Source organism: Aureimonas sp. AU40 (genome assembly GCF_001463785.1).
In the GTDB taxonomy this organism is placed as follows: Bacteria; Pseudomonadota; Alphaproteobacteria; order Rhizobiales; family Rhizobiaceae; genus Aureimonas.
In genome coordinates, this window is the sequence record NZ_BBWL01000041.1 from 221,192 (window position 1) to 278,729 (window position 57,538).

Annotated in this window: 47 protein-coding genes, 4 tRNA genes and 1 pseudogene (2 of these 52 cut by a window edge); 32 read left to right on the forward strand and 20 right to left on the reverse strand. The window is 64.6% G+C overall.

The features are described from left to right. Positions 1-72, forward strand: the 3' portion of a protein-coding gene (locus tag AUL32_RS14635) for a GGDEF domain-containing protein (RefSeq protein ID WP_192847468.1). It extends 1,122 nt beyond the left edge of the window; only the last 72 of its 1,194 coding nucleotides appear in the window; its start codon lies beyond the left edge, outside the window; the stop codon is at positions 70-72. A gap of 262 nt (positions 73-334) precedes the next feature. Here the strand turns inward: AUL32_RS14635 and AUL32_RS14640 are convergent, their stop codons facing one another. The 3 genes from AUL32_RS14640 to AUL32_RS14650 form a co-directional block, all read right to left on the reverse strand. Further along, positions 335-1,330 carry a sugar-binding protein gene (locus AUL32_RS14640; protein WP_062116259.1) on the reverse strand — a complete coding sequence of 332 codons (996 nt, stop codon included), beginning with the start codon at positions 1,328-1,330 and terminating at the stop codon, positions 335-337. Positions 1,331-1,394: 64 nt separating this feature from the next. Further along, on the reverse strand, positions 1,395-2,375 hold the full coding sequence (locus AUL32_RS14645) for an ABC transporter permease (protein WP_062116880.1): 981 nt from the start codon (positions 2,373-2,375) through the stop codon (positions 1,395-1,397). Positions 2,376-2,417: 42 nt separating this feature from the next. Then, the gene (locus tag AUL32_RS14650) at positions 2,418-3,161 is read right to left on the reverse strand and encodes an ATP-binding cassette domain-containing protein (RefSeq protein ID WP_061976244.1); all 744 of its coding nucleotides are present in this window, start codon (positions 3,159-3,161) and stop codon (positions 2,418-2,420) included. 720 nt (positions 3,162-3,881) lie between these two features. Between AUL32_RS14650 and AUL32_RS14655 the strand changes: the two genes are divergently transcribed. Beyond that, positions 3,882-4,847 carry a hypothetical protein gene (locus tag AUL32_RS14655; RefSeq protein WP_156421476.1) on the forward strand — a complete coding sequence of 322 codons (966 nt, stop codon included), beginning with the start codon at positions 3,882-3,884 and terminating at the stop codon, positions 4,845-4,847. Between the two features lie 438 nt (positions 4,848-5,285). Here AUL32_RS14655 and AUL32_RS14660 read toward each other — a convergent pair whose 3' ends face one another. The 3 genes from AUL32_RS14660 to AUL32_RS14670 form a co-directional block, all read right to left on the reverse strand. Beyond that, positions 5,286-9,098: a vitamin B12-dependent ribonucleotide reductase gene (locus AUL32_RS14660; protein ID WP_374700959.1), complete on the reverse strand. Its 3,813-nt coding sequence runs from the start codon at positions 9,096-9,098 to the stop codon at positions 5,286-5,288. A gap of 411 nt (positions 9,099-9,509) precedes the next feature. Beyond that, positions 9,510-10,007 (reverse strand): xanthine phosphoribosyltransferase, encoded by a 498-nt coding sequence (gene gpt, locus AUL32_RS14665; protein ID WP_062116267.1) that lies wholly within the window; start codon positions 10,005-10,007, stop codon positions 9,510-9,512. Positions 10,008-10,094: 87 nt separating this feature from the next. After that, positions 10,095-10,850 carry a competence/damage-inducible protein A gene (locus AUL32_RS14670; protein WP_062116270.1) on the reverse strand — a complete coding sequence of 252 codons (756 nt, stop codon included), beginning with the start codon at positions 10,848-10,850 and terminating at the stop codon, positions 10,095-10,097. A gap of 195 nt (positions 10,851-11,045) precedes the next feature. On the opposite strand from AUL32_RS14670, the gene wrbA reads away from it, so the two are divergent. Beyond that, positions 11,046-11,645: an NAD(P)H:quinone oxidoreductase gene (gene wrbA, locus AUL32_RS14675; RefSeq protein ID WP_061976239.1), complete on the forward strand. Its 600-nt coding sequence runs from the start codon at positions 11,046-11,048 to the stop codon at positions 11,643-11,645. 101 nt (positions 11,646-11,746) lie between these two features. On the opposite strand, the gene AUL32_RS14680 is transcribed toward wrbA, so the two are convergent. Then, the gene (locus tag AUL32_RS14680) at positions 11,747-11,947 is read right to left on the reverse strand and encodes a hypothetical protein (RefSeq protein WP_061976238.1); all 201 of its coding nucleotides are present in this window, start codon (positions 11,945-11,947) and stop codon (positions 11,747-11,749) included. Between the two features lie 265 nt (positions 11,948-12,212). Next, positions 12,213-12,297 (reverse strand) — tRNA-Leu (locus AUL32_RS14685). Positions 12,298-12,587: 290 nt separating this feature from the next. Between AUL32_RS14685 and AUL32_RS14690 the strand changes: the two genes are divergently transcribed. After that, a complete protein-coding gene (locus AUL32_RS14690; protein ID WP_374700960.1) occupies positions 12,588-14,327 on the forward strand; it encodes an adenine deaminase in 1,740 nt (579 codons plus the stop codon). 310 nt (positions 14,328-14,637) lie between these two features. Further along, complete coding sequence (ilvA, locus tag AUL32_RS14695) at positions 14,638-15,891, forward strand: threonine ammonia-lyase IlvA (protein ID WP_062116276.1); 1,254 nt, start codon at positions 14,638-14,640, stop codon at positions 15,889-15,891. Positions 15,892-15,939: 48 nt separating this feature from the next. Here ilvA and AUL32_RS14700 read toward each other — a convergent pair whose 3' ends face one another. The 7 genes from AUL32_RS14700 to AUL32_RS14730 form a co-directional block, all read right to left on the reverse strand. Next, entirely contained in the window at positions 15,940-16,929 is a 990-nt protein-coding gene (locus tag AUL32_RS14700) for an alpha/beta hydrolase (RefSeq protein ID WP_244497886.1), read from the reverse strand. A 166-nt stretch (positions 16,930-17,095) separates the two neighbouring features. Next, complete coding sequence (locus AUL32_RS14705; protein WP_062116278.1) at positions 17,096-19,054, reverse strand: bifunctional 2',3'-cyclic-nucleotide 2'-phosphodiesterase/3'-nucleotidase; 1,959 nt, start codon at positions 19,052-19,054, stop codon at positions 17,096-17,098. Between the two features lie 46 nt (positions 19,055-19,100). Beyond that, positions 19,101-19,622 (reverse strand): GNAT family N-acetyltransferase, encoded by a 522-nt coding sequence (locus AUL32_RS14710; RefSeq protein ID WP_061976234.1) that lies wholly within the window; start codon positions 19,620-19,622, stop codon positions 19,101-19,103. Between the two features lie 17 nt (positions 19,623-19,639). Continuing rightward, positions 19,640-20,491 carry a 3-mercaptopyruvate sulfurtransferase gene (sseA, locus tag AUL32_RS14715; RefSeq protein ID WP_244497889.1) on the reverse strand — a complete coding sequence of 284 codons (852 nt, stop codon included), beginning with the start codon at positions 20,489-20,491 and terminating at the stop codon, positions 19,640-19,642. 117 nt (positions 20,492-20,608) lie between these two features. Beyond that, positions 20,609-21,343: an alanyl-tRNA editing protein gene (locus tag AUL32_RS14720; RefSeq protein WP_062116284.1), complete on the reverse strand. Its 735-nt coding sequence runs from the start codon at positions 21,341-21,343 to the stop codon at positions 20,609-20,611. Between the two features lie 2 nt (positions 21,344-21,345). Further along, on the reverse strand, positions 21,346-22,389 hold the full coding sequence (locus tag AUL32_RS14725; RefSeq protein WP_062116288.1) for a cysteine synthase A: 1,044 nt from the start codon (positions 22,387-22,389) through the stop codon (positions 21,346-21,348). A gap of 269 nt (positions 22,390-22,658) precedes the next feature. Then, positions 22,659-22,733 (reverse strand) — tRNA-Asn (locus AUL32_RS14730). 296 nt (positions 22,734-23,029) lie between these two features. Here AUL32_RS14730 and AUL32_RS14735 point away from each other — a divergent pair. The 8 genes from AUL32_RS14735 to AUL32_RS14770 all read left to right on the forward strand — a co-directional run bounded on the left by AUL32_RS14735 (position 23,030) and on the right by AUL32_RS14770 (position 32,987). Further along, positions 23,030-23,377: a hypothetical protein gene (locus tag AUL32_RS14735; RefSeq protein ID WP_187301256.1), complete on the forward strand. Its 348-nt coding sequence runs from the start codon at positions 23,030-23,032 to the stop codon at positions 23,375-23,377. A 72-nt stretch (positions 23,378-23,449) separates the two neighbouring features. Then, positions 23,450-23,523 (forward strand) — tRNA-Cys (locus AUL32_RS14740). A 125-nt stretch (positions 23,524-23,648) separates the two neighbouring features. Beyond that, the gene (locus AUL32_RS14745) at positions 23,649-24,299 is read left to right on the forward strand and encodes a protein-L-isoaspartate O-methyltransferase family protein (RefSeq protein ID WP_062116291.1); all 651 of its coding nucleotides are present in this window, start codon (positions 23,649-23,651) and stop codon (positions 24,297-24,299) included. A gap of 383 nt (positions 24,300-24,682) precedes the next feature. Continuing rightward, positions 24,683-26,080, forward strand: coding sequence for a TolC family outer membrane protein (locus AUL32_RS14750; RefSeq protein WP_061976229.1), 1,398 nt, complete (start codon positions 24,683-24,685; stop codon positions 26,078-26,080). 45 nt (positions 26,081-26,125) lie between these two features. Continuing rightward, positions 26,126-27,079 (forward strand): PopZ family protein, encoded by a 954-nt coding sequence (locus AUL32_RS14755; protein WP_156421477.1) that lies wholly within the window; start codon positions 26,126-26,128, stop codon positions 27,077-27,079. 161 nt (positions 27,080-27,240) lie between these two features. Beyond that, positions 27,241-30,018, forward strand: a complete 2,778-nt coding sequence (locus tag AUL32_RS14760; protein WP_062116297.1) for a valine--tRNA ligase — start codon at positions 27,241-27,243, stop codon at positions 30,016-30,018. A gap of 320 nt (positions 30,019-30,338) precedes the next feature. Then, positions 30,339-31,688: a hypothetical protein gene (locus AUL32_RS14765; protein ID WP_062116300.1), complete on the forward strand. Its 1,350-nt coding sequence runs from the start codon at positions 30,339-30,341 to the stop codon at positions 31,686-31,688. A 489-nt stretch (positions 31,689-32,177) separates the two neighbouring features. Continuing rightward, the gene (locus tag AUL32_RS14770) at positions 32,178-32,987 is read left to right on the forward strand and encodes a tetratricopeptide repeat protein (protein WP_062116303.1); all 810 of its coding nucleotides are present in this window, start codon (positions 32,178-32,180) and stop codon (positions 32,985-32,987) included. A 20-nt stretch (positions 32,988-33,007) separates the two neighbouring features. On the opposite strand, the gene xth is transcribed toward AUL32_RS14770, so the two are convergent. Both xth and erpA read right to left on the reverse strand, forming a co-directional pair. Then, positions 33,008-33,790, reverse strand: a complete 783-nt coding sequence (gene xth, locus AUL32_RS14775) for an exodeoxyribonuclease III (RefSeq protein WP_062116306.1) — start codon at positions 33,788-33,790, stop codon at positions 33,008-33,010. A 59-nt stretch (positions 33,791-33,849) separates the two neighbouring features. Then, positions 33,850-34,191 (reverse strand): iron-sulfur cluster insertion protein ErpA, encoded by a 342-nt coding sequence (erpA, locus tag AUL32_RS14780; RefSeq protein WP_062116310.1) that lies wholly within the window; start codon positions 34,189-34,191, stop codon positions 33,850-33,852. 136 nt (positions 34,192-34,327) lie between these two features. Between erpA and AUL32_RS14785 the strand changes: the two genes are divergently transcribed. From AUL32_RS14785 to AUL32_RS26020, 11 genes and pseudogenes are all read left to right on the forward strand, one after another. Continuing rightward, a complete protein-coding gene (locus tag AUL32_RS14785; RefSeq protein WP_062116312.1) occupies positions 34,328-35,542 on the forward strand; it encodes a deoxyguanosinetriphosphate triphosphohydrolase in 1,215 nt (404 codons plus the stop codon). Between the two features lie 79 nt (positions 35,543-35,621). Continuing rightward, positions 35,622-37,373, forward strand: a complete 1,752-nt coding sequence (argS, locus tag AUL32_RS14790) for an arginine--tRNA ligase (protein WP_062116315.1) — start codon at positions 35,622-35,624, stop codon at positions 37,371-37,373. A gap of 1,240 nt (positions 37,374-38,613) precedes the next feature. After that, positions 38,614-38,922 (forward strand): annotated as a pseudogene (locus tag AUL32_RS26520) (SPOR domain-containing protein); the annotation flags it as partial. Positions 38,923-39,017: 95 nt separating this feature from the next. Next, positions 39,018-40,043, forward strand: coding sequence for a beta-N-acetylhexosaminidase (gene nagZ / locus AUL32_RS14800; RefSeq protein ID WP_062116320.1), 1,026 nt, complete (start codon positions 39,018-39,020; stop codon positions 40,041-40,043). Between the two features lie 386 nt (positions 40,044-40,429). After that, the gene (locus AUL32_RS14805) at positions 40,430-40,660 is read left to right on the forward strand and encodes a twin-arginine translocase TatA/TatE family subunit (RefSeq protein WP_061976218.1); all 231 of its coding nucleotides are present in this window, start codon (positions 40,430-40,432) and stop codon (positions 40,658-40,660) included. Positions 40,661-40,708: 48 nt separating this feature from the next. Then, positions 40,709-41,236 carry a Sec-independent protein translocase protein TatB gene (gene tatB / locus AUL32_RS14810; RefSeq protein WP_082639387.1) on the forward strand — a complete coding sequence of 176 codons (528 nt, stop codon included), beginning with the start codon at positions 40,709-40,711 and terminating at the stop codon, positions 41,234-41,236. After that, a complete protein-coding gene (gene tatC, locus AUL32_RS14815; protein WP_061976217.1) occupies positions 41,233-42,048 on the forward strand; it encodes a twin-arginine translocase subunit TatC in 816 nt (271 codons plus the stop codon). The genes tatB and tatC overlap by 4 nt, the downstream gene beginning before the upstream one ends. Positions 42,049-42,087: 39 nt before the next feature. Then, a complete protein-coding gene (gene serS, locus AUL32_RS14820) occupies positions 42,088-43,371 on the forward strand; it encodes a serine--tRNA ligase (protein WP_062116323.1) in 1,284 nt (427 codons plus the stop codon). 3 nt (positions 43,372-43,374) lie between these two features. After that, entirely contained in the window at positions 43,375-44,130 is a 756-nt protein-coding gene (gene surE, locus AUL32_RS14825) for a 5'/3'-nucleotidase SurE (protein ID WP_062116326.1), read from the forward strand. A 6-nt stretch (positions 44,131-44,136) separates the two neighbouring features. Beyond that, entirely contained in the window at positions 44,137-44,784 is a 648-nt protein-coding gene (locus AUL32_RS14830; RefSeq protein WP_061976214.1) for a protein-L-isoaspartate(D-aspartate) O-methyltransferase, read from the forward strand. Between the two features lie 105 nt (positions 44,785-44,889). Beyond that, positions 44,890-46,230: a M23 family metallopeptidase gene (locus AUL32_RS26020; RefSeq protein ID WP_244497892.1), complete on the forward strand. Its 1,341-nt coding sequence runs from the start codon at positions 44,890-44,892 to the stop codon at positions 46,228-46,230. 60 nt (positions 46,231-46,290) lie between these two features. On the opposite strand, the gene AUL32_RS14840 is transcribed toward AUL32_RS26020, so the two are convergent. After that, positions 46,291-47,157, reverse strand: coding sequence for an ATP-binding protein (locus tag AUL32_RS14840; protein WP_062116335.1), 867 nt, complete (start codon positions 47,155-47,157; stop codon positions 46,291-46,293). 138 nt (positions 47,158-47,295) lie between these two features. Here AUL32_RS14840 and yajC point away from each other — a divergent pair, with 138 nt between their 5' ends. The 5 genes from yajC to AUL32_RS14865 all read left to right on the forward strand — a co-directional run bounded on the left by yajC (position 47,296) and on the right by AUL32_RS14865 (position 53,359). Beyond that, entirely contained in the window at positions 47,296-47,637 is a 342-nt protein-coding gene (yajC, locus tag AUL32_RS14845; protein WP_061976211.1) for a preprotein translocase subunit YajC, read from the forward strand. 123 nt (positions 47,638-47,760) lie between these two features. Beyond that, entirely contained in the window at positions 47,761-50,346 is a 2,586-nt protein-coding gene (gene secD, locus AUL32_RS14850; RefSeq protein WP_062116338.1) for a protein translocase subunit SecD, read from the forward strand. Between the two features lie 27 nt (positions 50,347-50,373). Beyond that, on the forward strand, positions 50,374-50,745 hold the full coding sequence (locus AUL32_RS14855; protein ID WP_062116341.1) for an Mth938-like domain-containing protein: 372 nt from the start codon (positions 50,374-50,376) through the stop codon (positions 50,743-50,745). Between the two features lie 4 nt (positions 50,746-50,749). Then, on the forward strand, positions 50,750-51,571 hold the full coding sequence (locus AUL32_RS14860; RefSeq protein ID WP_062116344.1) for a phytoene/squalene synthase family protein: 822 nt from the start codon (positions 50,750-50,752) through the stop codon (positions 51,569-51,571). 111 nt (positions 51,572-51,682) lie between these two features. After that, positions 51,683-53,359, forward strand: a complete 1,677-nt coding sequence (locus AUL32_RS14865; RefSeq protein WP_192847470.1) for a DUF4153 domain-containing protein — start codon at positions 51,683-51,685, stop codon at positions 53,357-53,359. Here AUL32_RS14865 and trmFO read toward each other — a convergent pair whose 3' ends face one another. Together trmFO and AUL32_RS24575 are read right to left on the reverse strand one after the other, a co-directional pair. Further along, positions 53,360-54,793, reverse strand: coding sequence for a methylenetetrahydrofolate--tRNA-(uracil(54)-C(5))-methyltransferase (FADH(2)-oxidizing) TrmFO (gene trmFO / locus AUL32_RS14870; RefSeq protein WP_062116350.1), 1,434 nt, complete (start codon positions 54,791-54,793; stop codon positions 53,360-53,362). It lies immediately after the preceding gene. A gap of 219 nt (positions 54,794-55,012) precedes the next feature. Further along, positions 55,013-55,156 (reverse strand): DUF1127 domain-containing protein, encoded by a 144-nt coding sequence (locus tag AUL32_RS24575; RefSeq protein WP_082639382.1) that lies wholly within the window; start codon positions 55,154-55,156, stop codon positions 55,013-55,015. A gap of 307 nt (positions 55,157-55,463) precedes the next feature. On the opposite strand from AUL32_RS24575, the gene AUL32_RS14875 reads away from it, so the two are divergent. The 3 genes from AUL32_RS14875 to AUL32_RS14885 all read left to right on the forward strand — a co-directional run. Further along, positions 55,464-55,547, forward strand: a tRNA-Leu gene (locus AUL32_RS14875). Positions 55,548-55,623: 76 nt separating this feature from the next. After that, a complete protein-coding gene (tig, locus tag AUL32_RS14880) occupies positions 55,624-56,979 on the forward strand; it encodes a trigger factor (RefSeq protein ID WP_061977808.1) in 1,356 nt (451 codons plus the stop codon). A gap of 197 nt (positions 56,980-57,176) precedes the next feature. Continuing rightward, a protein-coding gene (locus tag AUL32_RS14885; protein WP_061976205.1) for an ATP-dependent Clp protease proteolytic subunit crosses the window boundary here: on the forward strand, positions 57,177-57,538 show its 5' portion. The gene runs 271 nt beyond the window's last position; the window shows 362 of its 633 coding nt (coding positions 1-362); its start codon is at positions 57,177-57,179; the stop codon falls past the right edge of the window.

The window sequence follows — 57,538 nt, forward strand, 5'->3', positions numbered from 1 at the left end:
AAGGCACTGTCGCGCGCGGATGATAGGCTTTACCAGGCCAAATTAGCCGGACGAAACCGCGTGGCGGCCTGACGGGCAGTACGATATTCGCCCCGCTCAATCCCTATGATCGCAAGCATCGGCAAGGGGACTGTTGACGAGCCGGCAATCAGCTCGAAGCGATCGGTCAGTCTGGCCGCAGCCCTATACACGGTGCAGAAGAAGCCGCCTCCAACCTTCCAAGGCGCAGTCGTCATGTGATCAACGGCAGCTCCGCGAACCCGGTTCGGAAGGGCTGACGAAATCGGGACAGGCGCCGCCTGAGAGACCTCGGGGCGGCGCCTCACCACGGCCGTCAGTTGGTTGTCTTGCCGCAGGTCGTCTGCGCGTTTTCCGGTGTGCAGACCTCGGTCCCCGTGATGATCATCGGGGGTACGGTCTCCTTCTTGGTCAGCTTGTCCAGCGCCATGACTGTCTCGTAGCCCATGTCATAAGGTCGCTGGCCGACGTTGAAATGGCTGAGGCCCTGGGCGAGAAGGGGGAGCTGAGGCCCGAAATTGTCGCCGAACACTACGACCAGCTGCTTGCTGTCGAGCCGCGCCTTGAGCGGCTCCATCGCCTGCGTGTAGGCCTGAGGGGCATACTGGGCCCAGCCGCCGACAGCGATCAACGCATCGAGGTCCGGATGGCTCGTCATGACGTCGCGCACTTGCTGGGCGGCGAGAGCGATGTCGTCGTTGTTGTACACCGGGCAACCGGCGGGCTCCGTCCAGCCGTTCGTGTTGTTCAAGGCAGCGGCAGGCTTGTCCTTGGTGGTTCCGGCCAGCGTGTCGCGAATGCCTTGGATGCGGTTGTTGAGATTCTCGGAAGCCGGGGCGCCGGACTGAATGCATACGGTTCCGCCCTTCTTGCCGCTCTCCAGAACCTTCTGCGCCAGGACCTTGCCGAACTCGTAGTTGTCGGTCCCGATATAGGTGGCGCGCAGCTTGGCGTCCTCCGGCAGGACGTCGGTGTCGAAGGTGACGACGGGAATGCCCGCGTCGTTCGCCATCTTCAGGATGCGCGCCATGGCTTTCGGATTGCCGGCGGAGATACCGAGCCCGTCGACGCCGCGCGTGATGACGTCTTGGGCGAGTTGGACCTGCTTGGCCTCGTCATATTCGGTCGGGCCGATATAGGTGCAGGTGACGTCCCCGAGCTTGGCGGCCGCCGCTTTGCAGCCGGCGTCGATCGGCGGGCTGAAGGCATTATTGAGCACCTTGAAGACCAGCGCGAATTCGCGATCCGCCGCCTCGGCGGGCGCGGCCAGCACACTGCCGGCGAGACAGGCCACGGCCAGCGCCGCTTTCATTTTGCGTGTCGTCGTCACGTTCGTTCTCTCCCTTTTTCGTTGATCTTGCCTGCCGCCGCGGCCCTCACCGCCGCGAGGCGCGGATCCGTTCGAGCAGGACGGCGCCGAGGATGAAGCTGCCCACGAAGAAGCCCTGCCAGAACGGATTGACGCCCGCGATCAGCAGTGAATTGCGGATCACCTCTACCAGCACGGCTCCGATCGCGGCGCCGATCGCCGTTCCGAAGCCGCCGATCAGGCTCGCCCCGCCGATCACCGTCGCGGCGATGACCTGGAGCTCGTAGCCCGTGCCGATCGCGTTGGTGACCGCGCCGAGCCAGCCGACCAGGAATACGGCCGTCAACGCCGCCATGAGCCCACTGAACGCGTAGGTCGAGACCTTGATGAGTTCGACCGGAATGCCGCACAGGCGGGCCGCATCCTCATTGCCGCCAACCGCAAAGACGTAACGGCCCCAACGCGTCATCGTCAGGAGGACATGAAGAATGACGATGCCCACGGCCAGCGCGTAGATGACGTTGGGCAATCCGAGCGTCTTGCCGCCTCCGAGCGCCAGCAGGGCTTCGGACCAAGGACCGAAATCGTAGAACACGATGTTCTTGCTGATGACGAGAGCGAGGCTGCGCCCCATGGAAAGCGTCGCCAGCGTCACCACGAAGGGCGGCAGCTTGAGATAGGCGATGATCGCGCCGTTGAACGCCCCGCAAAGGATGCCAAGCATCAGCACGGCCGGGATCGCCAGCGGCAGGGGCCAGCCGGCGACGAGCAAGATGCCGAGCGAGACGCCGCACAGGCCGAGGATCGATCCCACCGAAATATCGATGCCGCCGCTGATGATGACGGGCGTCATGCCGAGCGCCATGATGCCGATGAAGCAGGCGTTCTGAAGGACGTTCAGCAGATTGCCGGATGTCGCGAATTTCGGGGAGATGATCGACACGACAATGCCGAGCACGACGATCGCAATCGCGATCCACGCTTCCTGCGTACCGCCCAGCCGGCCGACCAAGCTCCGCTTCGGCGCGGTGAGAAGATCGATATTCATTCCATGCGGGTCGGACGAGGTGGCCATGCTGTTCTCCGACCGTCAGGCTGTGGCGATGGCGCCGGTGATGAGACCCGTCACCTCTTCCGGGCTCGAGTCGGCGACGCGCTTGTCCGCCACCTTGCGGCCGCGCCGCATGACGACGACGCGGTCGCAGACCTCGAACACGTCAGGCATGCGATGGCTGATCAGGATGACCGCCAGGCCTTGGTCTCGCATACGCCGGATGAGCGCGAGGACTTCGGCCACCTGGCGCACGCTGATGGCGGCCGTCGGCTCGTCCATCAGGACGATCTTGGACTTGGCCAGCCGCGTGCGCGCGATGGCCACGGCCTGACGCTGGCCACCGGACATCCGGGCGACGAGGTCGGCGGGGCGGGTCTCGGACTTGAGCTCCTTGAAGAGTTCGTCCGCCTTCGCGTTCATCCGCCGCTTGTCGACGATCTTGAACGGCCCCCAGCGCCGCATCAGTTCACGGCCGAGGAAGACATTGGCCGCCGCCGACAGATTGTTGCAAAGGGCCAAGTCCTGGTACACGACCTCGATCCCGTGCCGCCGCGCATCGGAGGGCCCCGTGAGCTGAAGCGGCTTGCCCTCCAAGAGATACGTACCGGCCGTCGGCAGGAAGTTCCCCGCAATGGTTTTGACCAGTGTGGACTTGCCGGCGCCGTTGTCGCCCATGAGGCCGAGGACTTCGCCCGCATGGATGTCGAGCGAAACGTCGTTCAAGGCCCGGATGGCGCCGAAGTCCTTCACGATCCCCTCCAGACGAGCCAGTGTTGCCATGTCTGCCCCCGCCTGAGATTTATCGATGGACACTACGAACATGTAAGATTGGTGTCGTCAATCTAACGGCAGGCCGGTATTATTTGTGCGCTGCAACTAGATCGACTGAGTCAACTTGTTTCGTTTGGCAGCTATTTTTTCTCGAATCGACCATTTGGGCGCGCCGAGATCGGATTCAGTCGAGAGCAGCAAGGCGAAGGTGCTGGCTGCGATTCCCCGGCGCTGGCTGCAAACCCGTCGGAACTTCCGCGCTCCCTTGCCCTTGCGTGCTCGACTGGCCTGGAATTTCGCTCATCTCGTTAAAGCGGCGAGCCTTTTCGAAGCGGCTCGCTGGTCACAGTCTGGCCCCGGCGATGGTGTCGCTATACATGCGGGGGCATGGACAGAGCGGTGACTACGAAACACATGGCGCCTCTACGACCAGACGGATCGTTTCGCCCAACCGAGGGGGGTGAGGCGGCAGACGTGCGGAGGAACCGCTGATGCGACAAGACGATCAGGCGTGGCTCTTGGGCCTGGCCTCGCTAATGGGCTCGTGCCTTGCCCGCTGCAGCGCCGCTTCAACAACGTGATCGGGAACGGCCGTTAGGCGATCGAGAACGCGGATAAGGGCCGTTTCAACCCGGACAGCAGTACGCCATACGCAATCGTTAAGCAAAGCTACGGCACCCTTCAATCGAACTTCTCCAATATGATCAACCAGCTCAACCAACCCTATTCATGCTGAGAGACCTTGAAATCGAAACCAAGCCGTCGTGTGCCGGTCAGCAGGGCCGGGGCCCATCTGGGCGGCGACGAGTGGGGTTGCGTCGTGCGATCGCTCGATGTTCGATGATACGACCTGTCGCACTCGGGAGCCTTGCTCGGGCGTGTGCCTTGGCGGCCGTACTGTCGCTTGGCCCGGTTGCGATTGCCTCGGCTGATGGGGAAGGAGACCGGAGCTATCTCGCGCTGGAGCGGGCCGAGCGCGTCTTCGAGGGTATGCGCCGCTTCGCGGACATGCAGTGGCCGGTTCTGGAGGTGAGAGATCACCCTGACAGCGCGGTCCTGGCACGGCGCGGACGGGAGGTCGCCGAAACGGTCTTCGAGCTCGCCGGCGCGCGAGCGGAAATGCTCGCCGCCCTGGCCGCAACGCCGGGGAACGTTCCACCCGAACTCGGCGCCATCGCCCGTCGCATGCAGGAAGCGGAAGCTGACTTGTCCGCGGGTTCATCGGCGGCGACGTCGGGTGAGAGCGCCGAATCGACGGCCGATCGGGACCATGCCCTGATCCGCGAGGTCAGCGACGCCATGGCGCTGCCCGATCTCGCGGCCGAGGCCGGTGTGACCGGGCGGCGCATCAAATGGCTCTACGAATCCTTGCTGACCGAAGACCTCCAGGCATTGCGCGCCATGAGCCCTGAGGCTCTGGAGGCGGGCGTGAAAGGCATCATGGCGCAAACACGAAAGGCGGACGGAGAAACGACCATCCCGCCCCTGCGCCGGAATCTCCTGAGGAACGAGACACTTCGATCCCTCCGGGCGATTCTCGTCAGACTTCCGCCGGGCGATTTAGCCACGCTCGCCGCCTTCTACGCGACAGAAGAGGGGCGCGCCAAACGCAACGCGCTCCTTCACGCCTTCCAGCACCGCGTCGATGCCGATGGCGAACGCTTCCTCGTGCGGATGCTGAACGAGAAGCGGTGAGCGTGCGTTCGTCGCCTGACGATGAGCGTTCAGCCTTTCGACCGAGCTCAGCCAAGGTGAATGGTCCATCAGCGCAGCGACGCCGCGTCGCTCCGCCTTGGCCCGGGCCGGCTGCATGACCCAGAAGGTCATGCGTACAGGATCTTCGGAACGCATTTCACCGAGCGTCACGCCGTCCCGTGTCACGATCCGCAGGTTTCTGATCTGTGCCCGTTCCCCGCATAAGACGAAATGCAAGAAGCCGGCCTCCATGCGAAGGCCGGCTTCTTGTTGTCTCAACCCCCGTTTGGCAGGGGCTGTCCGAACTTAGGGATGAGGCACTGGAATGGCTTCAATGAGGGCACACTTTGCCGACAAATGCCCATCCTATGCCTGCTCTTTCACTTCACCTGCACCTTCACATCGCGCCGCTGAGAACTCCGACAACAAGTGAAATAGTTAACTGCAGCCGGAAGTACTTCCACAGGTGTCGCATTTCAAGCAAGTGCCGTTGCGGACCATCGTGAAATTGGAGCACTCCGAGCAGCTGTCGCCGGTGTAGCCTTTCATCAGGGCCTGGGCGCGGCGTTCGGCGCTGGTGGACTTGGGCGCGGTTTCGACGCGGGACACGTCCCGATCCGACGCGGCGAAGGATAGAGGCGAGTCGAAGAGACCCTGGGCCGGCGAGCTGTCGGCGACGGGGGCGGGCTCGGCGAGGGGAGCTGCCTCGTAGTCCCGCTTGAAGGCCGCGACCTGCGCGCCACCGCGAGCGAGCGGGGCCGCCGCACGCGGCAGGACGGCCGTCACGACGGAGGGCGAAGCCTGCTTGGCGACCGGTGCCACGTTGCCGCCGGCCGAGCCCTGCGGCTCGCTGGAGGAGACGAGGCGGAACTTCGAGGTCTGTCCGCGAACCATACCGGCCGAGATCGGCAGCGGGGCGGGCTTGTCGCCCTCGACGCCGCGACCAATGGTCGAAGCGCTGAACTCCTCCGGCTGGACATGGGCGAGGTCGTGGCGGCCGAGATAGGAGACCGCCAGTTCGCGGAACACGTAGTCGAGGATCGACGTCGCGTTCTTGATCGCCTCGTTGCCCTGGACCATGCCGGCCGGCTCGAATCGCGTGAAGGTGAAGGCCTCCACGTACTCGTCGAGCGGCACGCCGAACTGCAGGCCGAGCGAGATGGCGATGGCGAAATTGTTCATCATCGCGCGGAAGGCGGCGCCTTCCTTGTGCATGTCGATGAAGATTTCACCGAGACGCCCGTCGTCGAACTCGCCGGTGCGCAGATAGACCTTGTGTCCGCCGACGATCGCCTTCTGCGTATAGCCCTTGCGGCGGTTCGGCAGTTTTTCGCGCTCGCGCGTTACGCGCTCAATGACGCGTTCGACGATGCGTTCGGCGATTTCGGTCGCCTGCACGGCGGCGGGCGCGGCGGCGATGGCCGCTGCGGTCTCCTCCACCAGATCGTCCTCGTCCTCCTCGTCGGCAATCAGCGAGGCGTTGAGCGGCTGGGAAAGCTTGGAGCCGTCGCGGTAGAGGGCGTTGGCCTTCAGCGCGAGCTTCCAGGACAGCATATAGGCGCTGTTGCAGTCCTCCACCGTTGCATCGTTCGGCATGTTGATCGTCTTGGAAATCGCGCCGGAGATGAAGGGCTGCGAGGCCGCCATCATGCGGATATGCGATTCCACCGAGAGTGAGCGTTTGCCGATGCGCCCGCACGGGCTGGCGCAGTCGAAGACGGGCAGGTGCTCGGCCTTCAGGAAGGGTGCGCCTTCAAGGGTCATGGCGCCGCAGACATGAATGTTCGCGGCCTCGATGTCCTTCCGGCTGAAGCCCAGCGCGGGGAGGATCTCGAAGGAGAAGTCGTTCAGCTGCTCGTCGGTCAGGCCGAGCACGTCCTTGCAGAAGCTCTCGCCGAGCGTCCACTTGTTGACGGCGAACTTGATGTCGAAAGCACTCTTCAGCGCCGTGTTCAGCGCCTCGATCTGCTCGTCGCCGAAGCCCTTGACCCGCAGCGAGCCGGGGTTGATGGCGGGGGCCTGGTTGAGATTGCCGTGGCCGACCGCATAGGCCTCGATCTCGGCGATCTGCGCCTCGGAATAGCCGAGCGTGCGCAGGGCCTCCGGCACGGCGCGGTTGATGATCTTGAAGTAGCCGCCGCCTGCGAGCTTCTTGAACTTTACCAGCGCGAAGTCCGGCTCGATTCCCGTCGTGTCGCAGTCCATCACGAGGCCGATCGTGCCGGTCGGCGCGATGACGGAAACCTGCGCGTTGCGATAACCGTGCTTCTCGCCCAGTTCCTGCGCCTGCGCCCAGGCCTGCTTGGCGCGGGCCGAAAGACGCTTGTCCTTCAGCGAGGAATGGTCGAGCGGAACCGGCTCGACGGCAAGGCCCTCGTACCCGTTGGCAAGGCCATGGGCGGCGCGCGAATGGTTGCGAATGACGCGCAGCATGCCGGCCGCGTTGCGCTCGTAGTCCGGGAAGGGGCCGAGCTCGCGTGCCATCTCGGCCGAGGTCGCATAGGCGACGCCCGTCATGATAGCCGACAGCGCGCCGCAGATCGCCCGCCCTTCGGCCGAGGAATAGGGAATGCCGGCGGTCATCAGGAGGCCGCCGATATTGGCGAAGCCCAGACCCAGCGTGCGGTAGTCGTAGGAGCGCTGGGCAATTTCCTTGGACGGGAACTGCGCCATCAGGACGGAGATTTCGAGCACCACGGTCCAGAGGCGCGTGGCATGCTCATAGGCGTCCACGTCGAACCGGGCGCCCGGCTCGCGGAACTGCAGGAGGTTCATCGACGCCAGATTGCAGGCCGTGTCGTCCAGGAACATGTATTCCGAGCACGGATTGGAAGCACGGATCGCGCCGGCCGCCGCGCAGGTGTGCCAGTCGTTGATCGTCGTGTGGAACTGGATGCCGGGATCGGCCGAAGCCCAGGCGGCATAGCCGATGCGGTCCCACAGTTCGCGGGCCTTCAGCGTCTTCGTCACCTTGCCGGTGGTGCGACCGATCAAGTCGTGCGTGCCGTCCTGCTCCACCGCCTGCAGGAACTCGTCCGTCACGCGGACGGAATTGTTGGAATTCTGGCCAGCGACGGTGAGATAGGCTTCCGAGTCCCAGTCCGTATTGTAAACGGGGAAGTCGATATCGGTGTAGCCTTGGCGCGCGAACTGGATCACGCGCTTGATGTAGTTCTCGGGAACCTGGGACTTCTTGGCGTCCTTCACCGCGCGCTTCAGCGCCGGGTTGACGTTCGGGTCGAAGCACTCCTCGCCCGTGCCGCCTTCGCAGTTCACGCAAGCCGAGAGAATGAGCTTCAGGTGCTTGGAGACGACCTTGGAGCCGGTGACGAGGGCCGCGACCTTCTCCTCTTCGCGCACCTTCCAGTCGATATAGGCCTCGATATCGGGGTGATCGATATCGACCACGACCATCTTGGCCGCGCGGCGTGTCGTGCCACCGGACTTGATGGCGCCGGCCGCGCGATCGCCGATCTTGAGGAAGCTCATGAGGCCCGACGACTTGCCGCCGCCGGCCAGCTTCTCGCCTTCGCCGCGAAGCTGCGAGAAGTTGGAGCCGGTGCCCGAGCCATACTTGAACAGCCGCGCCTCACGCACCCACAAGTCCATGATGCCGCCCTCGTTGACGAGGTCGTCGGCGACGGACTGGATGAAGCAGGCGTGCGGTTGCGGATGCTCGTAGGACGAGGCGGAGCGGGTCAGCTCGCCGGTGCGATGGTCGACATAGAAATGGCCCTGGCTCGGCCCGTCGATCCCGTAGGCCCAATGCAGGCCTGTGTTGAACCATTGCGGCGAGTTCGGCGCCACTTTCTGCGTCGCCAGCATGAAGGCCAGTTCGTCGCGGAATGCGCCCGCGTCTTCCTCGGTCTGGAAGTAGCCGCCCTTCCAGCCCCAATAGGTCCAAGTGCCGGCCAGACGGTCGAAGACCTGCCGCGCGTCCATCTCGGAGCCGGTGCGCTCGTCCTCGGGCAGGGCGGCAAGCGCCTCCTCGTCGGCGACCGAGCGCCAGAGCCAGGAGGGAACGTCGTTCTCCTCCACGCGCTTCAGCGCCTTGGGCACGCCGGCCTTGCGGAAATACTTCTGCGCCAGGATGTCCGAAGCGACCTGGCTGAACTGGGCGGGGACGTCGATATCGGCGAGGCGGAAGACGACCGAGCCATCCGGATTGCGGATCTCGCTCGTGGCTTTGCGGAACTCGACATTGGCATAGGCGCCCTGGTCCGGCTTGGTGTAGCGCCGTTCGATCTTCAGGCCCATGGTCGTACTCCGATCCGGAATGCCCCGCTTTGGCCGAGCGAGGTCGCGCGCCGACTCCGAGGTCGGCGCCGAACCCAAGGGCCTGGGCGGCGGTGATTCTTAAAGTTGCGTTGGCTTCACTATATATGGTGGCTGGCGCATCCGCGACCAACTACCTGTAGCGAGGCTTGAATATCCACAATCGATTGAAAGGGTGTGGAAACCGTAAAATTCGAACCAATTCGACGCCTCGGAACACGCGACTCAAAGCCTCACCGATCGATCGGTTCCCTGGCTTTCGGCTTATCCACAGGATGCTGTCGGGACGATCCGAAGAGGCACACGGGTCAAAAATAAACGCCAGCCCGGGCGAGGGCCAGCGTTTGATAAAAGTCGAACGGGATTGCTGTGGAGACTGGGGAAAACTCAGCCCGCCGAGCCCTTGGCGATCGGTGCCTGAAACGTCAGGCCGAGATCCCAGGGGAAAAAGATCCAGGTATCCTGGCTGACCTCGGTGATGAACGTGTCCACCAGCGGGCGGCCCTTCGGCTTGGCGTAGACGGTGGCGAAATGCGCCTTGGGCAGCATGGCGCGCACCAGCGCGGCGGTCTTGCCCGTGTCGGTCAGGTCGTCCACGATCAGGATGCCTTCGCCGTCTTCCTCGCGCAGGGCGGGCGAGATGTCCTTGAGAACCTGCAACTCGCCCTGCGAGTCGTAGTCATGATACGACGCGATACAGACGGTCTCGATCAGGCGTGTGCCGAGTTCGCGCGCGATGATCGCCGCCGGTACGAGGCCGCCGCGCGTGATGCAGACGATGGCCTTCCATTCCGGCCGCACGCCCGCCAGACGCCAGGCAAGCGCCCTCGCATCGCGGTGGAACTGGTCCCAGGACACGGGGAAGGACTTATCGGGCGTCGACATGCTGGCTCTCCGAAGGGCTTACGCGCGTAAGCGGGCTCGGATAGCGGTTCCACCGCGCTCCGGCAAGTTCGAGACGTGTGAACGCCATTACGCCGCTTTCGCCTTCAGGCCATCGATCATCGCCTCAACGGCTTCGCGCGCGGCGGAAAGCGCGTCAGCATCGCGCGAGCGGATCACCAACTCGGTGGAATAGCGCTGTCCATCGAAGCGGGGATAGGAGCCGATCGCCGTGCCGGGGTGCTGCCTCTGGATCTCGGCCAGCGGTCCGCCGATATCGCCTTCGCCGAACGGGCAGGCGACGGAGGCGCTCTGCATGACCGGGCCGCCGGGCAGGGTGGGGAGAACATTGTCCAGCATGGCGGTGAAAATTCCCGGCACGCCGGCCATGACGAAGACGTTCCCGACCTGAAAGCCCGGCGCCACCGAAACGGGATTGTCGATCAGCGTGGCGCCCTCCGGCGTGCGCGCCATGCGCATGCGCGCTTCGGTGAAGGGCAGATCGCGCGAGGCGTAGTGGCGCGCGAGCCGGTCCATGGCCTCTGGGTGTTGAATCAGCGGCAGGCCGAAGGCAAGGGTGACGGCCTCGGCCGTGATGTCGTCATGCGTCGGGCCAATGCCCCCCGAGGTGAAGACGTGGTCGTATCGGCCGCGCAGAGCGTTCAAGGCGTCCACGATGGCGCCCTGGTCGTCGGCGACGATCCGCACCTCCTTGAGGTCGATCCCGGTGAGCGTCAGAACGCTCGCCAAATGGGCGATGTTGCGATCCTTCGTGCGGCCGGACAAAAGCTCGTCGCCGATCGCCAGCATCGCGGCCGTCGGCGCCGTCTCGCCCTGATGTGTCATCGTCCCGTTCCCTTCGATTCGCGCCAGGCGGAGTGTGGCGAGTGCCGGCGTGAAGATAAAGCGACAGGACCTGTTTGCGTTCAGCGACGCAGCGTCAAACATTCCGACGCTCGCTTTCCTCGGGCGCTGCCGCTCTATGTCAGCCCCAGACGCCGGTCCGCTGGGGATCGGTCCGATGATGAAGAGGGAGAGACGATGGCGAAGGTCCTGGTTCTCTATTATTCCAGCTACGGCCATATCGAAACCATGGCCAAGGCCATGGCAGAAGGCGCGCGCTCCGCCGGCGCCGAGGTGGATATCAAGCGCGTGCCCGAGACGGCGCCGCCCGAAGTCGTCCAGGCCGCGCATTTCAAGACTGACCACGACTTTCCCGAAGCCCAGCCGGACGATCTCGCAGGGTACGACGCGATCATCGTCGGCGTGCCCACGCGCTACGGCAACATGGCCTCGCAGATGGCCTCCTTCTGGGACCGCACCGGCGGCCTTTGGGCGCAGGGCAAGTTGATCGGCAAGGTCGGCGGCGTCTTCACCTCCTCGGCGACGCAGCACGGCGGCAACGAGGCGACGATCCTCTCCGTCCACAAGACGCTTCTGCATCATGGTCTGGTGATCGTCGGTCTGCCCTATTCCTTCCAGGGCCAGATGACTCTCGGCGAGATCGCAGGCGGATCGCCCTACGGCGCGACGACGATCGCCGGCGGCGACGGTTCGCGCCAGCCGAGCCAGATCGAGCTCGACGGCGCCAAGTTCCAGGGCAAGCACATCGCCGAGATCGCGGCCAAGCTTTCGGCCTGACAAGCGAGCGCGGCGGAGCCCACTCCGCCGCATTTCATCTTAAGGAGTCGAGAAGGCTTACCGCCGCCGGCCAGGTGTCGCGCCGTTCGCGAAGGCGTGCCTCAGCGGCAGAGTTCGGGAATGAGGGTCGAGCCGTTGTCGCACTGCGCGTCGCATTCGAGCGCCAGTCTCAAGGTGTCGAGCGCGCGATTGTCGCTGCGGACATGGCTCAGCATCTCGTCCGCATTGGTCGCGCCCAAGTCCGACCAGATCAGATCAGCATCGCTCGCCAGCACGCTCGGGATTTTGGTCGCCTGTGTCATAGGTGTTCCTCCTGGAACCAACCTCGAACGCGGTTAACCTCTGAACACTATCAAATCACAGGCCGAAAACCTTAACAATGGTTGCGACAGCCCTCCTTTATAACTTGTAATTGTCTGAGCAGACCTAGATCGCCGGACTAAGTAGCTGAAATAAATAAGAGATCGCTTGCCAACACCCGTTCGAGGTCACCCGCTCGACACCCGAGCAACATTAACATTCGGTTAAGTGAGACAAAACGCGCGTTCGGGCCGCGCAATGGCGGCGTGGTACGGGCTGCGGGACTCGAACCCGCACAGACTAAGTCCGAGGGATTTTAAGTCCCTTGCGTCTACCATTTCGCCAAGCCCGCATGCCCTGCCTGACAGGGCGCCGACACCGCGATCCGCAACCGACTTGGTTTGGTGGGCGGAACCGATCCCTGCTCCGCTCGTGATACCTCGCTCCTCCGCCATCCTCAATCCTCCTTTTCGCGCCCCGAGCGGGCGGCGATTGTCAGAGAGCGGGCGCCGGGGCGGCGGCGAGGGCGCTGGCGATGGATTTTCCGCGCCCCGCTGGCTACGAAGGTCTCGAGCCGTCAATGCGAGGGGAATGCCCGTGAACGCTTTCGAGGATATCGCGCCGGTGCTGGTGGACGTCGCCATGGGTCGCCGGCCGGCCGATCTGGTGGTGCGTGGCGGGCGTTGGGTCAATGTCCATTCCGGCGAGATCATTTCGGACACCGATTTCGCGGTGGTGGAAGGGCGCTTCGCCTATTGCGGGCCGGACGCCTCGCACTGCGTCGGACCCGAAACCGAGATCGTCGAGGCGGCGGGGCGCTATGTCGTGCCCGGCCTTTGCGACGCGCACATGCATGTCGAGAGCGGCATGGTGACGGTCACCGAATTCTGCCGCGCGGTGATCCCGCACGGCACGACCTCCATGTTCATCGATCCGCACGAGATCGCCAACGTGCTTGGCCTTCCCGGCGTCCGCCTCATGCATGACGAGGCGCTGGAGCAGCCGGTCAACGTCTGGGTTCAGATGCCCTCCTGCGTGCCCTCCGCGCCGGGGCTGGAGGAGGCGGGCGCGGTGCTGACGCCGGCGGACGTCGCTGAGGCCATGCGCTGGCCCGGCATTATCGGCCTTGGCGAGGTGATGAACTTTCCCGGCGTCGTCGCTAACGATCCGACCATGGTCGGCGCTATTGCCGCCACGCGCCGGGCCGGGCGCACGGTGGGCGGTCATTATGCCTCGCCCGATCTCGGCCGGGCCTTCCACGCCTATGTCGCGGGCGGGCCGGAGGACGATCACGAAGGCACCCGCATGGAGGATGCGATCGCCCGCGTTCGCCAGGGCATGAAGGCGATGCTGCGACTCGGCTCGGCCTGGTACGACGTGGCCGAACAGATCCGCGCCGTGACAGAGCAGGGGCTCGACCCCCGCCACTTCATCCTCTGCACCGACGATTGCCATTCCGGCACCTTGGTTCACGATGGTCACATGAACCGCGTCGTTCGTCATGCCATCGCGCAGGGACTAAAGCCCGTCACCGCGATCCAGATGGCGACGATCAACACGGCCGAGCATTTCGGCCTTGCCCGAGAGATCGGGTCGGCTTCTCCCGGGCGACGCGCCGACTTCCTTCTCGTGTCCAATCTTGCCGAGCTCACGATGGACGCCGTGTTCGCGCGGGGTCGCAAGCTGGCCGAGGCGGGACGGCTGGTCGCCGACATACCCGCCTATCCCTATCCCGAAAGCGCCATGGGCACGGTGAAACTCGGCCGTGTGCTCGGCGCGGAGGACTTTCTGCTTCAGGCCCCGGCCGGGCGCAACGAGGTGACGGCGCGGGTCATCGGCGTGGTCGAGAATCAGGCCCCGACCCGCGCGTTGACAGCGACGCTCCCGGTGATCGACGGCGCCGTACCCGGCGACGAGACGCAGGATGTCTGCCGTATCGCCCTGGTCGAGCGGCACCGCGCGACGGGCGCGGTGGTCAACGCCTTCGTCTCGGGCTTCGGCTATCGCGGTCGCTGCGCTCTCGCCTCCACCGTCGCCCATGACAGCCACCACATGATCGTGGTGGGAACGGATGGCGCCACCATGGCGCAGGCCGCCAACCGGCTGGGCGAGGTCGGAGGCGGCGTCGTCTTTTTCGCCGAAGGCGAGGAAAAGGCGCTGGTGGAAATGCCGGTCGCGGGTCTCATGTCGGTGGAGCGGGCGGAAATCGTCGCCGAAAAGGCGGATCGCCTGATCGCGGCCATGCGCGAGGCCGGCTGCCAACTCAACAACGCCTATATGCAGCACTCGCTCCTGGCGCTGGTCGTGATCCCCTCCTTGCGCATCTCCGACAAGGGTCTGGTGGATGTCGATCGGTTCGAGATCGTGGACGTTTTCCAGTGAGCCGATCCGAATCCGTGCGGCTTTACAAATGCCGCGTGTTGGAGGAAGAGCAGAATCGGTCGAAACAAGGTGACGAAGGGGGACGTGCGATGGCGCAGAGAACATCGATCGGCGGGATCGCGTCCCTGATTATCGGCGCCGGCGCCCTCTAGGCACCGCCGCTGCTTGCAGCGTCCGGCGCCGAGCGCGTCCGGCCTGCGTCGCCCGCCGTCCGGCGGTCCGTCGCAACCGATCCTTTCCGGGCCGTCGGCCCGCTTCTGGCTGGCTCGAGGCACGAGGCCTCGACCGCCTTTCGACCGAAGACAGATCCATGACCCAACCTGATTTTCACGCCCGCGTCGCGCAGGCGGAAGAGGCGCTGCGCTCCCTTTTCGGGGAGACGCCGCTGCAGCTGAACGAGCATCTTTCCAACCGCTACGGCGCGCGCATCTTTCTGAAGCGCGAGGATCTGACCCCCGTCCGCTCCTACAAGATCCGCGGTGCCTTCAACTTCATGCGCAAGCGGCTCGCGCGCGGCGGCCCGGAGGCGCGCTTCACCTGCGCCTCGGCGGGCAACCACGCACAAGGCTTCGCTTTCGCCTGCCGCCATTTCGGCGTCGAGGGCCGTGTCTTCATGCCGGTGACGACGCCGCAGCAGAAGATCGAAAAGACGCGCACCTTCGGCGGCGGCGCGATCGAGATCGAGCTGGTCGGCGATTTCTTCGATGATTGCTACGCGGCCGCACGGGCCTATGCCGCCTCCAGCGGGGCCGAGATGGTGCCGCCCTTCGATCATGCCGACATCGTCGAGGGACAGGCGACCGTGGCGCTGGAAACGCTGCGCCAGCTCGGCGAAGAGGCGATCGACATGCTCGTCCTGCCGGTCGGCGGAGGCGGTCTCGCCTCGGGCATGGCGCTCTATTTCGACGGTCAGCGCAAGCCGGCCTTCCGCCTTGCCGAGCCCATGGGCGCGCCGAGCCTGCGCACCAGCCTGCAGGAGCGCCGCCGCGTGCGCCTGCCGCAGATGGACGGGTTCGTGGATGGCGCGGCGGTGGCCGAGATCGGGGCGTTGCCCTTCGAAATTCTCAGCCGTTTCGCGCCCGAGCAGGTCGTGCTCTCGCCCGAAGGGCGCTTGTGCAACACGATGCTGGAAATGCTGAATGTCGAGGGCATCGTCGTGGAGCCGGCCGGCGCGCTGGCGATCGACGCGCTTCGCACGCTCGGCCCCGAGCTGAAGGGCAAGACGGCGGTTCTGGTCGTGTCGGGCGGTAATTTCGACTTTGAGCGCCTGCCCGACGTGAAGGAGCGGGCGCTGCGTTTCGAAGGGCGCAAGAAATACTTCATCCTGCGCTTGGCGCAGCGGCCGGGCGCCCTGCGGGACTTTCTGGCTCTGCTCGGTCCGGACGACGACATCGCCCGCTTCGAGTATCTGAAGAAAAGCACGCGGGAGTTCGGCTCGATCCTTCTCGGCATCGAAACGCGCGAGCCCGGCAATTTCGACATCCTGCTGCGGCGCTTCGCGGACGAAGGTATCCGTTACCAGGATATCACCGAAAACCAGATCATGTCCGATCTCCTGATCTGATCGGACTCAACAAGAAGGGCGGCGAAACCAATCGCCGCCCTTCTTGTATCAAGGCTTGGAGCCGGGCAGCGCGGCGATCCAATCCGCGATCTGCCCCGCCAGCCGCTCGGTCGTGTTGGGAGAGACGATCTCGCCCGCCAGGATATGATGCTGCGGGTCGGCGCTGTCTGAGACCGTGATCTCCTGATGCGGTGCGCCCCAATGCGCCGCCACCTCGGCCGTGCGCTGCGGATCGACCAGCGTGTCGTCCGGCGCGGTGACGAATAGGGCGGGCACATTGATGGCGGAGACATCCAGACCGCTGACGATCTCCACGAGGCGCGCCATGGGGAGGAGCGCAAGCGTGGGGTAGCTCACCGTCCAGTTCGCGCCGAAGGCCTCGTTAATCGGTGTGTAACGATAGGTCTCGTCCTCGATCAGCGGCAGCAGCTTGCGCGCGAAGGGCAGCCGCAGGGCGAAGCTGCGCCAATCCTGCAGTCGATAGTTCGGGGACAGGAGAACGAGGCCGGCCATGTCCTCCGACAAGTCCGGGCGGCTTGCGGCCAGCGTCGCCAGCGTCGCGCCGGTGGACGAGCCGATCACCACGACCTTTTCGCCGAGCCGCCGGCCGATCGCCATGGCCTCGGCCATGTCGTCCATCCAGTCTCCGACGCTTGCCTCGCCCATGGCCGCATCGTCGCGTCCGTGGCCGGCGAGGCGGGTGTAGAAGAGATTGGCGCCGAGCCGCTTGGCGATCTCGTCGGCAAGGGGGCGCGTCTCGCCCTTCGCTGCCGAAAAGCCGTGGATATAGACCAATGCCAGGGGCGTCTTGGCGTGCGACAGCGGATAGGCCCAGACGATCTCCTTTTGCGCATTGGGGCGCAGATTGGGAATGTCCGCCTCAGTGCGCGCGAGATAGGCCGCAGGGTCGCTGCCGATCGCGGCAGCATTGAAGCTCGGCACCAGCCTCGCCGGCTCTCTTTCGCCGAAGACCCAGAGACCGGCGAGGATCACGAGGAGGGGGATCAGGACAAACAAGGCGCGGCGCAAGTGGAGCAAGTCGGGCATCCTGTGGAGCGCCCCGCCGGGCGGCGAGACGGGACGTCGGGGCAGTCGGACCGCCGCCTCGGCGACCCGGCGCGGCTCTTCAACAAGCCTCTAGAAGACCCGCGCGGTCTTTTGAAGTCGTCACGACGCTTGGCAGATCATCGCGCGGGGCAAAGGTTCAGAGCGACAGGCGATAGCGCGCATAGCCCTCGTCCGTTCGTCCCGCCTCCTCAAGCTTCAACTCGGACACGTCTTTCAGATGAGCGGCCGAGGCGGGACCGGTGCTGAACAGGACCGAGGTGCCGGGCGAAGCCTCGAAGTGCCAGTTCCGATCGGCCTTGGGGTCGATCACCTTCTGCTCCACGATATAGCGGATCAGTACATCGCGATTGGCGTCGGGTGCGACGAAGACGATCTTGTCCGGCCCGATACCGGGGAACTTGCCGCCGCCACCGGCGCGGTAGTTGTTGGTGACCACGACGAAAGACGCCTTGGGGTCGATCGGTTTTCCGTCGAACGCGAGATCGACGATGCGCGAGCTGTCGCGATTGACCAACGCGCCGTCCTTGTCGAAGCGTGGCGGCTTGGTCACGTCGATGCGATAGGTCACCCCGTCGATCACGTCGAAATTGTAGGACGGGAAACCGTCGGCGATCAGCTCCTGGTCCGCCTTGCCGGGCTCGATCTGGCGGAAGATCCCGGCCGACATGTCCAGCCAGTCCTTCACCTCGGCGCCCGTGATGCGCACCGCCTGGACGGTGTTGGGATAGAGATAGAGATCGGCGACGTTTCGAATCGCAATCGGCCCCGCCGGAATGTCGGTGTAATAATCCGGCCCCGAGCGCCCGCCGGACTTGAAGGGCGCGGCGGCCGAGAGCAGCGGAAGGTCCTTGAACTCGGTCTGCGCCAGGATTTCCTTCATGTACCAGAGCTGCGCCTGGTTCACGATCTGCACGGACGGATCGTCCGCCACGAGAGCGAAGAAGGAATGCAGCGGCGCCCGGGTTTCGCCGACGGGGCGGCGGACATAGTTCAGCGTCGCCTCGTGCTCGCTTTGGGCGGCGGCCAGCACTTCGGGCTTGGATTCCACCAGCGCCTTGGGCTTACGATCGACGCGCTCGTAGATCGGGCGCAGCTCCGATGTCGCCGAGACGACGCGCCAGCCTTCGCCCGAGCGTTCCAGAAGAAGGTCGATCAAGCCGAGATCGGAACCCCAGAAGCCGGCCATGACGGCGGGTTTGCCGGCGAGCGTGCCCTTCTGCCAGTCCGCGCCTTCGATCGACTTGAAGTCCTCGCCTGGGAAGCGAAGATGCTGATGGCCGCAGAACAGCGCGTCAATGCCCTCGACGGAAGCGAGCTGCAGCGCGGCGTTTTCCAGACCCGCGTCCTCGGCCGAGCCGGCTGCGATGCCGGAATGGCAAAGGGCGAGCACGAGATCGACCTTTTCCGCGCGGAGCTTGGGGACAAGCTCGCGCGCCGCTTCCACGATGCCCCGCGTCGTCGCGCGGCCCTTGAGGTTCTGCGCGTCCCACACCGTGATCTGCGGCGGCATGAAGCCGATCACGCCGATGCGGATGGGATGGCGCGTGCCGTCGCCGAGCTCGATCTGCCGATCCAGCACGATATAGGGCGGCACGAGCGGCGCGCCCGAGCTCGTCTGGACATTGGCGCTGACGACGGGGAAGTTGGCTTTCGTCAGCGTCGCTTCGAGGAAGTCGAGCCCGTAGTTGAACTCGTGATTGCCGAGCGTCCCCGCGTCGTAGCGCAGCGTGTTCATGGCTGCGACCACCGGATGCGTATCGCCAGCCTTCATGCCGCGCTCGAAGGCGATGTAGTCGCCCATCGGGTTGCCCTGAAGGAAGTCGCCATTGTCGAAAAGAAGCGCGTTCTTCGCCTCCGCGCGGATGCGATCCACGATCGCCGCGGTGCGCGCGAGTCCGACCGTCGGCGTCTCCTTGTCGGCATAATAGTCGTAGGGGAAGACGTTGACGTGAAGATCCGTGGTTTCCATCAAGCGCAGATGCGCCTGACTTGCCTCGGCCTTCGCGCTCCAGGGATGAAGCACGACGCCGGCGGCGAGGGCGCCGCTGGCCGCGAGAAAATGCCGCCGGTTCAGCTGGGAGCCATCGGTCGCCATCGGATCTCCTTGTTTGGATGGGCGCGCCTCGCGCCGCCCTTTCCCGTCAGTCTTCGTAGGCCGGCGTCGAGACCTCGCGGGTCGACACCGGGCGGAACCCCATCTTGCGGTAGAGCGGTAGCGCGGCCGGGTGGTCCAGTGTGTTGGTCTCCACCGTCAGGGCGCTCGGCTGGTCCTCGAAGCCGGCGACGATCGCCTGCGACAGGAGGTGACGCGCGAGGCCCTGGCCCCGGAACTCCGGCATGATGGCGAAATGCACAAGCCGCGTGTCGCGCGGAGCGCGGCCGACATCCAGTTCGAACCACCCGGCCGGAACGCCGTCGCAATACAGGATGCGCAGACGTACGTTGGGCGCGTGAATTTCGCGTGACAGGCTGGCGTCGCCAAGCCGGCGCGAGGTCCAGTGATAGGGCTTGCCCACGGCCTCGTAGAGGTAGCGGTAATAGGCGAGCGGGATCTGCCGAACCTTCAGGAGAACGTATTCCCGGCCGTTCTGGGGAGCGGGCACGGGGCCGTCGGGCAGCTGGTGCAGGACGAGCTGCGTGACTGTGGTGGTGAGAAGGCGCATGATTCGGCGTCAGTCTTTCATCGGGCAGGGCCGGTTTCGACCGGCGTGTCGTCGCGGGAGCCCCATTCGGTCCAGGACCCGTCGTAAAGCCGTACAGTCGTATGGGGGAGCGAAGCGAGCGCGAAATTGATTGCAGCCGCAGTCACACCCGATCCGCAGGACGTGACGACCGGCCGAGCGGGGTCGATTCCCGCTTCGCTGAAGATCGCGCGAAGGCTCGCTTCGTCCTTCAGCCGGCCGTTTTCGGCGAGCGTGCCGATCGGTACGGAGCGGGCACCCGGCATATGGCCTCCGCGCACGCCCTCGCGTGGCTCCGGCGCCTCGGCGCGAAAGCGCTCGCCCGATCGGGCGTCGGCGATCTGATGCGCGCCTTCGGCAACGATCCGCTTCATCTCATCGAGGAACACCACCGAGTTGGGATCGAGCCTGCCATCGAATGGGGCGGGGGTCTTGTCGGACGTCCCGGTTTCCAGCGGGAAGCCCGCCTGAACCCAGGCGGGGAGGCCGCCATCGAGAAGGCGCACGTCCTTCGCGCCGAAGGTGCGGAACATCCACCAGACTCGTGGCGCGGAAAAGAAGCCCATCCCGTCATAGATGACGATCGTGTCCGTCTCGCGAATTCCGAGCGCGCCGACGGCCTCCGAGAAGAACGCTTCGCTCGGCAGCGTGTGGGGCAGGGGCGACGTCTTGTCGGCGATCGCGTCCTGATCGAAGAAAACGGCGCCGGGCAGGTGGCCGGCCTCGAATTCGGGTCGGGCGAAGCGCTTCTGAGCCGGCAGATACCAGGAGGCGTCCACCACCGAGAGTCCCTCGCGGCCGATATGGCGCTGCAGTTCCTCGGCGCCGATCAGAAAGGGATTGTCGCTCACCAGGGACCTCACTCCACATTCGGGTGGCTGCACCATAAAGAGCGTCGTGCCCCGGCGAAAGGGCGAAGCGTCAAGCCGTCGATCGCACGAAGCCAGAGGCGCGGGCTCCCGAAGGCGTCAGCTCGCCGCTGGTCCGAAGCGCAGGCGGAAGCGGCGGTTCGTCTTGCCCTTCTTCTCTATCTTGGAGATGTGAATCTCGCCGATCTCCTGCGTTTCCGAGACATGCGTGCCGCCGCAGGGCTGCGAGTCGATCTCGCCGTTTGCGCCGATCGTCACCAGCCGCACCCGGCCGGTGCCGCGCGGCGGGCGCACATTGGCCGATTTCACCAGCGAGGGGTTGGCGTCGAGTTCCTCGTCCGTGATCCAGCGAATGGAGACGGGATGGTTGGCCTCCACCAGGGCCATGAGCCGCACTGTAATCTCGGCCTTGTCGGCCTCGGCTTCGGGCAGGTCAAAGTCGATTCGCCCTTCCTCTTCGCCCACGGCGGCACCAGTCACGGGAAAGGGGTATACCACGGTCAGGAGATGCAGCGCCGTGTGCATCCGCATCAACCGATAGCGCCGCCCCCAGTCGACATGCAGAACGAGCATCTCACCGGGTTCCGGCAAGGGGACCCCGTCATCGACGACGAGCGCAATGGCGGATCGGTCTTCCGTGTAGCGCGTGTCTAGAACGGGGATCTGCGTGCCGTCCGGTCGCTCGATGAAACCCTGGTCGCCCGGCTGGCCCCCGCCGGCCGGAAAGAAGTTCGAGCGATCGAAGACGAGAGCCGTATCGCCTTCGATCCGTACTAGACGCGCTTCCATGGTGGAGAGGTAGCTGTCTTCAGAATAGACCGCCTCCGTCTCCATGTTCACGCATCCACCGAGACGAACGGGATGTCGAAGGCGGGCTGCGCCTCGAGCCAGTCGGGCGTCGGCAGGTTCTTGGAGCGCAGGAACTCGGGATTGAAAAGCTTGGACTGATAGCGATTGCCGTAGTCGCAGAGGATGGTCACGATCGTATGGCCCGGCCCCAACTCGCGCGCCATGCGTATGGCGCCTGCGATGTTGATGCCGGACGAGCCGCCTAGGCAGAGCCCTTCATGGCCCACCAGATCGAACAGGATCGGAAGCGCCTCCTCGTCAGGGATTTGATAGGCGAAATCGGGCTCGAACCCTTCGAGATTGGCGGTGATGCGGCCTTGGCCGATTCCTTCCGTGATCGAATTGCCTTCGGAGCGGAACTCGCCCGTCTTGTAGAAACTGTAGAGCGCGGCACCCAACGGATCGGCGATGCCGATCTTGATATGGCTGGAATGGCGCTTCAGACCCATCGCGGTGCCGGCCAGCGTGCCGCCCGTGCCGACCGCGCAGACGAACCCGTCCACCTGACCGCCGGTCTGGTGCCAGATTTCCTCGGCGGTGGTCACGACATGGCCGTCGCGATTGGCGGTGTTGTCGAACTGGTTGGCCCAGATCGCGCCCTGTGGATGCGTGCGCGCCAGCTGCTCGGCGAGGCGCCCGGAGAGCTTCACGTAATTGTTGGGGTTCTTGTAAGGGACGGCGGGCACCTCGATCAGCTCTGCCCCCATCAGGCGCAGCGCGTCCTTCTTCTCCTGCGCCTGGGTGTCGGGGATGACGATCACCGTCTTGTAGCCGAGCGCGTCGGCCACCAGCGAAAGACCAATGCCCGTGTTGCCGGCCGTGCCTTCGACGATGACGCCGCCCGGCTGCAGGAGGCCCCGCGCCTCGGCATCGCGGATGATGAAGAGCCCGGCGCGGTCCTTGACCGACTGGCCGGGATTGAGGAACTCCGCCTTGCCGTAGATCTCGCAGCCCGTGATCTCGCTGGCTTTGGCGAGACGGATCAACGGCGTGTTGCCGATGGCGTCGATCACGGAGTTGAGTCTGGACATGGCGGCTCCGAATCGTGGGAAGGGGTGCGGTGGACCCTAGGGGGACGATCCCGGAGCGGCAAGAACAGGCATTTCAGCCGTGCATTGCCATCCGATCGCCTTTTTCTCGCGAAGACGAGCAGATAGGAATTGCGTTCCGATTGGGGAGGGGCAGGCAAGCCGCGCAACGCGGGAGCATCATCGGGGCGGCGCGAAGCCGCGATCGACATATGAAGTAAGGTGAGTTCTTCAGCCAGCATCAATCCAACGAAAAGGCGGATGGCTTGACTTGGCTCCCCGGGCCGGATTCGAACCAGCGACCGATCGATTAACAGTCGATTGCTCTACCACTGAGCTACCGGGGAAAGGCTCGCATCGTCTGCGAACGAGGAGCCCTATAACGTGACTTGTTCCGATTTGAAAAGGGGGCACTTGGGGAAGCTGCCGAGATTTTTGCGGGAGGCCACCATTCCGGCACGCTCCGTGACTACGCCTCGTCACATGGCTTAGACGAGCGAACGGCTGGGCAAGGCGACAAAAGGTTGGAAAGCTGGCGTTTCTCACAGGCTTTTGTTCGAACCGACGCTCTGCGGTGGGTAAGGGACCGGATCGTCCCTATTTCCTAATTGGCACGACCCTTAATCGGAGTCTGAAAAGGCGAATGAACGAGTATCAGCCGCCCAAGCGGGGCCTGTTTCGACTGCGCGGACACTCGGTCGAGATGTTCGGTCGAACCTTGCGACTGCCAGCGAACCGTCTGGCGCGCATGGCGCTGGGCATCGCCTTTCTGATTGGAGGTGTCTTCAGCTTTCTCCCCATCCTCGGCCTTTGGATGCTGCCGCTCGGGCTGATCATCCTGTCGATCGACCTTGCTTTCGTGCGCCGCTGGCGCCGCCGCACCGAGGTGAAGTGGGGGCGTCGCCAGCGTCTGAAGTTCGCCAATAATCCGCAAGCCGCCGGGCGGCCCTGGTATCGCTGGGTCCGGCTGCCGAACTTCGGCCGGAGGTAGCGGCTTCATGACGATTGTGACGGAGCGGGGCTTGCGCTGGCCGATCCGCGCGGCTAGGTAGCCGCTCGTTGGGGCCTCGTGGCGGAGTGGTTACGCAGAGGACTGCAAATCCTTGCACGGGGGTTCGATTCCCTCCGAGGCCTCCATCCAACCAGCCCCTTACATCGTTGCTTCAGCCTGCCGCCTCGCGAGGGCTGACCCACGGGTTTTGCTTGCCAGTGTCCGGGCGGACGCCTATGGGTGGCGCAAAATCACCAATCCGGGAACTGCCATGGATTTCGCGGCCGCTCGCACCAAGATGGTCGACAACCAGATCCGCACGACGGACGTCACGTCGCACGAGATTCTTCGTGCGTTCCTGACCGTTCCGCGCGAGTTGTTCGTGCCTGACGAGCGGCGGACGCTGGCTTATATCGACGAGGATATCCCCCTCGGCAACGGCCGGTATCTCATGGAGCCTTCGCCGCTGGCCAAGCTCATCCAGCTGGCCGCCATCCAGCCGCAGGACGTTGTTCTCGATGTCGGCTGTGGCACTGGCTATTCTTCCCTCATCCTCGCTCATCTCGCCGGCTCGGTTGTAGCTCTGGAATCGGACGAGGCGCTGGCATCGCGCGCGACCGACCTGATCGACCAGCTCGGCGGCCTGTCCTGCGCCGTCGCAAAGGGGCCGTTGAACAAGGGCTACGCCGCCGACGCTCCCTATGACGTCATCGTCTTCCAGGGTGCGGTCGAGGAGGTGCCACCAGTCTTCTTCGACCAGCTGCGCGATCGCGGCCGGTTGGTGGTCGTGGAAGGGCATGGCCTTTCAGCTCTCGCCAAGCTCTACACGAAGGAAGACGGAATCGTATCCAACCGCTTCGCCTTCAATTGCGGCGTGAAGCCTCTGCCGGGCTTCGAGCGCGAGAAGGCTTTCGTCTTCTGACGATCGGCTGCGTGCCGACTAAGCCCTGCCTGTGGATAAGATGGGTTGGGCGAAGCAGCCCTTCGGCCTGAACGTCAGCTCGGGCTAAGCAGTCGTTGCACAACGCATAATCGGCGTTTCGCTGCGGCCGCTGCAGCAGAGATGCTTGGCTCTAGCGTCTCTCTCTTACGTGCGGAAAGTGTTTTCGCTTCGCCACACTGACCTTCAAAAGAAGCTTGCCTCTGGCTGGCGCACTGGCGTTCATCGGTTTGTAGGTTCATTCGGATACCAGATTAGGCCAAGGTTCGGGCTAGGCCTCTCGTTGTTATATGCGGTCCTGATGCCGGTCAGGGCCACGGCCCGGGTTTCGGAGTGAGCCATTGCGCAAGAAGTCTTGGGTTCTGATGTCCCTGTCGGCGGTGCTTCTGCTCGGCAGCGCAAGCCTCGCCGATGCAGAATCGCTTCGGGGCGCCATGGCGAAAGCCTACGCCAACAACCACGATCTGAACGTCGCGCGGGCGCAGCTTCGTGCGACCGACGAGAACGTGCCGATCGCCAAGGGCGGTCTGCGGCCGACCGTGTCCGCCGTCGGTCAGGCGCAGAGCGCCCGCTCGCGGACGACGCTGGGCGACAATCTGCGCACCACCAATTCGCGCACCGGCGCTCTGGCCGGAGCGATCGAGATCAACCAGACGATCTTCGACGGCTTTCAGACCCCCAACAACGTGAACGCCGCCGAAGCGCAGGTCCGCGCCTCGCAGAAGAACCTGGACAACACCGTCCAGAACACGCTTCTGAATACGATCACCGTCTATATGAATGTGCGTCGCGACCGAGAGATCGCAGCCTTCCGTCGCCAGAGCCTCGCCTTCCTGAACGAGCAGGTGCGCGCCGCGCGGGCCCGTTTCGACGTGGGTGAGGGAACGCGGACGGACGTCGCGCAGGCGCAATCGCAGCAGGCGCTTGCCACGGCGCTGTTGAACACCGCCTTGGCGCAGGTCGCCAGCAGCGAGTCGCAATATCTCGACGTGGTGGGCGATCCGCCGGGCGAGCTCGATTCGGGGACGCTACCCCCTCGCTCGCTGCTGCCGGCCAATATTTCGCAGGCTATCACCGTCTCGCAGAACGAGCATCCCGCCATCTTGGCGACGCAGTTCGCGGTGGATGCTGCTTCGTTCCAGGTCAAGTCGACCGAAGGTCAGCGCCTGCCGAATCTTTCGGTCAACGGCACGGTTGAGAACACCTACTCGCTGAGCGACACCGATCCCAACAGCTCCAGCCTGCCGGGCGTCGACGTGCTCACGCAGAACCAGGTGTCGGCTTCGGTTTCGGCGCGGCTGACGGTTCCGATCTACCAGGGCGGCATCGTCTCGGCTCGCGTGCGGCAGGCCAAGGAAGTGCTGGGCCAGCGCCGCATCGAGGTCGACGGCACGCGCGATCAGGTTCGCTCGGCGGTCGCCACGGCCTGGGCGCAGAAGCAGGCCGCTGAAGCCAACGTGACGGGCTACCGCGCGCAGGTCTCCGCCGCCCAGCTGGCGCTGAACGGCGTCATCGAGGAGCGCAATGTCGGTCAGCGCACGACGCTCGACGTGTTGAACGCGCAGTCCGATGTCATCACGGCGCAGATCCTGCTCGCTGGCGCGCAGCGCGACGTCGTTGTCGCGAACTACACGTTGGCATCGGCGATCGGCCATCTGTCGCCGCAGCGCCTGGGGCTGACGGTCGCCGCCTACGAGCCCGAAGAGCACTATCAAGCTGTCAAGGACAAGTGGTACGGCCTTCGCACGCCGGACGGTCGCTAAGCCCGCGTTCATCACCATTCGTTAAAAAAGCGTTGCAAAGCGCCGTTGAATGCCGGGAAAGGCTTCAACGGCGCTTTCTTTGTCTCTACCTATGATGCATCGAGGTCGCGTCAGGCCGCGAGTCGAGATCGGGTGCGGAGCATGAGCAAGGCGAACGTCGCGCAAGAGCCGTCGATGGACGAAATTTTGGCGTCCATCCGTCGGATTATCGAGACGGGAGAAGATCGAGGCGCCGCCGGGGGATTCCGCGACGGCGCGACACGGGACGCAAGTCTCGATGCCATCCGAAAGGAGGCGGAGGACGCGGAAGCGTCTGACGGATCGAGCCTGTCCTATTTCCAGCGGCCGGTCACCGAGCCGATCGCGAGCGAAGTTCCGTCCTACGGAACCGCCGCGCCGACGGCGTCTTTTCAGGAGAACGGGGCCGAAAATCGGGGCGGCGCCTTCGGGGTGGACGAGGATCACCTTACCGTTCAACTGGAAACCGAACTGGCCGCCACGTGGGGCGAGTTCGAGCAGACCCATCATGCCACCGCCGCATTGAACGGCTACGAGGATGGCGCGCATGTGGCCTCGGTCACGCAGGCCGTCACCGGCAGCGTAGGCGAGCCCGTCGGCTCCGATGAACATGTGCAGACGGACAGCAGGGAAGAAACGACGATGAGCGAAACCGCCCGGCATCAGGCTCCCACGGACCGCACCAGTTTCGAGCCCGCCAACACGGATCGCCGTGGCCTGGAGGAGCAGGGCGCTTACAGCACCTATGCGACGGCGGGCGTCGATCCGCTTCTGTCACAGTCGTCCGGCCAGATGGTGGCGGCTTCGTTTGATGAATTGGCGCAGGCGATCCGCAATGGCGAGCTGAAGTCGCTCGAAGCCATGGCGCAGGAAATGCTGAAGCCCATGCTGGCCGAATGGCTGGACGATAACCTGCCGCGCATGGTCGAGCGTCTCGTACGCGAGGAAATAGAGCGCCTGTCGCGCGGTGGTCGCCGCTGAACGGACTAAAGCCCGTTTGCAGCAATCCGAAAGGAGCGGCCCGGCCGCTCCTTTTTTCGTTTGAGCAGGCCACCGACGCCGCTCACGGCAGGCGGGTGCGTTGACACTCGCGAAACTCTGCCTGTAACCGAAAATCCTCCTTTGGAATGGTTGGATAGTCCATGATCGAGAAGACCTACGACGCGGCCGCCGTCGAACCCCGCATCGCGGAGCGTTGGGAAAGCGCCGATGCGTTCGCGGCCGGTGCCGCCGCCAAGCCCGGGGCCGAGCCTTTCTCGATCGTGATCCCGCCGCCGAACGTGACGGGCTCGCTCCATATCGGCCATGCGCTCAACAACACGCTGCAGGACATCTTGGTTCGCACCGAGCGCATGCGCGGCAAGAACGTGCTCTGGCAGCCCGGACTCGACCATGCCGGCATCGCCACGCAGATGGTGGTGGAGCGCCAACTGGCCGAGCGGCAGGAGCCGAGCCGCCGCGCCATGGGCCGCGAGGCCTTCGTCGATCGGGTCTGGCAGTGGAAGGGAGAATCGGGTGGCACGATCCTCCAGCAGCTGCGTCGCCTCGGCGCGTCCTGCGACTGGTCGCGCGAGCGCTTCACCATGGACGAGGGCCTGTCGCGCGCCGTGCGCAAGGTCTTTGTGCAACTCTACCGCGAAGGCCTGATCTATCGCGACAAGCGCCTAGTCAATTGGGACCCCAAGCTTCTCACCGCGATCTCGGATCTCGAGGTCGAGCAGCAGGAGGTGAAGGGCAACCTCTGGCACTTCCGCTATCCCGTGGAAGGCCGTAACTACGACCCGGAAAACCCGGAAACCTTCATCACCGTCGCCACCACGCGCCCGGAAACCATGCTGGGCGACACCGGTGTCGCCGTGAATCCGGGCGACGAGCGCTATGCCGCGCTGGTCGGCAAGATGGTTCGCCTGCCCTTGATCGGCCGTCTGATCCCCGTAGTCGCGGACGACTACGCCGACCCGGAGGCGGGCTCGGGTGCCGTTAAGATCACCCCGGCGCACGACTTCAACGATTTCGAGGTCGGCAAGCGCAACGATCTTCGACGCATCAACATCATGGCGGTCGACGGCACGATCGCACTTCGCGACAATGCCGACTTCCTCGAAGGACTCTATGCCGACGATGGCGAGCGGGCGATCGGTCTTTTCGAAGGGCTCGACCGCTTCGCGGCGCGCAAGCTCCTGGTCGAGTGGATGGAGTCGGAAGGCTACCTCGCCAAGATCGAGGACCACACGCACATGGTCCCGCATGGCGACCGCAGCGGCGTGCCGATCGAGCCGTTCCTGACGGACCAGTGGTATGTGGATGCGGCGACGCTGGCCAAGCCCGCGATCGACAGCGTGCGCGAGGGCCGGACGAAGTTCGTGCCGCGCAATTGGGAAAACACTTATTTCGACTGGATGGAGAACATCCAGCCCTGGTGCATCTCGCGCCAGCTCTGGTGGGGCCATCGCATTCCCGCCTGGTATGGGCCGGACGGCACGATCTTCGTGGACGAGGACGAGGAGACGGCGATCGCCGGCGCGCTCGCCCATTACGTCACGAACGGCACGATCACCGACGCCGAGGCGCGCACGCTCGCTGAGAGCCAGGACCGGCTCGACGCCTTCCTGACGCGCGACGAGGACGTGCTCGACACCTGGTTCTCGTCCGCGCTCTGGCCGTTCTCGACGCTGGGGTGGCCGGACCAGACACCGGAACTGAAGACCTACTACCCCACCAGTGTGCTCGTCACCGGCTTCGACATCATCTTCTTCTGGGTCGCCCGGATGATGATGATGGGCCTCCATTTCATGGAGCAGGAGCCGTTCCACACGGTCTATGTCCATGCGCTGGTGCGCGACAAGTCCGGCGCCAAGATGTCGAAGTCCAAGGGTAACGTCATCGACCCCATCGACATCGTCAACGATTACGGCGCCGACGCGCTGCGCTTCACGCTGGCGATCATGGCGGCGCAGGGTCGCGACGTGAAGCTCGATCCGCAGCGGATCGCGGGCTACCGCAATTTCGGGACCAAGATCTGGAACGCCACGCGCTTCGCCGAGATGAACGGCGCGCGGCATGGCGAGAGCGTGGCGGGCGAGACGCTGACGCTCGCGGTCAACCGCTGGGTCATGACGGAGCTGTCCAACGTCATCGCCGAAGTGGACGGAGCCTTGGCCGCCCTTCGCTTCAACGATGCCGCTGCGGCGCTCTATCGCTTCGCCTGGAACATCGTCTGTGACTGGTATCTCGAACTCGCCAAGCCGATCTTCCTGGGCGAGGACGAGGCGGCCAAGGACGAGACGCGCTGGGTGACGGGTTTCGTGCTCGATCAGCTCTACACACTTCTGCATCCCTTCATGCCCTTCCTGACGGAAGAGCTTTGGGCGGTGACGGCCCCTGAGGGACAGGCGCGCGTGACGCTTCTCTGCCACGCGCCCTGGCCGAACACGACGTTCCGCGACGAGGCGGCCGCCAGCGACTTGAACTGGCTGGTCGATCTCGTCAGCGAAATCCGCTCGGTTCGCGCCGAGATGAACGTGCCGCCTTCGGCGGAGGCCGCCTTGGTCGCCGTCGCTCCAGACGCTTTGGTTCGTGACCGTCTGGTGCGTCACGAGGCGGCGCTGCGGCGCCTGGCGCGCCTCTCGGGCCTTGCCACGGCGGAGACGGCGCCCGCTCAATCGGCACAGCTCGTCCTCTCCAACGTCACCTACGCCCTGCCGCTTGCGGGAATGATCGACTTTGCCGCCGAGCGCGCGCGCCTCGAAAAGGCCGAGGGCAAGCTTCGCGGCGAGGTGGAGCGAATCGACAAGAAGCTGTCGAACGAGAAGTTCGTCGCCAACGCGCCGGAAGAGCTGGTGGAGCAGGAGCGCGAAAAGCGGCAGACCTTCGTAGCGGAGGCCGAAAAGCTGCGAGCGGCCTTGGCGATGCTGCAGTGAAGGATTTTCTTCGGCGCTGCACTCTGTGACTTGACAGCAACGATCGCCAACTCTTCCGTTAACGGAAGAGTTGGCGATTTGCCTCCGGAACGACCACGAATTGGTTTTTTCTCGAATATCGATTGGGGAAAGTCCAACACTCAAAACGCCTTGCTGGTGTCCCTTGATGTAAAACCTACACCTTTAAGGCGTGGACTCGTTGAGATGCCTTCGGGTTTCTCCCCGGATTTGCCCGTTTCAAGTCCGCGACACTTGTGACAGGTTTCCAGCAAGCCGGAGCGCGTAAGACTTCGGCTATGAGGGTTGGACTGGGGGAAACCATGACATTCGCGCGCCATTTGGTGATCGCCTCTACGGCGTTGCTATCGACCTTGACGCTGGCGCAGGCCGGTGGCTTCCAGCGCGGCACGGCCGACACGGATGTTCTCTACGAGCCAGGCACGATCACCAACCGTTTCAGCTTCACCTACGTTTCGCCGCAGCGCGACTTCGAGACGGTGAACGGCGTTCGCGGCAACTACGACACCTATACCGGCAACTATCAGATCCCCAGCGCGGCGATTAAGTTCGGCAACGACACCGCCGCCTGCGCAGGCAATTTTACCGAGTCCTTCGCGGCCGAAGGCGACTATAGCTCGCTGCCGGGTGGCGCGCAGCCGGCGCAGTTCCCCGGCGGATCGCGGGTGCGCGATCTCGAATTCAAGTCCAACGAGATCAGCGGAACCTGCCGCATCAGCTACTCGCAGGACGGCATGCGCTTCAGCCTGCTGGGCGGGCTTTTCGCCGAGGATTTCAACTTCGACGGCACGAGCCTTGCCACCCGCAATATCGGCGCGACCCTTCCGGCTTCGCTGCGGGCGACGCTGGGCGGCCTCGGGGCCAGCCTTCTCCTCCCCATCGGCGTCACGGCCGACACGGAAGGTAGCTACAAGACGGGCTATCGCATCGGCGCGGCCTTCGAGATCCCCGACATCGCCCTGCGCGCGCAGGTTCTCTACCGGTCGGAAGTCAAGCATGACGACGTCACCGGCGAGGGCTCGATCGCCGCGACCGGCGACGCTTTTGTCCGACTCGCGGACGGACGCCAGCTCTCGATCCCGACGGCGGCGGCGTTCCTGGCCCAGCGTGGCATCAACGTGCCGTCCTCGCTTCTCACCAGCCTGCCGACCAACGGCACGGTGCTCGCCAGCGGTCTGCCGGCTTTCCAGAACACGGCCACCAGCCCGCAGAGCCTTTATGTGAACTTCCAGACCGGCATTGCTGAGGGCACCCTGCTGCTGGGTTCCTTCCGTTGGACGGACTGGAGCACGAACAAGGCGGTCATCACCACGGTTGCGGGCAATTCTTCCATCAGCCCCTACAACTGGGACGACGGCTACACCGTGACCCTCGGCATCGGGCGAGCCTTCAACAAGCAGATTTCCGGCAGCGTTTCGGTCGGCTACGACAGCGGCGTCTCGCGCGGCTCGGAAACCACCTATACCGACCTCTACACCCTGTCGGGCGGTCTCTCCCTGAAGAACACGGACTGGGCGGAAATCCGCGTCGGCGGCCTGATCGGCTACTGGACGAGCGGCAGCCAGAATGTCTCGCAGGGCGCTCTGTTCAACGCGACGGTGGGTGACGACTGGGTCTACGCGGCGAATGCTTCGCTCAAGCTGACCTTCTGATCGTTCGATCTTTCCGGCTTATGAAAAGGGCGCTCGCTGGTCGGGCGCCCTTTTCGTTTGGGAATGGACCCGTGCGGTTCCGAAGCGGGGAATGTGGGCGCTCTGCAACAGTATTGCGGCTTTGCATCGGATAGTGTTGCGGGGTCAGGCGATGCCCCGTTACCGCCATAAAACAAAGGCATCGCTCGACAAGCATAAAGGCTGGAAAGACTCGTCGCTTCCCGAGAATGCAATGAGTCGTTGAGGTGTCATGACGTCCGACATTACGCTCGTCAGCAAGGTCGCATCGTTGATTGCGAGACACCTGTGGTCTTCCGCCCCTGAGGAAGGCGCGGTCGTCGCAGGTTCAGCTCGGATCGGCCACCCGCCTAAGTATCGAAACTCTTCCGACTCGCTCGTCTTCAGACTTTCTTCGAACGCGCAAGCGATCCTGTTTTCTCAGGCTGGCGAGACCACTCGCCGGTTCGGTCGGATCTGAGAATTCGGTTGATGCGCGCAGCCCGTCTTTTTCTGCTTGTCTTGCCTTTCGCGGTCGGCTTCGGCGGACAGGCGCTGGCGCTCGACCCGTCCTCGGTCGCCTCGAGCGCGCGCGCCAAGTCGCCGCGCGAGTTCTTCTCCATGGGCTTTGCGGCCTACAAGCGTGGGGAAAAGGCCGAGGCGCTGGAGGCTCTGCAGCAGGCAGCCGATCTCGGCCACGCCGGAGCCCGCTGGAAGCTCGGTCAGATGTATGCCGAAGGCGACGGCGTCAAGGAGGACGACTTCGAAGCCTTCAAGATGTTCGAGGAGATCGTTCGCGATCAGGAGGACGACACGGCGACTTCGCCGAATGCCGCCTATGTCGCCAGTGCCGTGGTCGCGCTCGCCGAGTATATGCGCAACGGCATTCCGGGCACGCCCATTGCGGCCGACCCGACGCAGGCCCGTCAGCTCTATGCCCATGCCGCGACCTATTTCGGCGATGCGCAGGCGCAGTTCGAATTGGGGCGCATGCTGCTGGCGGGCGAGGGTGGCCGGCCCAATCCGCCGCAGGCGGCGCGCTGGCTCCAGCTAGCGGCCAAGAAGGGCTACGCCAAGGCCGAGGCGCTGCTGGGCTATCTCCTGTTCGACGGCGAGACGATTTCGCTGCGAGCCGAGCCCGCGCGTGGCCTCGCCATGTTGACCCGCGCGCTGAAGGCCGCGCCGGACAAGGACAAGGAATGGATTCGCCCGCTCCAGGAAGAGGCTTTCTCCCTGTCGAGCGAATCGGAGCGCCGCATGGCCATCGCGTCCGCCGAGAAGATCGGCGCGGACGCACCCTGAGCCGCTACTCGGGCTGACTCTCAGATCTTGAGATCGACCAAGACAGGGACGTGGTCCGACGGCTTCTCCCAGGCGCGAACATGCTTGTCGATCCGCACGCCGGCAAGTCGAGAAGCGAGATCGGGCGACAGGAGAATATGGTCGATGCGGATGCCATTGTTCTTCGGCCACGCGCCGGCCTGATAGTCCCAGAACGTATATGTCTGCGCCGCGTCCGTCGTGGCTCGCACGGCGTCGGTAAGGCCGAGATTCAGGAGGCGGCGATAGGCCGCTCGGCTTTCCGGCTGATAGAGCGCATCACCGAGCCAGTCGGCCGCGTTCTTGGCGTCCTCGGGCTGCGGGATGACGTTGTAGTCGCCGGCCAGCACGAAGGGCACTTCCTGCGCCAGCCATTGCCGGGCGATCGTTTCCAGACGTGCCATCCATCGAAGCTTGTAGCTGAACTTCTCGGTGCCGAGCGGATTGCCGTTGGGCAGGTAGAGCGAGGCGACACGCAAGGGGCCGGCGGCCGTTTCCCAAAGGCCATGGATGAAGCGCGACTGGTCGTCCATCTCGTCGCCGGGCAAGCCGCGATCGATTGCCATGGCGGGCTGGCGCGACAGGAGCGCGACGCCGTTGAAGCCCTTCTGACCATGAGTCTCGACATGCCAGCCGGCGCTTTCCAGTTCGGCTCGGGGAAAGCCTTCGTCGACGCTCTTGATCTCCTGCAGGCAGACGATGTCCGCCCCTGATTCGTCCAGCCAGCTCTTGAGGGCTTCGATGCGCGCCTTGACGCCGTTGATGTTCCAGGTCGCGACGAGCATGGCGGGTCCTCCGGGCATGGCTGAAGAGCGCTTCGGCATGCCCGGCAGGACGAGGCGTGTCAAATCGAGAAGGACGTTCCGCAGCCGCAGGAGGCGGTGGCGTTCGGATTGCGGACCTGGAAGGACTGGCCCATCAGATCGTCCACGAAATCCACCACCGATCCGTCGAGATAGGCGAGGGAGGTCTGGTCGATGAGAACCCGCGCGCCGTTCTTCTCGATCACGATATCGTCGCTCTCGGCCTCGTGCGTCAGGTCGAACTTGTAGGAGAAGCCCGAGCAGCCGCCGCCTTCCACCGAGATGCGCAGCGCGTTCTCGCTCGGGGTCTTCTGGAGGATGGACAGGATACGCCGGGCCGCGGCGTCGGAAACGGTGACCGTCGTGTCGAGCGACTGGCTCATGGGGATTTCGGGTGGCGGAGCGCGCCGTCCCGACCTCTGCTTGTTGCTGTTCGTGTCCTAACGTATGGATGCGCCCCTAGCGGGTCAACGCCGCCCAGACCGGGCGGCATGGCTTATGCCGCTCGGAAAGCATGGGATGTCGGACCCGATCTTCGCCAGCATCGGCCTCGGCCGCTCCACCCTGGCGTCCTTTGCCAGCGATCCTGCGCAGTCGCGCGGGCGCCTGTTTCCCGAGCCCGGCAGCCCGACGCGCACGCCTTTCCAGCGCGACCGCGACCGGATCGTCCATTCCACTGCCTTTCGCAGGCTCAAGCACAAGACGCAGGTCTTCGTCGCCTACGAGGGCGACCACTTTCGCACCCGCCTGACCCACACGATCGAAGTGTCGCAGATCGCCCGCGCCTTCGCGCGCGCCCTGCGGCTGGACGAGGACCTGACGGAGGCGATCGCGCTCGTCCACGATTTCGGCCACACGCCCTTCGGGCATGCCGGCGAGCGGGCGCTGCATCGCTGCATGGCGCCCTATGGCGGGTTCGACCACAACGCGCAGTCGCTCCGTATCGTGACCGCGCTGGAACGCCGCTATGCGGAGTTCGACGGCCTGAATCTCAGCTTCGAGACGCTGGAAGGGCTGGTGAAGCACAATGGGCCGATGCTCGGTCCCTATGCGACCTGGCATGAGGAGGTGCCGCGCCCGATCCTCGAATTCGACGCGCGCTACCCGCTGGATTTGGAGCGCTTCGCGACCTTAGAAGCGCAGGCCGCCGCGATCTCCGACGACATTGCCTACAACACGCATGATCTCGACGATGGCTTGCGGGCCGGATTGATCGAACTCGACGATCTGGCGGAACTGGAACTCGCCGGCACGATCCTGAGTGAAGTGCGTGCGAAATATCCCGGCCTCGATGAGGCCCGCACCGTCCACGAGATCATGCGCCGGCACATCACGCGGATGGTGGAGGATGTCATCGCCTCGACCTTGCGCCGGTTGCGGGAGGACGGGATCGAGACGGCCGAGGACGTGCGCAATGCCAAGCGCACGCTGCTCTGCTTCTCGCCGGAAATGGAAGAACTTGCCGCCCGGACGAAGCGGTTTCTCTTCGCGCGCGTCTATCGAAGCGAGGGCGTGTCTCGCGTCATGACGCGGGCCGAGGGCGTGGTGGAGGACCTGTTCCGTCGCTACGTAGCGGAGCCGTCGCAGATGCACGGCGCCTGGAGCCTGGAGGTGGAGTCGCTGGACGAAGCGCGTCTCACCCGCCGCGTTTCGGACTATCTGTCCGGGATGACCGACAGCTACGCCGTGTCGGAACACTGTCGCTTGTTTGACGATACGCCCGAATTGCGATAGGCGCGCCGCTTCACTCTCCTGTTCTCGCGAACGGGGGACGGCCTTTTTCTGCGCCGATTTCTCCAGTCTGGACTCGATCATGAACATCTTCACCGACTTCGAGCAACGCGTTCGCAAAGCCGTGGAAGCCGTTCTGCGCACGCGTGAAATCGAGGTAGCGGACCTTTCGCGCGTCGCCGTCGAGCCGCCGCGCGACGCGAGCCATGGCGATCTAGCGACCAATGCCGCCATGGTGCTGGCGAAGCCCTTGGGCCTGAAGCCCCGCGAGCTTGCCGACGAGATCGGTGCCCAACTGGAGCAAGACGCCGACATCGCCTCGGTGGAGATCGCCGGCCCCGGCTTCATCAACCTGCGTCTTCATTCGGTGTTCTGGACAAAGCATCTCCACGGCCTGCTCGGGCTCGGGCTCGCCTACGGGCGCGGCGCTCCGACCGGACGGCGGGTGAATGTCGAATATGTCTCCGCCAACCCGACCGGTCCGCTGCATGTCGGTCATTGCCGGGGCGCTGTCGTGGGGGACGCGATCGCCAATCTCATGGGCTTTGCCGGCCACGAGATCACCAAAGAATATTACATCAACGACGCCGGCGAGCAGGTGAACGTGCTCGCCCGCTCGGTCTTCCTGCGCTACCGCGAAGCGCTGGGGGAGGCTATCGGCGAGATTCCGGCCGGGCTCTATCCCGGAGACTATCTGAAGACGGTCGGCTCGGCGCTCGCCATTCGCTACGGCCGCGAACTCTTGGAGCAGGACGAGGCGCAGTGGCTTCCGGTGGTGAAGGCCTATGCCATCAGCGCCATGATGATGAGCATCCGCGACGACCTGAAGGCGCTCGCCATTACGCAGGATGTCTTCTTCTCCGAGAAGACGCTGCACGAGGGCGGGCCGAGCCGCATCACGGCGACGGTCGAGGCTCTGCGCGACAAGGGCTTCGTCTATCAGGGCACGCTGCCGCCGCCCAAGGGCCAGCTGCCCGAGGATTGGGAAGACCGCGAGCAGACCCTGCTGCGCTCGACCGAAGTCGGCGACGACGTCGATCGTCCGCTGGTGAAGTCGGACGGCAGCTACACCTATTTTGCCGCCGACGTCGCCTATTTTGCCGACAAGTTCGCCCGTGGCTTCGACGAGATGGTCTACGTGTTGGGCGCCGACCATGGCGGCTACGTGAAGCGGCTGGAGGCCGTCGCCAAGGCCGTGTCGGGCGGCAAGGCCGAGGTGGATGTCGTCCTTTGCCAGTTGGTGAAGCTCTTCCGCAACGGCGAGCCGGTGAAGATGTCGAAGCGGGCCGGGGAGTTCGTGACCCTGGCTGACGTGGTGGATGAGGTCGGTCGAGACGCCGTCCGTTTCATGATGCTGTTTCGCAAGAGCGACGCGCCGCTCGATTTCGACTTTCAGAAAGTCACCGAACAGTCGAAGGACAATCCGGTTTTCTACGTTCAATACGCGCACGCCCGAGCGCGCTCGATCGTCCGCCAAGCCGAGGCGGAGGGCATCGATGTGTCCGCCCTGGACAAGGTAGACGAGGCGGCGCTTGGGCAACTGACCGACGAAGGGGAGCTCGCGCTCGTTCGCAAGCTGGCCGAATATCCCCGCCTCATTCAGAGCGCGGCCCAGGCCAAGGAGCCGCATCGACTCGCCTTCTACCTCTATGATCTCGCCTCCGCTTTCCACGGCCAGTACAATCGTGGAAAGGACCAGCCCGAGTTACGGTTCGTTAAGCCTAACGATGTGACAATGACCGCAGCCCGATTGGGACTGGTTCAAGCCGTCGCCTTCGTCATCGCCTCGGGTCTGGGTCTTGTCGGCGTGTCGGCCCCGGACGAAATGCGCTGACGTTCCACGCTTTGAACAAGTTCGACCCATAGGGCGGAGAAACGTTCAGAAAAATACGGATCGTCGTCGAACTGGGCGGCGATCCCGGCGTGGGGTCGGCGCGATGAAGGACTACAGGGACGCAAACTTCTCCGTGACCGATCGCGATCCGTTTGCCGATCTCGTTCGGGCGGTGGAAGGCTCCTCGGTGCGCCCCGGTGCGCCGGGCGTGCGGCAGGATTGGGATCAGTCGGCGGCCTACGAGCCCGTCTCGAGCCCGGGTGGCCGTGGGCCCTCAATGCCGCAGCAGGGCCGGGCGGGCCGTCCCGTCAATGCCGAGACGCAGGAGGCCCTGCGAAATCTCAGCCAGCCGGCGCGCCCGCGTGACCGCTATCCCACCGAAACGCAGTCCTTCGCGCCGGCCCGGCAGCCCGAGCCCGAGCCCTACGCGCCGGTTCGCCAGACCATTCCCGATGTGCGCCAGACCCTGACGCTCGACGACTTCGACGATCTGATCGCGAGCGAGTGGGCTGCCATGCAGCCTGCGCCGCAGGGCTACGACGAAGACGAATATGCCCAGGGCTACGAGGATGGCGACGGCCATCATTACGACGACGAGTACCGCCCAGCGGCGCGGCGCGGCTCCAGGCTGCGCAAAGCGGTCTTCGTCATGGGTGGTCTGGCTGCCAGTGTCGTGGTCGCCGTGGCCGGCACGATGGTTTACACCGGCGGCGGGTCCCTTTCGCAGAGTATCGAAGGGCCGATCCTCATCAAGGCGGATGCCGAACCCTACAAGACCGCGCCGGCCGATCCTGGCGGCCGTTCGATCCCGAACCAGAACAAGGCGGTCTATGAGCATGTCGCAGCGGGCAACGCGAAGGTGACCGCGCCGACGCAGCGCTCGCTGGTGACCGCGATGGAAGAGCCCATGGACATCGCGGAGAACGAGGGCGCGTCCTCCGATCTCCCCGGTGTCATGGTCGGCGACGATGTGTCGCTGCCCAGCGAATCGGATGCAGAAGCCGAGATGCCGCCTGCGCCGGGCAGTCAGGTCGCCTCCGCCGAAGGCACGCTGCAGCCGCGCAAGGTCCGCACCCTGACGGTGCGCCCGGACGGGTCGCTCGCGCCGGCCGAAGAACCGACGATCGCCGGCCAGCCCGCGCTTCTGCCGACCTCTTCGGCCGCCGTCGGCCATGCCGCGCCGGCCGCGCCCGCCGCGTCGGCCCAACCCACGATGCCATTCAGCGCCAAGGTCGCGACGGAGGCTGCTCCGGCCGAGGCCGATCCGGTGCAGGTCGCGTCGGTGCAGCCTGCGGCGGCTGGCGAAGAGGCGTTCTTCGTGCAGATTTCGTCTCAGCCGAGCCAGGCCCTGGCGGAGGAGTCGATGGCGAACATGAAGCGTAAGTTCTCCAGCGTGATCGGCAATCGCGGTTTGAACATCAAGTCGGCGGAGATCGCGGGCAAGGGTACGTTCTATCGCGTCCGCGTCGCGGCCGGTTCCAAGAACGAGGCGGCGAGCCTGTGCGACAGCCTGAAATCGGCCGGCGGAAGCTGCTTCGTGACGCGCTGATCGCCGTTGCCTGGCTGACGATTGAGACGAATCGCTCTTCCTATCGGCGTCGGCCGTTTAAACCGCCGGCGCCGTCTTCTGACACGGAACCCCTGATGACCGGAACGAAAGCCTGGATCGCGGGATGCAGCGGCCTGCGCCTGACAGATGACGAGCGCGCCTTCTTCCGAGACGAGCGGCCTTGGGGTTTCATTCTGTTCGGTCGCAACATCGGCGAGGCCGCGCAGGTCAGGGATCTCGTGGCCGAACTCAAAAGCCTCGGCGGCTCCTCGCCGCGCCCGGTTCTGATCGATCAGGAAGGTGGGCGGGTTCAGCGTCTGCGCCCGCCGCTGTCGCCGCGTTTCCCGCCATCGGCGTCAATCGGTCAGGTCTTCGCTGCCGATCCCGCGAAGGGGCGGCGGGCGGCTTGGCTTCAAGGCCGCCTGCTCGCCCATGATTTGCTGGTGGGATACGGGATCGACGTCGATTGTCTCCCTTGCCTCGATGTGCCCCAGCCCGGCGCCCATTCCGTGATCGGCGACCGCGCCTATGCCGAGGACCCGGCGCTGGTCGCCGAACTCGGTGGCCTCGCGGCGGAGGGCTTGATGGCCGGTGCTGTTCTGCCGGTGATGAAGCATATTCCCGGTCATGGGCGAGGCGAGGCGGATAGCCATCTCGAACTGCCGCAGGTTTCGGCGGAACGGGCAGCGCTGGAGGGCTTCGACTTCCGCCCCTTCAAGAGGTTGGCCGGCCTGCCGGCCGCGATGACCGCGCATCTCCTGTTCGAATCGCTGGACCCCGTTCGCCCGGCCACGCTTTCGCCGGTCGTGATCGCGGAGATTATTCGTGGGGCGATCGGCTTCGACGGTTTGCTTATGAGCGACGACATGTCGATGAAGGCGCTTCAAGGCGACATGGGCGAACTCGCCGGCCAGGCGATCGCCGCCGGCTGCGACTTGGCGCTTCACTGCAACGGCGACATGGCCGAGATGCAACTCGTGGCGGCCAATGTCCCGGAACTTGCCGGCCGCTCTCTGGCGAGAGCGGAGCGGGCCTTGCAGATCACTCGCCAGCAACCCGAGCCGATCGACGAGCCGGCCCTGCGCGAGGAATTCCACTCGCTGTTCTCCGCCTCCACCTGAGCGACCCGACCGTCTGGCCGCGTCTTCCGTCAATTCGAGAGTGGCCACCGTCGATCGGGTTCGAACCGGCGCGCTCGCCATCCCGCATGTCGCAGACTCGCCACGATCGAATGGCAAAGAATGACGAATTGCGGTTCGTCCATGCGGCACTGCCTGTGGATTGATCGAGTTCGATCGTGCCTTTTCCGACGCCCGCCCTTTCGTCAAATATGCGAGATGGCGTGTGATCTTACCGATCCGGGCTCTGCTTCGTTCTGACGAACTCGCGAACCATGTGCACGATGTCGTCGTAGCCGTTGATCCGGCTGGGACTTTCGTGTTTGAAAGAGCCGAAGGTTCGGTTTGAACTCGGAGCGCGGGCAGCCCGCGCCCATTGGAGGCGTATCATGGGTAGCTTCAGCATCTGGCACTGGCTCATCGTTCTGGCCGTCGTGCTGCTTCTCTTCGGTCGCGGCAAGATTCCCGAGCTGATGGGCGACGTGGCCAAGGGCATCAAGAACTTCAAGAAGGGCATGGCGGACGAGGACACGACCGTCGCTCAGGAGCGTCGCTCGCTCGACATGCGCGAAGGCGATGCCATGCCGCACGAGACCACGACCGAAAAGTCCCGCATCTAAAGGATGGGCGGCGCATAGCGCGCCGCCATTCGCCTCCTGGGGATCGACATGTTCGACATCGGTGGACTCGAGCTTCTTGTTATCGCGGTCGTTTTGATCGTCGTCGTTGGTCCGAAGGACCTCCCGAAGATGCTTCGCACCTTCGGTCGGGTCAGTTCGCAGATGCGCCGTATGGCGGGCGATTTCCGGCACCAGTTCGACGAGGCCTTGAAGGAGGCCGAACTCGAAGAGCTGCGCAACACCGCGCAGCAGGTCCGCGATCTTGATCCGCGCAACGATCTTCGCAAGGCGATGAACCCGATCCGCGCCGTCGGGGACGAGATCCGTTCCTCGATCAAGGCCGCGACCGTAGCGCCTGAGCCTGTCGTTCCGTCGGCAACGCAAGCGGCGGTGCCAGTCGAGCCGATGGCAGACGTTCCGCCTACCTCTTCCCCTGCCGTCGCGACGCCGCCAGCCGTCAACGGCGAAGCACAGCCCGTCGCCGCGACGAACGGTCATGCGATCCATGTCAACGTCGAGGCGGCACATGGGGGCGAGGCCGCTCCAGTTCGCGCGCCGGCCGGGAGCCTTCAGTGAGTCAGCGTTCCGAGTCGGACATCGAGGCTTCATCCGCGCCTTTGATCGAGCATCTGATCGAACTGCGCCGCCGACTGATCTGGTCGATCGCCGGCTTCTTCGGCATGTTCCTGATCTGCTTCTTCTTCGCCAAGGGCATCTTCAACATTCTCGTCGTGCCCTATCAGATCGCCAGCGGCTGGGCGGGCCTGGACCCGGCTAGCGTCGAGCTGATCTACACGGCGCCGCAGGAATATTTCTTCACGCAGGTGAAGGTTGCGGCCTTCGGCGGCTTCTTTCTGGCGTTTCCCGTAATCGCCATCCAGATCTACAAGTTCGTTGCCCCCGGCCTTTACCGGGATGAGCGCGCGGCTTTCATTCCGTTTCTGGTGGCAACGCCGCTGCTTTTCCTGCTAGGCGCGCTGCTCGTCTATTTCTTCTTCACCCCGATGGTGATGTGGTTCTTCCTGTCGATGCAGCAGCCGGGTGAGGGCAGCGACGCGGCGATCCTGCTCCTGCCCAAGGTCTCCGAGTATCTGTCGCTGATCATGACGTTGATCGTCGCCTTCGGACTGGTCTTCCAGCTGCCGGTGATCTGCTCGCTTCTGGTGCGGGCCGGCATGGTCACGGCCGATGGGCTGAAGTCGAAGCGCAAGTACGCAATCGTGCTCGCCTTCATCGTCGCGGCGGTGCTGACGCCGCCCGATCCGATGTCCCAGATCGGCCTTGCGATCCCGGCGATCATTCTCTACGAGGTCTCGATCATTACGGCACGGATGATCGAAAAGAAACGAGGCGTGCGTCTGGCGGCCAACGAAGCCGGCACGGAGTGATCCGATCGGTTCCGGCCCGCCTGAAGCGGACTGGAAATCATGCTGGATATCAAATGGATCCGCGATAACGCGGAAGTTCTGGACGAAGCTCTGAAGCGTCGCGGTTCGGCCCTGACGTCGGCTGAGATCGTTCGCCTGGACGAGAAGCGCCGCCAGCATCTGAAGACGCTGCAGGACTGGCAAGGCCAGCGCAACGAAGCCTCCAAGCAGATCGGCAAGGCCAAGGCGTCCGGTGACGCGGTCCTTGCCGACGAGACGATGCGCACCGTCACTGAGCTCAAGACCAAGATCCAGGACGGCGAAAAGCTCGAGCGCGAGATCGACGCCGAGATCAACGCCCTGCTGGCGACCGTGCCCAATGTTCCGCTCGCCGAGGTTCCGACTGGTGCGGACGAGACGGGCAATGTTGAGGTGCGCCGCGTCGGCGATAAGCGCAGCTTCAATTTCCAGCCCAAAGAGCATTTCGAATTGGGCGAGGCGCTCGGCCTCATGGATTTCGAGCGCGCCGCTCGAATGTCCGGCTCGCGCTTCACAGTGCTGCGCGGGGACTTGGCGCGGTTGGAGCGCGCGCTCGGCCAGTTCATGGTCGAAACCCACACTCGCGAGTTCGGATACGAGGAGGTGTCTCCGCCGCTTCTAGTGCGCGACGAGGCGCTCTACGGCACGAGCCAGCTGCCGAAATTTGCCGAGGACCTGTTTCAGACCACGGACGGACGCTGGCTGATCCCGACCGCCGAGGTCTCGCTGACCAATCTCGTTCGCGAGGAGATCATCGAGGAGCAGGCCCTGCCGCTCCGCTTTACGGCGTTGACGCCGAGCTTCCGCTCGGAAGCAGGATCGGCCGGTCGCGACACACGCGGCATGCTGCGCCAGCATCAATTCTACAAGGCCGAACTCGTCTCGATTACGACGCCGGAAACGTCGCTTGAAGAGCACGAGCGCATGACGGCGGCGGCCGAAGCCGTTCTGACCAAGCTCGGCCTGCATTTCCGCACCGTCGTGCTCTGCACCGGCGACATGGGATTCTCCTCGCAGAAGACCTACGACATCGAAGTCTGGCTGCCAGGGCAGAATGCCTACCGCGAAATCTCGTCCTGCTCGGTCTGCGGCGACTTCCAATCCCGGCGGATGAACACGCGCTTCCGCCCCGCCGGAGAAAAGGCCGCGCCCCGCTTCGTCCATACGCTCAACGGATCGGGTACGGCGGTTGGGCGCGCGCTGATCGCGGTCATGGAGACCTACCAGCAGGAGGATGGCAGCATTCTCGTGCCGGATGTCCTCAAGCCGTTCATGGGCGGGCTCGAACAGATCGGCAAGAAGTGATCCATGCGCGTTCTCCTGACGAATGACGACGGCATTCACGCGGAGGGCCTTTCCGTCCTCGAACACATCGCCCGGCAGCTGTCGGACGATGTGTGGGTCGTCGCGCCGGAAACGGATCAGAGCGGCCTGTCCCATTCGCTGACGCTCTCTTCGCCGCTGCGTCTTCGTCAGGAATCGGAGCGCCGTTTTGCGCTGCGCGGCACGCCGACCGACTGCGTCATCATGGCCGTCAAGCATCTCCTGCCGGAGGCACCCGACCTCGTCCTGTCCGGCGTCAATGCCGGGCAGAACGTCAGTGACGACGTCTCCTATTCCGGCACCGTGGCCGGCGCCATCGAGGGCATGATGCTGGGCGTCCGGTCCATCGCGCTCAGCCAAGCCTTCCGTCCCGACTCCGAGCGTGAGGCCGTCTGGGAGACAGCTCGCCATCATGGTGCGGATGTCGTGGAGCGTCTTCTCAAAGTCGATGCTCCGGCGGGGACGTTGTTCAATGTCAATTTCCCGGCCGTGAAGGCTGGTGCCGTGCAGGGCATCGAGGTGACCCGGCAGGGCAAGCTGGACTATTCGCTTGGAATCGAAGAGCGGGTCGACGGGCGAGGCTTCCCTTATTTCTGGCTGAAGTTCGGGCGTCAGGCCGGGCCGGAGCTCGACGGTTCGGACATCGGCGCCCTGCGCGCCAACCGCATCTCGGTCACGCCGCTGCATCTCGATCTTACCCATCACGCGCTGCGCGAGCAGATGCGCGAAACCTTCCGCTGAGCGCGCATGACCGCAACAGTCGATCGCGAACAACTGGCGGCCTTCCTAATGACGGTGCGCACCGCCGATGGCGTGACACCGCGGGTCCTGGCCGCCGTCGAGGCCGTGCCTCGCCGCGCCTTCGTTCCGGCGGACGCGGTGGAGGCCTATTCCGACAAGGTGTTTCCGCTCGACTGCGGCCAGTCCATGCCCGGCGCGCGCCACGCGGTGCGACTGGTCGCGGCGCTGAAGATCGCCCCGGAGCACCGCGTGCTGGAGATCGGCACGGGAAGCGGCTACGTCACGGCGCTGCTCGCCAAGCTTTGTTTCCAGGTTCTCACCCTTGATCGCTACCAGACCTTGCTGACCAAAGCGCAGGAGCGGCTGAAGGCCTGCGGGATCAACAACGTGACGTTCCTTAAGGAAGACGGTCGCACGGGCTATCCCGACCAGGCGCCGTTCGACCGGATCGTGGTCCATGGCTCTTTCGAGTCGCTGCCACGCGCCTTCGTGGAGCAGATGGCGTCGCAGGGAATTCTGATCTGCGCGCTCGGACCACCGGGCGACGTGCAGCGTCTTGTGCGTCACCAGAAGTTGGGAAGCCGCTTCGAGGAAGAAACGCTGTTCAACGCCCGTCTCCAGCCGCTGGAAACCGGCGTCGCGAGCTTTCTGTAAAGAAATCCGTCTCCGTCCCGATCATGCTTAACCCTCGGGTAACATTAACGCTGTCTAATGTTCTCAGGTTGGGCGAATGCTTTGGGGACTGCAATGCGGACGGACGTGTTGAATCAGAGTCGGCTTCGGCTGGTGCGCTCGGCGGGGCTGATCGCGCTGGCCGCGTTGGCGGCCGGATGCAGTGCCGACGCCACGCGGTTGCAGGATAGCTTCTATACCGGAGCGATTCCGCCGGCGCCGGTGCGCTCGCAGCAGGTGGCGAGTGCGGCCCCCGCGGCCGAGCCGAGCTACGGCGCGGGGCAGCCGAACGCCTCCTACGGCTCCGGCACCACGGGCGCGTCGCGCACTTTCGCTGCGGCGACGCCGCCGGTATCCCGCTCGACGCTGCCGCCTCCGCCGGCCAGTTCCTACGGCAATGGCAACGACAGCTATGCGCCCGTCCAGCAGCAGGCCGCTGCGCCGATGTCGCAGCATGCGTCCTCGCCGGTGAACCACGCTGAAGTGGCCCGTACCGAAGCCTCTCGCAACATGGCGCCGGCCCCGACGGGTTCGGCAGGCACCTATGTCGTCACGTCCGGCGACTCGCTGCTTGGCATCGCTCGTCGTCACAATGTCCGCGCCGCCGATCTGCGCAGCGCCAACCGGCTGACCGACGACAATGTGCGGATCGGTCAGAAGCTGACGATCCCGGCAGGGGGCTCCGCCTCGGCTTCGGCACAGCCGGCCGGGAACGTTCGCTACGCCACGCTCGGCGCGCCGCCGACCAGCCTCCAGGCTCAGGCCGCAAAGATCGCCGTGCCGAGCTCGGCTCCGACCAATGCGCGTCCCGCCGCTGCGGCTGCTCAGGCCACTCGCGAACTGCCGCCGGTCAAGCCCGCGCAGGCAGCCGCCGCTGTCGCAACGCCGGCCAAGCCTGCGACGCATGAGACCCCGGCCGTGGCCGCTACGCCGGCGCCCGTCGCTCCGAGCGCCGCGAACACGTCAGTCGCGGCTGCCGCACCGGTTGCCCAGACCACCGCTGCCAAGGCGGAGGAAGAGGAGCAGGCGTCGCTGGCTCCGGCCTCGACTGGGATTAACCAGATGCGTTGGCCGGTGCAGGGCCGCGTCATCAAGAATTTCGGCGACAAGGTCGGCTCGCGTCGCAATGACGGCCTGAACATCTCCGTGCCGCGCGGAACGCCCATCAAGGCGGCCGAGAACGGCGTCGTGATCTATGCCGGCGAGGGCCTCAAGGAGTTCGGCAAGACCGTCTTGGTCAAGCACGAGAACGGCCTCGTGACCGTCTATGGCCATGCCGACGACATCAAGGTTCAGCGCGGTGCCACGGTGAAGCGCGGCGAGGAAATCGCGACGGCGGGCATGACGGGCGACACGGATGCGCCGATGCTGCACTTCGAGGTCCGCAAGGACTCCTCGCCGGTCAATCCGATGACCTATCTGCGCTAAGCGAAAATAGTTCGGAGCAAGGCAGCGCCCGGTTCGAAAGAGCCGGGCGTTTTTCGTTGGTCAGCGGGGCAGGGCGTGGCCGAGGCGTCCCGCGAGATCGGTGACGAACTGGTAGGCGACACGGCCCGAGCGGCTGCCGCGCGTCGTGCTCCATTCCAAGGCGTCGCGACGAACCTCCTCGGCGTCACGTTCGATGCCGGCGGCGGCGAGATAGCCGCACACCATCGCGAGATAATCGTCCTGCGAACATTTGTGGAAGCCGAGCCAAAGTCCGAATCGATCCGACAGAGAAACCTTCTCCTCCACCGCCTCGCTTGGATTGATGGCGGTCGACTGCTCGTTTTCCATCATGTTGCGCGGAAGCAGATGGCGCCGGTTCGACGTGGCATAGAACAGGACATTGTCCGGCCGTCCCTCGACGCCACCGTCCAGCGCGGCCTTCAGTGACTTGTAGGACGTGTCGTCGTGGTCGAACGACAGATCGTCGCAGAACAGGAGAATCGGGAAGGGCGCGGCGCGCAGGAGCGTCATCAGCCGAGGCAGGTGGTCGATGTCCTCGCGATGCACCTCGATGAGCTTCAGGACCGGACGGCCCGTTCCCATCGAATTGACCTTGGCGTGAACGGCCTTGACCAGCGATGATTTGCCCATTCCTCGCGCCCCCCAAAGCAGGGCGTTGTTGGCCGGCAGGCCATCGGCGAAGCGCTTCGTGTTCTCGAAGAGGATGTCGCGCGAGCGATCGATGCCGCGCAGCAGTTCGAAATCGACGCGGTTGACGCGGGGCACCGGCGTCAGGCCACCGGGCGGCGCGAAGACGAAGCAATCGGCTGCGCCGAGATCGGGCGAGGTGGTCGCTTCGGGTGCCAGACGATCCAGCGCGTCTGCGATCCGTTGCAGGAGAGGAAGGAAATCCGTGTCGACGGTCACCGGTCGGCCCTTCGGAAGTGCGCGGGTCCGCCCTGATATGCCAGGCGGCGCTTGTTGCAATCGCGTCGACCGATCGTATATTGCGGCCACCTTGTGAAGGGCTCAGCGCCCTGTTTTCGTTTGTGTTGGGAGATCTTGATGTTCGTATCGCCGGCTTTTGCGCAGACCGCCACCGCAGCGGGAGGACCGGAGAGCATCCTCATCAGCATTCTTCCCTTCGTCGCCGTCTTCGCGATCATGTATTTTCTGATCATTCGCCCGCAGCGCTCGGCCGCCAAGAAGCGGGACGATATGCTGAAAAACATTCGTCGCGGCGATACGATCGTGACTGGCGGCGGCATCATCGCCAAGGTCACGAAGGTTCAGGACAATGGCGAGTTGGAAGTGCAGATTTCCGAGACCACCAAGATTCGCGTGCTGCAGTCTATGGTGGCAGATGTCCGCGTGAAGGGTGAGCCCACGGCGGCCAACGCGAAGTAACCTGCCTTCGGGCCGAACGGCGTTCGGCTCGGTTTCGTCTTCGGCAGATCCTCTGCCGAACCCCATCTTCGGAGCGCCGTGGACCCCATCGGTCCGGTGCTCCGATTGTCGTTCGGGAACGCCATGCTCTATTTCTCGCGGTGGAAGACCACCTTCATCTGGCTCGCCGTGCTTTTCGGCGTCCTGTTCGCGCTCCCGAACCTTCTGACCGATCAGCAGCGGGCCAGTCTGCCGGGCTTCATGCCGAAGCAGCCTATGACGCTCGGCCTCGACCTGCAGGGCGGCTCCTACGTCCTGCTGGAGGTGGACCGCGCCTCGCTGGTCAACGACCGGCTCCAGAGTCTTCGCGAAGATGTGCAGGTCAGCCTGCGGACCGCCAACATTGGCTTCGCCAGCCTTCGCGAGAACAACGGCGCGATCCAGTTCACGCTGCGCGACGCTTCCCAGGGCGCCGCCGCGCGCACCGCGTTGCAAAGCCTGACATCGCCAATCTCCAGCGGCCTTCTGGCCGGTGGTTCGGTGACCGAAACCGAACTGACCGAGCCTCAGTCCGGTACGTTCCGGCTGGCTCTCACCAACCCCGGCATCGACTATCGCCTGTCGACCGCCGTGTCGCAATCGATCGAAGTCGTGCGCCGGCGCGTCGACGAGATCGGAACCACCGAGCCCGTCATTCAACGCCAGGGTCTCGATCGCATCATGGTTCAGGTGCCGGGTCTGCAGGACCCCGCTCGCCTCAAGAACCTCCTCAACCAGACCGCGCGTCTGACCTTCCGCCTTGTCGACGTGAACAATTCGGCGCAGGCCGTCGCCAGCGGCGCGCAGCCGGTTCCTGCCGGAGATGAGCTTCTCCAGACCAACGACCCGACGCCGCAGCCGATCCTGGTGCAGCGCCAGGTCATGATTTCCGGCGAGAACCTGACCGACGCCCAGGCCGGTTTCGAGCAGCAGACCAACCAGCCGGTCGTCAACATCCGCTTCGACGCGCGGGGCGCGCAGCGCTTCGGTCAGGTGACGCAGGAAAACACCGGTCGTCCCTTCGCGATCGTGCTCGACAATAAGGTTCTGTCGGCGCCTAATATTCGGGAGCCTATCCTCGGCGGTCAGGCGCAGATTTCGGGCAACTTCACCGTCCAGTCCGCCAACGATCTCGCCGTACTCCTGCGCGCCGGCGCGCTGCCGGCAACGCTCGACATCATCGAAGAGCGCACGATCGGACCGGGCCTTGGAGCCGACTCCGTCGCTGCCGGTCAGGCTGCCGGCATCATCGGCGGCGTGCTGGTCATCGTCTTCATGTTCGTGGCCTACGGCTTCCTCGGCCTGATCGCCAACATCGCCCTTCTCGTCAACGTCATCCTTCTCGTCGCCCTCCTTTCGGCTCTCGGCTCCACGCTGACGCTGCCAGGCATCGCCGGCATTGTGCTTACGATGGGCATGGCCGTCGATTCGAACGTTTTGATCTACGAGCGACTGCTGGAAGAGCGGCGCAACGGCCGCTCTGTGGTTCAGTCCATCGACGCGGGCTTCCACAAAGCGCTCGGCACGATCATGGACGCCAACATCACCTCGCTGATCGCGGCGGTGATTCTGTTCTTCCTCGGCTCGGGTCCGGTGCGCGGCTTCGCCGTGACGCTGGCGCTCGGCATCTTCACCACCGTCTTCACCGCGCTGACCCTGACGCGCTGGATGGTCTCCTTCTGGCTGCGCAGCCGCCGTCCGAAGGAAGTGCCGAAGGGCTGGGTGTCCTTCGTTCCGCATGGAACGCGCATCCGCTTCATGAGCATTCGTCGCTGGGCCTTCGCGATCACGATCGGCTTGTCGCTCGCCTCGATCGGCAGCCTTTTCGTCGGCGGGCTGAACTACGGCATCGACTTCACCGGAGGCACCGTCCTCGAATTGCGCGCCAAGACCGGCGAGGCCGATGTCGGTAAGATACGCGAGGATCTTTCAGGCATCGTCGAAGGCGACGTCCAGGTTCAGCAGTTCGGCAACCCGGCCGACGTGCTGGTTCGCTTCGCCGTCCAGCAGCAGGACCTTCAGACGCCGCAGGCCAGCGTTAATGCGGTGCGCGGCGCGCTTGCGGCGGAATACGACTTCCAGCGTGTGGAGGTCGTCGGTCCGACCGTGTCGGGCGAGCTCGCTTGGGCGGCCGTGTTCGGCGTCGGCGCGGCGCTTCTGGCCATCTCGGTCTATGTGTGGCTGCGCTTCGAATGGCAGTTCGCCATCGGCGCACTGCTCGCCACCGCGCACGATGTCGCCATGACGGTCGGCTTCCTTGTGGTGTCGCAGCTCGAATTCAACCTGTCCTCCATCGCCGCGATCCTGACGATCGTCGGTTATTCCTTGAACGACACGGTCGTGGTGTTCGACCGAATTCGAGAGAACCTGCGCAAATACAAGAAGATGTCGATTTCCGACATCATCGATCTGTCGCTCAACGAGACGCTGTCGCGCACCATGCTGACGGCGGTGACATTGGTGCTCGCGCTGGTCGCGCTCTACGCCTTCGGCGGCGACGTGATCCGTGTCTTCGTCGCGCCGATGCTGGCTGGCGTTCTCGTCGGCGTCTACTCGTCGATCTTCATCGCGGCGCCGGTGCTCATCTACTTCAAGCTTCGGCCGGACGCGATTCGCGGTGGCGACAAGAACGACCTGAAGGAGCTGAAGACGGACACAGGCTCTTCGGCCGCGCCCACGGGCAAGGTCTGAGCCGTGAGCGACGCCGAAAACCCAGGCATGCGCGACGCCCATTATCCGCGTCGCGCGCCGATCGACGCCTATGGCAATGGCGGCTTCCGCTTCGCGGATATGTCGCATCGCGGTTCGATCCTCTGCCTGCCGTCGGGTATCTACGGATGGACCGCGACGGAGGCGGAGCCCTTTGGGGGAGAGCGTCTCCTGAAAATCCTGGAGGAGGGGGCGGACATCCGCTTCCTTCTCTACGGCACGGGCAAGGACATCCGCCGCGTGCCCCCAGCGCTGCTCGACCGGTTGCGCAAGGCCGGGATCTCCTGCGATCCCATGTCCACCGGCGCCGCCGTGCGGACCTACAACATCATGCTGGGCGAAGGGCGGCCCGTCGCCGCTGCCTTGATCGCGGTGGACTGAGCGCATGGCGCCCGAAGGCCTGGCGGCAGCCTATGCCGAATGCGAGCGCATCGTGCGCGATGGCGACGCGGATCGGGCCGTTTCCGTGGGCTTCGCCCCGCCCGAAAGGCAAAAGCACCTGTTCGCGCTCTACGCGTTCCACATCGAAACTTTGCGCGTGCGGGACCTCGTCTCCCAACCTCTGCCCGGCGAAATTCGCCTTCAGTGGTGGCGCGACCGGCTGACCAGCGCCGACGATATCGAAGAAGCCGCGCAGGGCTCGCCCGTCGCCCTCGCTCTGATCTCGACGGTTCGCGCCTTCGACCTGCCCGTGGACGCGTTCGATCGCTATCTCGAAGCGAGGCTCTTCGACCTCTACAACGACCCCATGCCCTCGCGCACCGAGTTCGAAGCCTATGCCGGCGAGACTTTTTCGGCGTTGATGATGCTCGCGGCCATGGTGCTCGATCGCGCCTCCGCCCCATCGGTGGCCACGGCCGCCGGTCACGTCGGTGTGGGTGAAACCGCCGTGTGGACGCTGCGCCATGAAGCGCAGCATCGCCATCGCAACCAGATCTACGTGCCCGGCGACATGCTCTCGGCTGTCGGCACGACGCCAGCGGAATGGCTGGCGGGCGAGGACAAGGCGCGACTAGTGCGCGAGGCGATGCGGGCCTTGGCGCGTGAGCATACTACGGACGTCTCGACGCGCTGGGCAGAGATTCCACGCAGCCTTCGCCCGGTCTTCCTACCGGCGCTCTTGGCCGCTTCGACCCTGGGCAACGAAACCGAGCCCGTCGGCCCGTTCAAACGTCTTTGGACCTATTGGCGGCTTATGCGCCGCTGATCTAAGCGGAAGTCGATGTCGATGGACCTCTTGCCGACCCATGGTTTTCGAAGCCGATCCTGGCTCGGAGACGCATCGAACGGGGTCGCGCGCTTTCCGCTGACCGCCGCCATGATCGCGGCCTTTTCGGCCTTGGCCAATTTGCAACTCGCGGATCGACTGCCGTTCTCCGACTCGACGCCTTTGCTCGCGGCGTTGGTGAGCGCTGCCGCGGTCTCGCTGGCAGTTTCGATCGCGGCGGAAGCGCGCGGTATCTCCAGTCCGATCCGAGTGCTCCTGGCGCTGGCAATTGCCGGACCGCTCGCTTGGAGCATCTGGGCTGCGGGGGCGCCGCCGATCCGCGTCACTGCACTGGTTTGGGCCGCTTTGGCAGGCGCGGTACTTCTGCCCTTCGTCGGGCGTGGTTCGCCCGAGCGCTTCTGGGCCTTCACGCTCTGGACGGTGGTTGGTGCGGCAGTCGCCTTCGTCGCGGTCGCGCTGTTTCTCCTCGCCGGATATGTGATTCTCTGGATGCTGGAGGCGCTGTTCGGCCTCGATATCGGAGGGAACTGGGATCGCCATGTCTTGGTGACGGGCTTGACGCTGATCGGTCCGCTTTTTGCCCTAGGACGCATCCCGTCGCCATTGGACGAGGCGCTGGTCTTCGACGCCACCGACCGGATGGTGCGCGTGGTCCGTCCGCTGTTCGACTGGGTGCTCGTGCCTCTCGTGCTGGTCGCCGGAGCGATCCTGCATGTCTATCTTCTCCGCGAGGCCGCCGGGCACCGATTGACAACGGCCGAGGTCTGGCCGCCACTGGTCTTCTCGGTGCTGGTCCTGGCCCTGCGTGTCGCGATCGATCCGTTCCGCATCGGGGCGCCGAAGCCGACGATCCTGTTCCTGCGATTTTGGCGCTTGATGCTCGCCCTTCCGACCGTCGCGCTCGGCGCTATCGTCTGGCAGCGCGTCGAGGCTGGGGGCTGGATGCTGGCCTCCTACGGGCTCGCCGCGTGGACTCTCTCATTGGCTCTGGTCCTGGCCTTGGCTGTCTGGCGCCGAGCGGCAGGCGACATTCGTTGGCTGGTAGGCGTGCCGGCCGTCCTTCTACTGCTTACGACCTTCGGTCCCTGGGGCCTGGAGAGCACGGTCGTGCGCAGCCAGCTCGACCGCTTGTCCGAGGCGACAGGCCATCGCGCGGCGGGTCGCGCGCTCGCGCCGGAATACATGGCGAGCTTGCGGGAAGGGATCGTCGACCTTGGCATACTCCGCCGCTTGCGTGACGTTCGAGTCGTCCTACCGCCGGAGGGGGCAGGAGATCCGATCTGGGGGAACGAGACGATTCGCGCTTTCGAAGTCATGCGTGTCGCAGGTCTCGATGCGCCCACCTCACGGGCTGCCGCCGTACCGACCTTCAACAGCTTCCAGCTCTTCGCGGCGAGCCGGAACGGCGAGGGACTTGATCTCGCCGACTTCGATCTCGCCTTGCGAATTCGCTACAGCTCCTTCGAAGCGGGACAAGCGACTGACAAGTCCGATGCTTGGATGGTGGCACTGACGGAAGACGGGCAGCGGCTGTCGATCAGACATGGCAATGTCGTCGATCGTGTAAGGCTCGAGCCGGTGCTCGCTGAGCTTCTGCGTCTCGCGCCAGCCATCGACGGGCCGCCACAGCGCGCCGATCTCACATCCGACGATGGGCGGCGGATTCGCCTGGACGTCGATCAGGCGGGAATCGATACGCGCGCCCGCGTCTTCAACGGGCTCGGCGCCACGATCCTCCTGCGCCGAGCCGAATGGAAAGCTGAGTAGTTACTCCGCCGCTTCCGATAAAGGAGCCTGCGTCGGCATCGGCGCGGGCAGGTCGAGCCATTGCGCAAAGTCCGCCAGCGCTCGTGCGGACAGAGCCATCTTCTTGGCGATGGTCTTTTCCTTGCCGCGCATTCGCTTGCCTTCCTCTCGCGGCACGCTGACCGGCGGGAACAGGCCGAAATTTACGTTCATCGGTTGGAAGGACCGTTTGCCCGGCTCTTCGTCGGTGACGAGGTGGCCGCCCGTGATATGGCCGAGCAGTGCGCCCATGGCCGTGGTCGGCGGCGGCGGTGCCAGCACCTCGCCCCGTGCCTCGGCCGCCGCGAACCGACCTGCGAGAAGGCCGATGGAGGCGGATTCGACATAACCCTCGCAGCCCGTGATCTGGCCGGCGAAGCGCAGACGCGGCAGGCTTTTCAGGCGCAACGCTCCGTCCAGAAGCGTCGGCGAGTTCAGGTAGGTGTTGCGATGCAGGCCGCCGAGCCGCGCGAATTCGGCGTTCTCCAGTCCCGGAATAGTCCGGAAGATGCGGACCTGATCGGCATATTTCAGCTTCGTCTGGAAGCCGACCATATTGTAGAGCGTGCCGAGCGCGTTGTCCTGACGCAGCTGGACCACGGCGTAGGCCTTGACCTCGGGCTGGTGCGCGTTGGTGAGGCCCATCGGTTTCATCGGCCCGTGCCGCAGCGTTTCGACGCCGCGCTCCGCCATGACTTCGATCGGCAGGCAGCCATCGAAATAGGGCGTACCTTCCCATTCCTTGAATTCGGTCTTGGCGCCGGCCATCAGTTCGCCGACGAAGCGCTCATATTGCTCGCGGTCGAGCGGGCAGTTCACATAGTCCTTGCCCGTGCCGCCCGGCCCTACCTTGTCGTAGCGCGACTGGAACCAAGCCTTGCCCATGTCGATCGTGTCGAAATGAACGATCGGCGCGATCGCGTCGAAGAAGGCGAGCGCGTCTGCGCCAGTCTCCTGGCGGATTGCCTTGGCTAAAGCCGGTGCGGTCAGCGGACCGGTCGCGACGATGGTCGGCCCCCATTCTTCCGGCGGCAACCCGTCGATCGCCTCCCGGCGGATTTCCACCAGCGGATGGATCGCGAGCTCGCGGGTAACGGCATCCGCGAAGCCGTCGCGATCAACCGCCAGCGCCCCGCCGGCGGGAACCTGATGCTGGTCGGCGCAGCGCATGATGAGCGAGCCCGCCAGACGCATCTCGGCATGGAGAACGCCCACGGCATTCGTCGTCGCGTCGTCCGACCGAAAGGAGTTGGAGCACACCAGCTCGGCTAAGGCGTCGGTCTTGTGCGCATCGGTCCCGCGCACGCCGCGCATTTCGTGCATCACGACCGGCTGACCAGCTTGCGCGATCTGCCAAGCCGCTTCGGAGCCGGCGAGGCCGCCGCCGATGATATGGATGGGGGTTTTCTGGGTCATAACGTCGATTTACCGCATCCGCGCGCAAATCGGAACGGGGTTCGGGATCCGCTCTGAACGGACTGCCTGCAGTATCGCCGGTCGCGAAACGAAGACACCCGCCGGGGGAGGACCGGCGGGTGTCTGAAGAAAGCCTGCAATGGGAGGAGGAGTCTGCAGGCTTGCCTTTCGCTGAAGCGCCCTGGGAGGAGGAGAAGGAACTCCAGCAAGATAGGAAATTTAGCGAACGGCCTGCCGCGCGATCGAAGGGATGTCGGTGCGCGCGATGCCGAGATCGTTCAGTTCGCGGTGCGAAAGACGGTTCAACTCGTTGCAGGTCTCGCGGTAGCGACGCCAAGACGAGTAGGAGCGCATGATGTTCATCGGGACACCTTCAAAGGATCGTTAAATCGATTTAAGCGGTCGATCTGGTGTCGCCCCGCTTCCTTGGACCAAACATAATGGGCACCGCTGACGTCGGGTAGAAGGTGGGCCGCATGGCAGGTCTGCGATTGGTGCAATGCAGCATGAAACGATTTAGATAGAGATTCGATCGATCTCTGCTGGCCGGCGCGCGGCGGCCGAGCTTGGACTGAACCCAGCTGTCGCAAAGATGTTTAAAAACTTTGACGCGGCTGAAGCCGATGATATAGAGGCGCGCGTCGTAGAGCCGTGGGGTTCGCGGCGACGGGCGGGTGTGGCGAAATTGGTAGACGCACCAGATTTAGGTTCTGGCGCCAAAAGCGTGGGGGTTCGAGTCCCTCCACCCGCACCACGTCTGATCCAGACAAACGAGATTGACGCGCGACGACGGACTTTGGACCGCCGTTGCAGACCATAAAGGGTTGATGATGCAGGTTAAGGAAACCAAGGCCGAAGGCCTGTCGCGCGAGATCGAGATCGTCGTGCCGGCGTCGGACCTTGAGGCACGGCTGCAGACCCGCCTCTTCGAGATCAAGGATCAGGTTAAGATCAAGGGCTTCCGCCCCGGCAAGATCCCGATGGCCCATATGCGCAAGACGTATGGCCGGTCGATCATGGCCGAAATCGTGAACCAGATCATCAACGAGACGCCGCGCACCGTGATCGCGGAGCGCAACGAGCGCTCGGCCATGCGTCCCGAAATCCAGATGACGGAGAACGAGGGCGAGGCGGAGAAGGTTCTGAACGGCCAGAGCGACTTCCGCTTCACCGTCTCCTACGAGACGCTGCCCGCCTTCGAACTCAAGAGCACCGACGCGATCAAGATCGAGCGTCCGGTGGTCGAGATCGCTGAGGACGAAGTCGAGGAGCAGGTGAAGCGCATCGCCGAGAGCGCGCGCACCTTCCAGCCCAAGGAAGGCGCTGCCGAGACCGGCGACCGCGTCACCATGGACTTCCTTGGCAAGATCGACGGCGAAGCCTTCCAGGGCGGCACGGCCACTGACTCGAACCTCGTGCTCGGCTCGGGCCAGTTTATCCCCGGCTTCGAGGATCAGCTGGTCGGCCTGTCCGCCGGCGACGAGAAGAATGTCGAGCTGTCCTTCCCGGAGGATTACGGCGCGGCCCATCTCGCCGGCAAGCAGGCCGTGTTCGAGGTGAAGATCAAGTCCGTCGCCAAGCCGGACGAGATGGAACTGAACGACGAGCTCGCCAAGAAGCTCGGCCTGGAGTCGATCGACCGTCTTCGCGAGATCGTGCGCGGCCAGATCGAGAGCCAGTACGGCCAGGCGACGCGTCAGAAGGTGAAGCGTCAGCTTCTCGATGCGCTGGACGCCGACTACGCCTTCGAGCTGCCGTCGAAGCTCGTCGAGGCCGAGTTCAACAACATCTGGGCGCAGGTGACCCGCGAGCTCGAGCAGAGCGGCAAGACCTTCGAGGAAGAGGACACCACAGAGGAGAAGGCGCGCGACGAGTACAAGAAGCTCGCCGAGCGCCGCGTCCGTCTGGGCCTCGTCCTGTCCGAGATCGGCGAGAAGGCCGGCGTGACGGTGTCCGACGAGGAACTGCAGCGCGCCGTGATCGATCAGGTCCGACAGTATCCTGGTCAGGAGCAGCAGGTCTACGACTACTTCCGCAACACGCCGGAAGCCGTCCAGAGCCTGCGCGCCCCGATCTTCGAGGAAAAGGTCGTCGACCATCTGCTGGCCACGGTCGATGTTACCGACAAGACCGTCTCCAAGGAAGAGCTGATGAAGGAGGAAGAGGACGAGGCGGCTGCCGCCTGATCCTCGGGTTCATCCTCGATTTCGGAGGGCCGGCATGTTTGCCGGCCCTTTTTCGTTTTCAGGGAGCGGTAACCGCTCCCATGGCCATGGTTGCACAGGCGCCCGGCTAAGCCCTATCTAGGGTCAGACGGACGCGAGCCCGATTCGACGCATCGCGGCGGTTCCATAGATCCCTCCATCAACGGACGTTCCCTCACATGAAGCATCCTCTCGAAACCGCGATGAACCTCGTGCCCATGGTGGTGGAGCAGACCAACCGCGGCGAACGCGCCTACGACATCTTCTCGCGCCTCCTGAAGGAGCGGGTGATCTTCATCACCGGGCCGATCGAGGATTCGATGGCCACGCTTGTCTGCGCGCAGCTTCTCTTCCTCGAGGCCGAGAACCCGAAGAAGGAAATCTCGCTCTACATCAACTCGCCGGGCGGCGTGGTGACGTCGGGCATGGCGATCTACGACACGATGCAGTTCATCAAGCCGGCGGTCTCGACGCTCTGCATCGGGCAGGCGGCGTCCATGGGCTCGCTGCTTCTTTGCGCCGGTCACAAGGACATGCGCTT

Excerpts from the sequence above, each read along its gene's own strand:
- AUL32_RS14640 (WP_062116259.1), bottom strand. The coding sequence starts at position 1,330 with ATGAAAGCGGCGCTGGCCGTGGCCTGTCTCGCCGGCAGTGTGCTGGCC.
- AUL32_RS14645 (WP_062116880.1), bottom strand. The coding sequence starts at position 2,375 with ATGAATATCGATCTTCTCACCGCGCCGAAGCGGAGCTTGGTCGGCCGG.
- AUL32_RS14650 (WP_061976244.1), bottom strand. The coding sequence starts at position 3,161 with ATGGCAACACTGGCTCGTCTGGAGGGGATCGTGAAGGACTTCGGCGCC.
- AUL32_RS14655 (WP_156421476.1), top strand. The coding sequence starts at position 3,882 with ATGCTGAGAGACCTTGAAATCGAAACCAAGCCGTCGTGTGCCGGTCAG.
- gpt (WP_062116267.1), bottom strand. The coding sequence starts at position 10,007 with ATGTCGACGCCCGATAAGTCCTTCCCCGTGTCCTGGGACCAGTTCCAC.
- AUL32_RS14670 (WP_062116270.1), bottom strand. The coding sequence starts at position 10,850 with ATGACACATCAGGGCGAGACGGCGCCGACGGCCGCGATGCTGGCGATC.
- wrbA (WP_061976239.1), top strand. The coding sequence starts at position 11,046 with ATGGCGAAGGTCCTGGTTCTCTATTATTCCAGCTACGGCCATATCGAA.
- AUL32_RS14680 (WP_061976238.1), bottom strand. The coding sequence starts at position 11,947 with ATGACACAGGCGACCAAAATCCCGAGCGTGCTGGCGAGCGATGCTGAT.
- AUL32_RS14690 (WP_374700960.1), top strand. The coding sequence starts at position 12,588 with ATGGGTCGCCGGCCGGCCGATCTGGTGGTGCGTGGCGGGCGTTGGGTC.
- ilvA (WP_062116276.1), top strand. The coding sequence starts at position 14,638 with ATGACCCAACCTGATTTTCACGCCCGCGTCGCGCAGGCGGAAGAGGCG.
- AUL32_RS14705 (WP_062116278.1), bottom strand. The coding sequence starts at position 19,054 with ATGGCGACCGATGGCTCCCAGCTGAACCGGCGGCATTTTCTCGCGGCC.
- AUL32_RS14710 (WP_061976234.1), bottom strand. The coding sequence starts at position 19,622 with ATGCGCCTTCTCACCACCACAGTCACGCAGCTCGTCCTGCACCAGCTG.
- AUL32_RS14720 (WP_062116284.1), bottom strand. The coding sequence starts at position 21,343 with ATGGAGACGGAGGCGGTCTATTCTGAAGACAGCTACCTCTCCACCATG.
- AUL32_RS14725 (WP_062116288.1), bottom strand. The coding sequence starts at position 22,389 with ATGTCCAGACTCAACTCCGTGATCGACGCCATCGGCAACACGCCGTTG.
- AUL32_RS14735 (WP_187301256.1), top strand. The coding sequence starts at position 23,030 with ATGAACGAGTATCAGCCGCCCAAGCGGGGCCTGTTTCGACTGCGCGGA.
- AUL32_RS14745 (WP_062116291.1), top strand. The coding sequence starts at position 23,649 with ATGGATTTCGCGGCCGCTCGCACCAAGATGGTCGACAACCAGATCCGC.
- AUL32_RS14750 (WP_061976229.1), top strand. The coding sequence starts at position 24,683 with ATGTCCCTGTCGGCGGTGCTTCTGCTCGGCAGCGCAAGCCTCGCCGAT.
- AUL32_RS14760 (WP_062116297.1), top strand. The coding sequence starts at position 27,241 with ATGATCGAGAAGACCTACGACGCGGCCGCCGTCGAACCCCGCATCGCG.
- AUL32_RS14765 (WP_062116300.1), top strand. The coding sequence starts at position 30,339 with ATGACATTCGCGCGCCATTTGGTGATCGCCTCTACGGCGTTGCTATCG.
- AUL32_RS14770 (WP_062116303.1), top strand. The coding sequence starts at position 32,178 with ATGCGCGCAGCCCGTCTTTTTCTGCTTGTCTTGCCTTTCGCGGTCGGC.
- xth (WP_062116306.1), bottom strand. The coding sequence starts at position 33,790 with ATGCTCGTCGCGACCTGGAACATCAACGGCGTCAAGGCGCGCATCGAA.
- erpA (WP_062116310.1), bottom strand. The coding sequence starts at position 34,191 with ATGAGCCAGTCGCTCGACACGACGGTCACCGTTTCCGACGCCGCGGCC.
- AUL32_RS14785 (WP_062116312.1), top strand. The coding sequence starts at position 34,328 with ATGTCGGACCCGATCTTCGCCAGCATCGGCCTCGGCCGCTCCACCCTG.
- argS (WP_062116315.1), top strand. The coding sequence starts at position 35,622 with ATGAACATCTTCACCGACTTCGAGCAACGCGTTCGCAAAGCCGTGGAA.
- nagZ (WP_062116320.1), top strand. The coding sequence starts at position 39,018 with ATGACCGGAACGAAAGCCTGGATCGCGGGATGCAGCGGCCTGCGCCTG.
- AUL32_RS14805 (WP_061976218.1), top strand. The coding sequence starts at position 40,430 with ATGGGTAGCTTCAGCATCTGGCACTGGCTCATCGTTCTGGCCGTCGTG.
- tatB (WP_082639387.1), top strand. The coding sequence starts at position 40,709 with ATGTTCGACATCGGTGGACTCGAGCTTCTTGTTATCGCGGTCGTTTTG.
- serS (WP_062116323.1), top strand. The coding sequence starts at position 42,088 with ATGCTGGATATCAAATGGATCCGCGATAACGCGGAAGTTCTGGACGAA.
- surE (WP_062116326.1), top strand. The coding sequence starts at position 43,375 with ATGCGCGTTCTCCTGACGAATGACGACGGCATTCACGCGGAGGGCCTT.
- AUL32_RS14830 (WP_061976214.1), top strand. The coding sequence starts at position 44,137 with ATGACCGCAACAGTCGATCGCGAACAACTGGCGGCCTTCCTAATGACG.
- yajC (WP_061976211.1), top strand. The coding sequence starts at position 47,296 with ATGTTCGTATCGCCGGCTTTTGCGCAGACCGCCACCGCAGCGGGAGGA.
- secD (WP_062116338.1), top strand. The coding sequence starts at position 47,761 with ATGCTCTATTTCTCGCGGTGGAAGACCACCTTCATCTGGCTCGCCGTG.
- AUL32_RS14855 (WP_062116341.1), top strand. The coding sequence starts at position 50,374 with ATGCGCGACGCCCATTATCCGCGTCGCGCGCCGATCGACGCCTATGGC.
- AUL32_RS14860 (WP_062116344.1), top strand. The coding sequence starts at position 50,750 with ATGGCGCCCGAAGGCCTGGCGGCAGCCTATGCCGAATGCGAGCGCATC.
- AUL32_RS14865 (WP_192847470.1), top strand. The coding sequence starts at position 51,683 with ATGATCGCGGCCTTTTCGGCCTTGGCCAATTTGCAACTCGCGGATCGA.
- trmFO (WP_062116350.1), bottom strand. The coding sequence starts at position 54,793 with ATGACCCAGAAAACCCCCATCCATATCATCGGCGGCGGCCTCGCCGGC.
- AUL32_RS24575 (WP_082639382.1), bottom strand. The coding sequence starts at position 55,156 with ATGAACATCATGCGCTCCTACTCGTCTTGGCGTCGCTACCGCGAGACC.
- tig (WP_061977808.1), top strand. The coding sequence starts at position 55,624 with ATGCAGGTTAAGGAAACCAAGGCCGAAGGCCTGTCGCGCGAGATCGAG.